The sequence below is a fragment of the Micromonospora arborensis genome, assembly GCF_003205615.1.
Classification (GTDB): domain Bacteria; phylum Actinomycetota; class Actinomycetes; order Mycobacteriales; family Micromonosporaceae; genus Micromonospora; species Micromonospora arborensis.
In genome coordinates this window covers 1-57671 of record NZ_PYBV01000055.1, presented here as the reverse complement: position 1 = coordinate 57671, position 57671 = coordinate 1, and the positions used below count along the sequence as shown (strand labels likewise).

The window sequence follows — 57671 nt, the reverse complement described above, 5'->3', positions numbered from 1 at the left end:
TAGCCGGAAGCGCGCTGCCTGGCCGCGGTCTGGTCCGTCGCGCGTACCAGCAGCGGCAGCTCCGTCTGCTCGGCGTCGTCGTACCTCGATGCCAGCAACTCGGTGATGTCGAACAGCCGGCGGTCAACTCGACGCGCACCGATCATGGACAGCGCATCGGCCGGAATGACGTAATCGTGGCCACCAATCCGGTGCTGTGCGAAAACCATCCGCTCGCGACCGGGACCAGGCTGTACCTCGTATGTGCCGGACCGAACTCGAACCCGGTCTCCCGAAACCAAAGTCACCGTACGCAGCGAATCCGCCGCGTCGACTCTGGTGCTCCCGGAGACCGCCGTACCGTCGGACTCGGCGGCCCCCGCCTGCCCCACACCCGCGACGGCCAGCGCCACACTGAGCGCCGCCGCCCATATTCCTCGCACTCGTTTCCCCATCGTCACCCAGCGCCCTCCGTGAGGTATCCGTCCGTCGGTAAGTCGAGGACGGACGAACGACACGCTGCCTGGATTCGAAGTGAACTTGATCACGTGGAGGAGGCGATGCGCGCAGGCTTGATCCGGCCGGCACAGGCATACACGATGAATGTGCGGTCGGCTTCGTGTTCGTCGCCGACGCAGCCTCGATCGTCAGTCGAGGCCTTCGATGATGCGGAAGTCGCGTTCGACGCCGTCAGCAAGTGCGGCCAGCGCCTCCTGATAGGCCGCACTCGCATGTGCGGCGACCGCTTGTTCGAAGCTGTCGAACTCGATCAGGACGGTGCGCTCGGCGATTCCGGCGTCGTGTGCGGCGACCCGACCGTCGCGGGCGAGCACCCGCCCGCCCCCGGCCTGGACGGCCGGAGGGGCCAGCTTGTTGTAGGCGGCCAGCTTCTCGGGGTCGGAAATGGTGCGGTAGGCGCTGACCCAGTAGCCCTTGGCCACGGTACCTCCTGTGTTCGGAATTGATGCTCAGAAGCATGCTCAGATCCATGGCCGCCGCGCTGTCGGTCAGCGAGCCGACCGAGACGGCGTCGAAGTCGGACGGCTTCGATCCTCAGCTTCCGGTTCGACTCGACCGGCCCGGGGCCGGCCCACCGACTGGGGCTGTGATCGGATTGGTCTCGGGTGAGCGTCGGCGGGCGAGGGCGAGGCTGGCCATGGTCGTGATCGCCATCGCGGCGACGCCGACCAGCGCCGCGGTCGTGTAGGCGCCGTCGTTCGGGAAGAGGCGGCCCGTGGCGGTGCCGGCGGCCAGGACCAGACCGCCGATGGCGCTGCCCAGGGAGTACCCGACGCTGCGGACGACGTAGTTGAAACTCATGGCGCTCGACGTCTCGCTCCTGGGGGTGACGGCCAGGATGACGCCGGGCATGGCGGCCGAGAAGCTGCCGACGCCGAAGCCCAGCACGCCCATGGCCGCGAGCAGTTCGGCCAGGTTGGACCGGGCGGTGGCGAACAGGACGAACCCGCCGCCGACGATGGCGGCGCTGCCGGCCAGGAGCAGGGGGCCGTCGATCCGTTCGCGGACCCGCGGCGTGAGCTTGCCGGCGACGAACCCCAGCACGGAGAACGGGATGAGGACCAGCCCCGCCACGAAGGTGGTCAGCCCGAAGCCGTAGCCAGCGCTGTGCGGCGTCTGCGCGTAGCGGGTGATGAGCGTGAGCAGGAGGTACATGCCGCTCCCGCCGACGAACATGGCGATGTTCGCCCCGGCGACCGCCGGGTGCCGTACTGTCCGGACGTCGACCAGGGGCGTCTTGGTTCGCAGTTCGGAAACGGTCCAGACGCAGAGCAGGAGGACGGCGGCGACGGCAAGGGTCACCGCCACGGCGAGGTGTCGGCTCCACAGGCTCCTCTCGCCGGCCAGGAACAGGACGAGGAGCAGTCCACCCGCCAGGACGAGCGCAGCGGCGACGTTCACGTGAGCGGAGCGGCCTTCGGGAGCTGCGGGCATGGAGCGCCACGCGGTCACGAAGGCGATGGCGGTGACGAGCAGGCCGAGGCCGTAGGCGGCCCGCAGTCCGCCGAACTCGGCGAGCAGCGCGGCCAGCGGGTAGCCGGCGCCGGCTCCGATGATGGAGACCACTGAGATCAGGGCGATCGTCGCCGCGCTGCGCTCCTCGGGAAGATGGTCGCGGGCCACGCCCATCATCAGCGCCGTGAGACCGAGTCCGACGCCTTGGGCTGCTCTGCCCACGAGCAGCCAGGCGAAGGGCAGCGGCAGCACGGTGAGCGCGCTGCCGACGACGACGATCGCCAGTGTGGCGAGAATCGTGGCCCGCCGGTGCGGACCGGCTCCGAGCCGGCCGAGGACGGGTGTGGCGACGGCGCCGCTGAGCAGGGCGATGGTCAGCGTCCACTGGGCGCTGTCGAGGGAGACGTGGAACGTGGTCGCCACACTGGTGATGAGCGGCGTCCCGAGGCTGGCGACCGCCGCCACGACCAGGGCGATGAATATCAGGGCGGGGACCAGCAGACGTGCCTCGGAACGTATCAGGGCAGTGCTCATGGGCTGGTCATGAGCCTGGGCTGCGGTCACCGGTCCGACTCCTCTCGGGCGTGGCCTTCGAGCTCCGCCAGATGCAGCAGCGCCGGAAGGGCTGCTGCCAAGGCCTCGACCTCGTCACCGGTGAGTTCGTCGATCAACCGCGCGTACGCGTCGACGCCCGCCTGGCGTCGCGTCCGGACGTACGATGCGCCGGCCTCGGTCAGGCACACCAGCGTGACCCGCTTGTCGGACGGATCGCCCTTCCGCTCGACCAGCCCGGATTCCTCCATCACCCGGACCAGGACGGTCATCGCGGGCTGGGTGACACCCTCGGCCACCGCCAGATCGGTGATCCGTCGCGGGCCGGTCTTGTCCAGGGTGGCCAAGGTGGCGGCGGACGTCAGGCTCATGTCGCGGGGAAGGCGTCTCACGGCCCTGGTGGCCAGACCGTAGAGGGCTGACCCGATGGCATCGGAAGCGCTGTGCGCGGCGTCTCGGCGACTCAAGCCTGAAGCATAGCAGATTTATATTGACCCTTTATGCGTCTCCGCCGACGATCACGCCTGCGGCGATGCCGGGGACGGGGCCGCGTGGCGGCACCAGAAGGTGGCGCAGTAGTCAGGTTGCTTGCGTTTGGGCTTCTTGGCGTGCCTTATCCGGCGACGGGCACCGCAGCGGACAACTTGACTGGCCCAGTGAAGGCGACGGTTCATGGACGGTCGACGACGTCGACGGACGTGCGACGGTGGCGACCTCGAGGAACGCGCCGCGCATGTTGAGGCTGGCGTCGCGGGCACGGTAGAGCAACGCCACCCCGACGAGGTTGCCGACCAGACCGATCGCGGCGAAGGCGGCCATACCGCCGGGTTGCACGTCGACGGGTTCGAACAGACGCCGGACGCCCTCGACGAAGACATAGACGCCCATCCCGGTCGGGATCAGGCCGTTAACGGCGGCGGCGAGGATCTTCGCCCGTGACCAGCCGAAGGCGCATCGCCTGGACGCCGGGCGGGCGGGCGGGCGGGCGGGCGGGCGGCGAGCATGGCCGCGCCGAGAGCGAGGGCGACACCGCCGGTGTCAGTGAGGACGTGCCCGGCGTCGGCGAGCAGCACGAGGCTGCCGGTGATGACCGCACCGACGCCTTCGACAGCGAAGATCACCACCGACACCGTGAGCACGCCGGCCAAGGCTCGGCGGTGCTGCCCGGTCGCCGTCACCTGAGGGCTGTGGCCATGGCCGTAGCCCATCCGTGGCTCCCCCTCGCCATGTTCGCCGCACTGGCATCGTCGCGCTGGCCGATCAGACCGGAAATCATGCGCGCATACAAAGATATTTGGGTCGCGCCGAGTCAAGACTCGTGACCAAACAGTTCAGCATTCTGTTTATTCATTAGCTGATGTACTGTCGGATTGTGGAGACTCTCACGCACGGACAGGTCCTGGCCCGCTTCGGTCACGCTCTGTCCGACCCGGTCCGCTCCCGGCTCCTGCTCGCTCTGCGCGAAGGGCCCGGCTACCCGTCAGACCTCGCCGACCTGCTGGGCACCAGTCGGCAGAACCTGTCCAACCACCTGGCGTGCCTGCGGGGCTGCGGCCTGGTCGTCGCCGTTCCCGAGGGCCGCCGTAGCCGCTACGAACTCGCCGACGCGCGCCTCGCGCATGCCCTCGGGGACCTGCTCGGCCTGGTCCTGGCGGTCGATCCGGCTGCCTGCCCGGCCGCCGAATCCGACGGGTGCTGCTGATGGGCACGCCGCTGCCGCTCATCTCGCTCAGCCCGTCCCCGACCCGACGGTCGATCCTGATCCGGCGGGTGCGCCTGTTCGTCGCCGCGACAATCACCTACAACGTGATCGAGGCGGTCATCGCCATCAGCGCCGGGAGGATGGCGTCCTCGACCGCGCTGATCGGGTTCGGGCTCGACTCCGTCATCGAGGTGGCCTCCGCCGCCGCCGTGGCCTGGCAGTTCTCCGGCCCCGACCACGAACGCCGGGAACGCGCCGCGCTGCGGGTCATCGCGCTGTCGTTCTTCGCCCTCGCCGCGTACGTGTCCGTGGAGTCGGTGCGCGCGCTCGTCGGCGCGGACCGCGCGGAGCACTCCACGATCGGTCTGGTCCTGGCCGCGGTGTCCCTGGCGGTGATGCCGGTCCTGTCGGCCGCGCAACGCCGCGCGGGACGCGAACTCGGGTCGGCCTCAGCCGTCGCGGACTCCAAGCAGACCCTGCTGTGTACGTACCTCTCGGCGGTGCTGCTGGTTGGGTTGGCGGTCAACTCGCTGTTCGGCTGGTGGTGGGCCGACCCCGCCGCCGCGTTGGTCATCGCCGCGGTCGCGGTGAAGGAAGGCCGCGAAGCCTGGCGCGGCGACACCTGCTGCGCCCCCGGTGCCGCCGTGCGCTCCCCCGACGCCGGCTCCGACGCCAACGGGTGCTGCACCACCGGCCACGACGTTGCTGTGCAGGGTAAGGCCCAGAAGTGACATGACAATCTGCCGAGTCAAGGAGTCCAACAGCGGCGTGCTAAACCGGACATCCATGTCGAGCAATGAAAAGGGGGCTCCCGCAAGTCACTGAACTGCGGAAACCCTCTCGCTGTCAGGACGGCCGGATTCGAACCGACGACCCCTTGACCCCCAGGACTCTTCGGCACACCCGGCGGCTGCTCCCCGCGCACGCGGGGATGATCCCTCGGCTCCGCCGTCGTCCGGCTCGCCCCACGTCTGCTCCGAGCACGCGGGGCGTCCACATCGGAGACGCAGTTGGTGATGCGGGCTCGCTGCTCCCGCCCGGGAGTGATCGACGTCGGACTCCGCTTCTTCTCGGAACCGCTCCAGCGCTCCGCCCATTTCGACGGATTCGTAAGCCGTGGTCGTCTCAGTGTGACTGGCCGGCAGGTGGCGGGTCAGAGGGATCCGCCTGCCATCTCCTCGATCACGCAGACGGCAGCGCCGCGGGCCCAGTCGTTGAAGGTGTGCGGCGTCAGGACGATGTCGCAGTCGATGGCGGCGCCGAAGGCGTGCTCGGCGAAGGTGGCGCGGAGGCGGTCGGCGTAGAGGTCGTACTCGGTGACGCTCTCGCCAGCGATGATAACGAGTTCCGGTCCGACGAGGTTCACCAGTGCGGCGAGGGCCGCGCCGATCATTTCGCCGGCGGCGGCGAACGCGGCGACTGCATCCGGGTCGCCCCGGCGGGCCAGGTCGAAGACGTCGTCGATGGTGAGGGCCGCCTTACCGGCGGCGGACCGGACCCGATCGACGATGGCTCTGGTGGAGGCGACCGTCTCGACGCACCCGCGTCGCCCGCAGGTGCAGACCAGGTCGCCGGGGGCGAGCGGGAGGTGCCCGATCTCCCCGGAGACGCCGTGCGCACCCTGAACGATGCGCCCGTTGAGGAAGAGGCCGCAGCCGATGCCGGCACCGATCGTCACCACCGCCAGCGTCGCCGCGTCGCGGCCCGCCCCGAACATGTTCTCGGTCAGGGTGAGGGCGCGCACGTCGTTCTCCACCGTCACGGGCGTGCCGGTCAACGCTTGCAGCCGTTCCCGCAGTGGCACGGAGCGCCACCCGAGCAGCGGTGAGTCGCGCACGACGCCCGCAGCGCGGTCGACGTCACCGGAGACCGCCACGCCGATGCCGTCGAGACGGCCGCTCGGGGAGCGGCGGCGCAGCTCGCGGGCGATCTGGTTCATCGCGCGCAGCACCTCGTCCGGCCCTGAGTTCGCGTGACCGGCCTCGACCTGGGCCAAGGGGTCGGCGCCGAGGTCGGTGAGGACGCCGTAGCTGCGGTCCGCGGTGACCTTGATCCCGGCCAGGTACGTCCGGTTACGCACGACGGCGAGCGGACTGATCGGCCGACCGACTCCGTTCTCGGTGCGGGTGAACTCCGATTCCTCGACGAAGCCCGCCGCCATCAGCGGGGTGACCGCCTTGGTGATCATCGCCTGGGACAGGCCGGTGGCCCGGGCGATGTCGACCCGGCCGATCGGTCCGTGGGTGAGGATCCGGCGGAAGACCGCGACGGAGGCGGGGGATCTGACGGGGATGCGTTCGAGGTCGGTCATCCTTTGAGTCCACTCGATGCGATGCCGGCGAAGAACTGTCGCTGCAGGGCGATGAAGATGACGATGAGCGGCAGCGACACGAGCATCGATCCTGCCATGAGAGTCGGATAATCGGTGCCGTACTGCCCCTGCAGGTTTGCCAGGCCGACCGGAAGGGTCATCCTCTCCTTCGACGAGGTCACCACCAGCGGCCAGAGCAGATCGTTCCAGGAGTACAGCGAGGTGAGCAGGGTGAGGGCGGCCAAGGTCGGGCCGGTCATGGGGAGCATGACCTTCCAGAAGATCTGAAACGAGTTGGCGCCGTCGAGCCGGGCGGCCTCCTCGAACTCCGGGGGAATGGCGAGGAAGGCCTGCCGGAGCAGGAACGTGCCGAAAGCGGAGAAGAGGCCGGGCAACGCGATCGCCGGCAGGGTGTCCAGCAGCGCGAAGTCCTTCATGAAGTTGAACTGCGCGATGAGGAACAGCTGGCTGGGTGCCATCAGCATGATCAGGAACAGTGCGAAGATCGCGTCCCGACCGGGGAACGTGAAGCGGGCGAAGCCGTAGGCGGCGAGGGACGCAAGCAGCAACTGTCCGGCGACCCGCAGGACGAGTGCCCCGACTGAGACGACGAAGAGATTGCCGACCGGCAGCGACTCGAAGAACCGGCCGAACGCGTCGAACCCCCAGCCGGACGGGACGATGACCGGCGGCACGGCCCGTGACTCGGGGACGGTCTTGAACGCGGTCAGCACCTGCCAGACGAAGGGGAAGACCATGGCGCCGGCGGCGAGCAGCAGCAGGAGGTGGGCCGGCCACTGACGGTGCCGGGGCGCGCGGCGTGCCTGCTCAGCCATAGAAGACCCACTTCCTCTGCAGCCGGAACTGGACGGCGGTGACAATCATGATCAGGGTCAGCAGCACGATGGCGTTCGCAGCCCCGTAGCCCTGGTCGTACTCGACGAAGGACTGCTGGAAGAACCGGTACACCATCGTCTGGGCGCCGCTCTCCGCAGTGGAGCCCCGTCCGATCATCACGTAGATGAGGTCGAACATCTGCAGCGAGGAAATGATCGACAGGGTGAGCACGAAGAAGATGCTCGGCGACAGCAGCGGCAGGGTCACGGAGACGAACTGCCGCACCGGTCCGGCTCCGTCCATGGACGATGCCTCGAGCAGTTCCTTGGGTACGCCCCGCAGCCCCGCGCCGAGGATGATGATGTTCGTGCCGAGACTCGTCCAGATGCCCACCACCGAGACCGCGTAGATGGCGACTGCCGGGTCCGCCACCCAGTTGGGACCGTCGATGCCGACCAGCCCGAGCGCCTGGTTGAGGATGCCGAACTCGCCGTTATAGATGTAGCGCCAGACCATGCCGACCGCGACGGGCAGCGTCACCACGGGCAGGAAGAACAGCACCCGGTAGAGGTTGTTGAAGCGGTCGACCGAATGGATCAGGGCCGCCAGGACAACGGCGATGGGGATGCCCAGCAGGACGATCGCGGTGTAGGTGGCGCTGTTGCGCAGGGCCAGCCAGAAGTCCGCGTCGCCGGCCAGCCGGCGGTAGTTGTCCAGACCGGTGAAGGTGCTGTCGCCGAACGGCCCGGTCTCGCTGAGGCTGAGCTGGAAGGTGCCCGCCAGCGGCACGATGTAGAGCGCCAGCAGGCCGGCCAGGGCAGGTGCCACGTAGGCCAGGCCGATCAGCGACGGTTTGCGGGGGGTGCGGGAGCGGCGCCTGGCGACGCCGCTCCCGGTCGTGATGGTCGTCATTCCTTGGCGAGCGCTTCGTTCATCTCGCGGGCCAGCTTGCCGGCCGCCTCCGGCACGGACTGCTTGCCCTCCCAGGCGGGAGCGAGGCTGTCCTCCTCGAACTTGTTCCACACCGCGGTGTTGGCCGAGACCGGGTACACGACGCCGTACGGGATCTCGTCGAGGAACGCCTTCAGGTTGAACTCGGGCATCGAGGTGACCCAGGCCTGCTGGGTGTCCTTGTACGCGGGGATCACAGCGCCGGTAGCGGCCTGGATCTTTGCGGCCTCCTCGCCGCCGAGGAAGAGCAGGAACTTCCGGAGCTGTTCCGGGTGCTTGGACTTGGCGTACCCGACGTTCTGGATGCCGTTGATGACGGTGGCACGAGTTTCACCCTTGGGCAGCACGGTCACGTCCACCTTCGACCGCAGGGCGGTGTTCTCGTGGAACCGCTGAGCGTAGAAGGAGCCGCCGTAGTACATGGCGACCTTGCCGTTCTCGAACTGGGCGACGGCCTCGGTGTCGGCCATCTGCTGCAGCGTCGGGGAGTGGCCCTTGCGGACGAAGTCGACCCAGTACTGCAGGCCGGCCTGGGTCTTCGGGTCGTCGTAGCCGGACTTCTTGCCGTCCGATGAGATGACGGACCCGCCGGCCTGGGCGATGGTGTTGTAGAAGCCCTCCTGGCGGTTGAGCGGCGCGGTGATCCCGTACACCCCGGCGCTCTTGTTCGTCAGCTTCGCCGCTGCCGCCTGCACCTCAGCCCAGGTCCAGTCGGCGGTGGGGTGTTTGACGCCGGCGGCGTCGAAGAGCTGCTTGTTGTACCAGAGGCCGATGGTGTCGAAGTCCTTCGGCAGGCCGTAGTGCTTGCCATCCAGGGTGAAGAGGTCGACCAGCGGCTTGGGATAGACGGCCAGGTCAATGTTGGCCTGCTTGATGGCGTCGTCGAGGGGTAGCAGTTGCTTGTTCGACGCGTACGTCTGGAAGCGGTCACCGAGCATCCAGAAGGCGTCCGGGGCGGTGCCGCCCTGGGCGCCGACCTGGAGCTTGGTCCAGTAGTCGGTCCAGGGGTTGACCTGCAGCTTGACCTTGACGTTGGGGTTCTGCGCCTGGAACGCGTCGACCAGCTTCTGCATGGTCTCCTCCTGCGACCAGACGCCGTAGGTCAGGGTGACGGGACCGTCGTCCGCGCTGTCCGTGGACGAACAGCCGGCGACCAGCGCCATCGTCGCCACCATCGCGGCAGCTATCCATTTCCTCATGGGGTTCCTCACTTCGGTGACCGGCGAGCCGGGGGTGGCGGAGTTTGTCGGGTGGGTGGTCAGACCACGAGCCGGGGCTGGATCCAGTCGATGTGCGCCTCGGCCGCGTCGGGTCCGGGGTCGGTACGCAGTTCGAGTCGGGTGGCACCGCCGAGGGGAATCTCGAAGGGGACCGGCGGTTGGCCGCCGCGCAGTTCCCACGTGCCGCGCACGACGCCGTCCACGGTGACGGTGGCGACCGCGACGGCGTGCGGGGTCTCGTCGTCCACGGCGACCGCGCCGGTCAGCAGGCGGGGTCCGCCGGCGAGGGCGAACTCCACGGCAGACCGCTGCGACACCCCGATCCCTTCGGTGTGGCTGACACCGGCGACCGTCAGCGGGCCGCCGTCGCGGGGGTCACCGCCGCCGTTGGCGCGGTCGCGTTCGACCGGCCCGACCTGGTTGCGGCAGGCCAGGAAGGGCAACGCGGACAGCGAGTGGTCACCGGGTGGGAGCGGGACGACGATCCGGGCGTGGGACACGGCCGGAACCCCGTCCTCGGAGCCGGAGATCTCGGCGGTCACCACGGTCATCTCGCCCGGCGCGACTGGATTCGGCGCGTGCACCGTCCACCGCCCGGGGGTCTGCCCGGCGGTGGCGGACCAGCCGGGGGCGAGGCGCAGGGTCGCCTCGGGGTCGGCCACCAGGGTCGCCGTGCCGTCGGCGTCGAGGACGCCCACGGCAGGCGTGATCGTGGGCAACGGGTACGTCGGGCGTGCGGCGGCTCGGAACAGCGGTGTTCCCGCGGGCGCCACGATGGCGGCGAAGCCACCGTTGCGGTGCAGCTCGACCGGAATCGCCGCGCTGGTGACTTCGCGCAGGGTCGTCTCGGCCAGTCCGCCGCCCGAGGCGTCGGTGACGAGCCAGACGTCGACCGGCCCGTCGACCAGACCGGCCAGGGGCAGGGTGATCGCCTCGGGTCCGGTGGCGCTGATCGCGCTGACGAACCAGCGGTCCCCGGCCCGCCGGGCCACCACGGCCCGCTGGTCGGGGTGCCCGGCCAGCAGCCGCGTCTCGTCCCAGGCTGGGGCGACCTCGGCGAGGAAGCGGGCGGCCAGGGGCCGGGCCTCGTACTGCTCCGGGGCGTCGGCGAAGTGGGTGATGCCCGACTCGTAGACGACGCCGAGGGCGAGTTCGTGCGCGTCGCTGGTCTCGCGTTTCGGAGCGCTGAACGTCACCGGGGTGTAGTCCATGGACCCGACGACGTTGCGGGTGAAGGGCTGGATCACGTTGTGCGCGGCGGTAAGCGGGTCGCCGTAGAAGACGTAGTACTCGGCGCCGCGGATCCCCTCGTAGCTGACCACGTGTGGGTGGGTCCTCGCCCAGCCCCGCGGGATGACCGAGCCGTGGAAGTTGACCATCAGCCCGACACGGGCGGTCTCCGCGATGATCGCGTCGTACCAGCGGTAGCGCTCCTGCGACTCCGACTCCATGAAGTCGACCTTGATCCCGGCGACACCCCAGGAGCGCCACAGGGCCAGCTTCGCCAGCGCCTGCGGGCCGTCCAGGTCGGACCAGGAACTCCACAGGTGCACCTGCACCCCGCGGGCGCTGGCGTGCGAGACGAGCTCCGGCACCCAGGTGGGATCCCAGCCGCAGTCCACGAGCACGTGCTCCCAGCCCTGCGCGGCGGCGAAGTCGGTGAACCGTTTTTGGTCCTCGAGGTAGGCGCCGGAGTACTGGCTCGACCACCAGGACCAGGCCGCCCGGCCTGGCCGCGGCGGGGTGCCGGGGCCGGTGGCGGCCGGGGCGAGGTCGTCGACCAGGTGGGAGGCGACGATCTCGGCGAGGTCGCCGACGACGGCGACCCGCCAGGGGGTCCGGTGCCCGGGGTCGACGGCCACCGCGTCGTCGGCGGTCACCACGGCGAAGGCGCCGGCGGCGAACCGTACGTGCGCTCCGGAGCTGCGCCCGTCGATGTCCGACTCGGTCAGCAGTGCGTGGAGGTCGCCGCCGGCGGTCAGCAGGACCGGGAACCCGTAGTCGCCGTCCGTGAGTCGGCTCAGGTCGCAGCCGAACCGCGGGGTCTCGTACCAGGTCTGGTAATCCAACAGCCACGCCCGACCGTCGGGGACCGGGAGGCACCGGGTCAGCTCCTCGCCCAGCACCCCGCCTTCGGGTACGAGGTAGCGGAACGCCACACCGTCGGGCGCGACCCGGACCACCAGCCCCCAGGGCCGCCCGTCCGGGTCGCGCAGGGCGTACGTCGTCTCCAGGTGGTCGACCTGCCCGACGCCGACGGCCTTGCCGGTGTGCCGGCGGTAGCTCTCCCGGACCTGGCGGCGGGTCACGCCGACGACGGTCGAGCCACGACCCAGCCGGACGCCGTCGACGGTCACGCCGAGTTCGATCCGGTCGAGCACCGGTCGGTCGTCGCGGGTCACCGTCAGCGTGAGCGGATCGCCGAGGCGCAGCTCGACGGTGAGCGCGCCGTGGGTGGTCGTGCCATCGGCGGAGGTGACCGCGGCGGGGATGAGGTCCATCGGGTCGTTGTCTTCCTGCGTCGGGCCGATCGCCGGCCGTACGGGGTTGCGGTCAGGGCGGAGCGTAGACATGATTACTTAACGGTGTCAATAAACTCGGCGCAGGTTGCCGGGAAAGGAAGTTCATCCATGGGGAGCCCCTCGTCCGGCCCGGCCCACCTGAGCAACGGCGGAGTCAGCCTGCTGCTGACACCGGACCGGTGGGGCCTGCCGGCGCTCGTGCACTGGGGCGCCGCCCTCGCCGACGACGACGTGCCGGGCCTGCTGGCAACCGACGTCGCCGCGGTGCTCAACAGCTCCCTCGACGCACCCCGGTCCTTCCCGGTGGTCGCCGACCGCCACCACGGCTGGTCCGGCACCCCGGCGGTGCAGTGGGAGGTCGGCGGTGCCACCGGCGGGCCGCTGCACCACATCGGCACCACCACCGACGCCACCACGGCGCGTTTCGAGCTGGCCGACGGCGAGCTGGCCCTGGTCACCGTCGACTACCGGCTCGACTCCGCCGGGGTCCTGCACGCCCGAGCCTCCATCGAGAACCGGAGCACCGACGGCGAGCTGGCCGTCGGAGCGCTGCGCCTGCTGCTCCCCCTGCCGGCCCGCGCCCGCGAGATCCTCGACTTCACCGGCAAGTGGACCGGAGAACGGCGTCCCCAACGACGGCTCGTCGGGGACGGGACCTGGTCCCGGGCATCGCGTCGTGGCCGGCCCGGGCACGACTCCGCGTTCCTGGTGCTGGCCGGGACCCCGGGGTTCGCGTTCCGCACCGGTGAGATCTGGGCCTGCCACCTGGCGTGGAGCGGCAACCAGGAGCAGTTCGTCGAACGGCTACCCGAGGGTGCGGGCGTGCACTCAGCGGTGATCGGTGCCGGCGAACTGCTCGACCTCGTCGAGGTCCGGCTCGCCCCGGGCGAGCGGTACGACAGCCCCGAGGTGCTCTTCGCCTGGAGCGACCAGGGCATCGACGGCGTCACCGACCGGTTCCACCGCAGCGTCCGCAGCCGGCCCGAGCACCCCTCGCCCCCCCGGCCGCTGGTGCTCAACACCTGGGAGGCGGTGTACTTCGACCACGACCTGGACCGCCTCACGGAGCTCGCCAAACGGGCCGCGGACGTCGGGGTGGAGCGGTTCGTCCTGGACGACGGCTGGTTCCGCGGGCGGCGGGGCGATACGGCCGGCCTGGGTGACTGGTTCGTCGACGAGACGGTCTGGCCCGGAGGGCTGCGCGAGCTCAGCGACCGGGTGCACGAGCTGGGAATGCAGTTCGGGCTCTGGTTCGAACCGGAGATGGTCAACCCGAACTCCGACCTGGCCCGCGCGCACCCGCAGTGGCTCTTGGGCGAACTGCCCGACCTGGGCTGGCGGCACCAGTTCGCGCTGGACCTGTCGCAGCCGGAGGTGGTCGCGTACCTCCTCGACCGTATCGACCGCATCGTCACCGACTGCCGGGTCGACTTCATCAAGTGGGACCACAACCGCGACCTGCACGCCTCGCTCCACAGCAGAACGGGCGCGTCCGGGGTGCACGAGCACACGCTCGCGCTATACCGGCTGCTCGACGAGCTGGCCGCCCGGCATCCGGCGCTGGAGGTCGAGAGCTGTGCCAGCGGCGGAGCGCGCGCCGACCTCGGGATCCTGGCGCACACCCAGCGGGTCTGGGCGTCGGACACCAACGATCCCGTGGAACGTCACATGATCCAGCGGTGGACGGCCACTCTGCTGCCGCCGGAGCTTGTCGGCAGCCACGTCGGCCCGGCCGAGGCGCACACCACGCACCGGACAGCGGTGCTGCCCTTCCGGCTGGTCACCGCGCTCTTCGGCCACGCCGGCATCGAGTGGGACCTGCTCTCCTGCGACCCGCACGAGCTGGAGGCCCTGGCTCGGTGGGCGCGGCTCTACCGCGAGCTTCGCCCGCTGCTGCACGGCGGGCGAACGGTGCGCGCCGACGACGTGGACGAGGGCGCGCTGCTGCACGGCGTCGTCGATCCCGACCGCAAGCACGCGGTATACGCGTGGGTGCGCACCGACACGAGCGCCACCGCACACACCCCACGGGTGGCGCTGCCCGGCCTTGATCCGCGCCGGCGCTACCGGGTGCGGATCCGCCCGGAGACCGGACCGGCCAGCCGACACCAGGTCGCCGACCCAGCCTGGCTCACCGAGGCCGAGCAGGGTGTCGTCCTGTCCGGCCGGGTGCTCACCCGTGACGGGGTGCCACTCCCTTTGCTCAACCCGGGCCAGGCGATGCTGCTGGAACTGACCGCCGCCGACGACTGATGGACGCGGCCGGCCCGGTCCGCGCGAGGCGGACCGGGCCGGGCACCCGCCTACTGCCAGACGATGATCCGGTCGATGTCGGGGCTGTAGCCACCGGCCGCGTCGAGGGTGATGGTGTTGGTCCCGGCCGTCAGCGGCAGGCTGAGCGTCCTGGTGCTGACGTCGTTCCGGTCCGCGGTGACCGGGAACGAGACCGTGCGCGGGCTGCCGCCGTTGATCCGGACCTGCACCGTTTGGGGGGTGACGCTGGCGTAGCGGATCTGGACCGTGGTCGAGCCGGCCTGCTGCGCCGTGACGCCGTTGAAGGTGAGCGTCGAGGCGCCGTAGAGGTCGCCCACCTTGGTGCCCGAACACTCCGGCCCGGTGCAGGCGGCGACGGTGGCGGTACCGGTCCGCGAGTTGGCAGGCGACTCGGCCTCGTACGACCGGTGCACGATGATGCGGTCGATGTCCGGCGCGTACCCGCCGGGGTTGCCGATCGTGACGGTGTTGCTGCCGGCAGCCAGGGTGACCGAGACGTCGACGTCCCGCACGATTTCCCAGCCGCTGGGGTTGCCGGCGTTGCCCTTGCCCGAGCGCGGCGGGCTCACCGTCTGGGCGGTCCCGCCATTGACGGCGACGGTGAACGCGCGAGCGTCCTCAGAGAGGTACCCGATCCGCAGCGTGTAGGTGCCGGCCACCGGCGCCTGGACCGCGTTGAACGCCACCGTTCCCCCGTTGCCGAGGAATCCGACCTTCTGTCCGCTGGAGCAGCCCGGGCAGCCGCCGAGCGCCGCGCCACCAGAGCGGGTGTTGCCCGGCGCTTCGGCTTCGATCACCCGGTCGGCGGCTCCGCCGAAGGTCAGGGGCGTCCGGCTGATCTGCACGGCCGCGCCGCCGTGTGCGCGCAGCGGGATGGCCAGCGAGTCCGCCGCGGTCACCAGCCGGGTCTCCGTCGCGATCTGCTGGTCCGTGCCACCGTCCTTGAAAATCGTGGCGGTGTACGTCCCACTGCCGAGGAACGACAACGGGACATTGGTGGTCCGCGCGCCGTCGGTGATCGCACCGATGTACCAGTCCTCTCCCGAACGGCGCGCGAACGTGGCGTAGTTGCCGGGGAACGCCTCCACGAGGCGGCTGTCGTCCCAGACCGTCGGCACGGCCCGCAGGAAGTGCCGCCCGACCCAGGTCTCGTACGCCGCGGCCGAGTCGGCGAAGTGCTGCATGGCGGAGGTGAAGACCACGCTGAGCGCGAGCTGGTGCGCGTGCGTCGTGAGCAGCGCGCTGGTGGAGAAGATCACCGGGGTCATGTCCATGCCGCCGGCCACGTTGCGGGTGAACGGGTACGTCGCGTCATCGGCGGCCGTCGGTGGGCGCCCGTACTTGTACTGCTCGCTGCCGAGGATGCCCTCGGTGGCGATGATGTTCGGGTAGGTGCGGTTCTCTCCGGCCGGCTTGGTGCTGCCGTGGAAGTTCACCAGCAGCCTGGCGGACATCGCGGCCCGGGCGATCCGGTCGTAGAGCGCCATCGTCTCCAGCCGGTCGGACTGCATGAAATCGATCTTGACGCCGGCCACGCCACGGTTTGCGATCGCCTGCATCGCGGCGTTCAACTGATTCTGATTGAAGTAGCTGCCGTCGAGGTTGGTGTAGTCGCCCCGGTTCTTCCAGACGAAGACCTTGATGCCGTGTTTCTTCGCGTACGCGGCGATCGTCTCGACGTCGGTGTTGGCGTCGTTGTAGCAGCAGTCGACGGTGACGTACTGCATGCCCAGCGCCTCGGCCGCGTCGACGTACTGCTTCTGCGACCGCACCATGTCGTCGCCGGCCGCGGCGTTCTCCTCGTTCGACCACCACGACCACAGGGCCTTGCCGGGGGTGATCCAGGAGGTGTCGGTGCCGGCGGAAGGATCGGCGTTCAGGTCGGTGACCAGGCTGCTGGTAGTGACCGTTTCGAGCGACGAATTCGTCACGGCGACCCGCCACGGGGTTGTGAAGGCGCCCGACGTGGGGGCTTGCGTGCCGGTGACCGACGTGTCGAAGACGTTGCCGTCAGGCCCTGGCAACTGCGCCTTCAGGATGCGGTTGCCGTCGCCCTGGGCATCAAGGCGGACCGCCGGGTAGCTCGGGTCGGCGTAGACGTCGGCCTCGGTGAGCAGCAGCCAGGCGGCGTTGTTGCGAAGGCTACCGAGGGTCGGCATGGCGAAGTGGCGGGCGCCCATCGAGGTGGCGGAGACGTACGGGTACCGCTCCTCGTAGTCCCGCGCGCCGCGATAGTCGCTGGCCCACAGACCGGTGCCGGACGGCAGGGCGAAGGTGGTCGCCTCCGCGGTGATGGTGGTGTTTCCGACGCCGCTCACCTCGTACCGGAAGGCGACGCCGTCGTCGTGCGCCTGCACCACGACCCGCAGCTGCGCCGCTCCCCGGTGATAGGTCAGCGTCATCTGGTTCGCGGTCGACGTGACCGGCCCGTCGAACCGCTCGACCAGGGTGTACGACTGGGACACGGTGGTGACGCTCTTGCCGTCGTACGACAGCCCGGTGGACAGGTCGGCCGCCGCGGTCACCACGCCCAGCCGGGACGAGTTGAGGACCGACTGCCCGCCCTGCACGACGCTGTAGGTCAGTGTGCCGTCGTCCTCGTTACGGACGTTGAACGATGTGGCCCCGTCGGGCGAGGTCACGGTGTGCACGGTCAGCGCCGACGCCGGCGTGGCGGCGACCAGGCCCAGGCCGACCGTGAGTGCGAGTATCGCCGGCCAGGCAACCAGACGTGAAGCGTGCATTCGCTCTCCTGATGAATCGACGGCTCGTGATGGTGCGGACCAGTCTGAGGGTGATTAGTTCACATCGTCAAGTATTCAGGTGGGGGTCGTTTTCTCCTGACTGCCAGCCGAGGGAACCGTCGCCCGCGCTAGACGAATCTCACGCCCGGCCGCCGGGAAGCGGCACCGGCTCCGCGCCCGCAAGAGGGGATGCAGGGCGCGGAGCCGGGCCGCGATGCGGGCAGTCGTGCGCACCGCCGGGTGCTGCTCGGCTCGAAGCTGGCGGGTCACTTAAGCGTCGGATTGCGTACGAGGTCATGAGGGCACTCCTTCGCAGGTGAGGGCACACCGGCACGTCGTGGCACTAAACCGGTATGACGCGGCAGCGGCGAGTCAGGCGACGCCCGATGTGGAGGGACACGCAGCGGGTTTGTCGACGACTGCAACCAAGGGATCCGAAGGCGCGCCGCAGGCGGGTCTTAGCCCGTCGGCATCGATGGCCGGCTCGTCGGGCTCCGCACACCTGGGCGGCATAGCAGCTGGACGAGGCCAGCTCTACGACCGACCGTACGCGCCGTTGTGACTACGGACAAGCCACCCGGCGAGGCCGGTCCGATGGCGACCCGCGGTGCTCTGCCCGGAATCCGACAGGCTCGGTCGACCGGCATTGGCATAGATCAGTCGGTGACGTAGGGTATCGAAAGGGTTCCATTTAGTCAGCTATCGCTAGCACCGCAACCGGGTCAACCGGATGAGCGAGGTGGCCGCGACATGGACACCGGCAGACACAATCCTGGTTGCGAGACAGCCCGAGGACACCGCTGCCTCTGCACCCAGTGCGGCGGCAGCCAACATGGCGTGCAGGGTTGGCTCAGCCACGTCGACCAGGACTCTCTGATCCGTCACGGGAGACGGAAGCGCTTCGAGAGCAAACTGGCCTGGACAGAGCATCGTCCGCAGCGCCTGGAGCAGACCCGCCGCAACCAGGAAATCACCGCCGACCTCGCCCGCGTCGACATCGCGGACTGGCTTGCCGCCCCGTCGCCGCCTTCGGCGTCCGAAGACGGCGAGCCCTACCCGACGCCAGCCGAGCAGGTGACAGCGCTTGCCGAGGAAATGACGCGCGGAGCCTGGCGGGACATCGTCACTGAACTCGACCGCGCCACTCCGGACGCAATCAGCGTGAAGCGCGACCTCACCAACCACGTCTGGTGCGATCTCTTCATCGGGCTGGTCCAGGCGATCGAGATGACCCGACGCGGTTTCGACAGCATCCCCAACAAGGTCAAAGCCCTGATCCTGGGTTCGCCACTGCAGGCCGACCGGCCGCACGTCACCGAAGCCGTCATCGGCTTGATCGTCGACAAGGCGTGGCACGGCATCCAGACCGCAGCGTTCGCGGGCGCACCGCTGCTCGACCTCATCTCAAACGAAGAAGCCCTGCGCGCACTACGGATCCTCGCCGTGTTCATCTGCCCCGCACCAGCACAACACCCCGCAGTACGGCAACACGCCCTGAAGCCACTCGGAGAAGACGCCACCAAGATCCTCACCGATCAGACCAAGACCAGACTTGCCGAGCTGTTCACCGACTGGCGAGCCGACGGCGATGTCCCGCCAAGCGGATAGCTGCCCTGAGCCGTGCTCCCTGCGCCCGACGGCGCACTCGTTCAAGACGCGCCCACTCCCTCACGACAATCGGCAGACGCCAGGGCAGCATCATGGTGAGCCGGCCGAGCTGAATATGAGGTGGAGCCTGTTGTCGTAACTCGGGCACGATGCCCGGATGACGCTGCTGGTCCCCGCGAACCCCCTACGGCCCCGCCGGCCCGATGACCACTTCGCGCCCGAAGCCGACGCGGCCCGCGCCGCCGGGATCGACGTCGCGGTGGTCGACCACGATGCGCTGACCCGCGGTGACCCGCACCGCGCGGTCACGGCCGTGCCCGCTGGCGGCGTTGCGGTCTACCGCGGGTGGATGCTTCGCAGCGACCAGTACGCGGCTTTCGCCGACGCCCTCGCCGCCCGTGGCGTGACCCTCCGTACCAGCAGCGACCAGTACCGCCGCGCCCACGAACTCCCCGGCTGGTACCACCAACTCGCCCCGGTCACCCCTACCTCCACCTGGACAACCAGCACGGAGCGGACCGCATTCGACCAGGCCCGCATCCGGCTCGGGACCGGCGCCGCCGTGCTACGCGACTACACGAAGTCGATGAAACACCACTGGCACGAGGCAGCTTTCATCCCCGACCTCACCGACCCCACCACCGCCTGGCAGGTCGCCGCCCGCTTCCTGGAACTCCGCGCCGACGACTTCACCGGCGGCTTCGTCCTGCGCACCTTCGAACACTTCACCACCGCCGAGGTACGCACCTGGTGGATCGGAGGCACCTGCGCACTCGTCGGCGCGCACCCCGACACCCCCAACGACCTCCCACCCACCGGCCTCGACCTCAGCACGCTCACACCACTGGTCGCCGCCCTCGACCTACCCTTCATCACCATCGACCTCGCCCAGCGCGACGACGGAATCTGGCGCGTCATCGAACTCGGCGACGGCCAGGTCAGCGACCGACCCACCACCATCAGCCCCCACGACTTCGTCGCTGCCGTACGCGTAGGCATCCGATGAACCGCGACGGCGCTCCAACAAAGCCTGGTAACCCCTCGACGGCGACCCGAGTGACGGCAGCCTCGCACGACAACCCAATCCATCGCCCGGTCAAAGCTCCGCATGCCCGGATCTCCACGACAGCGTCGGATTGCCTGCACTCATCGCGACAACAAAACGGAGCACGACCATGAAGCTGTCACCCGGAGCCACTGGCTTCAACCCGCTACCCGGCGACCGAGCGGACCTCAAAGCCTTCACCGCCGTCTGCCACCACGCCACCCGCACCATCGACGCAACCGTCACCGGCGTGACTCCTGCCGGCGTCACGCCGAGCTTCCACACGATCCATATCACCCACGCCCAACACCACATCGTGGTGCTGCGGCACACCGCCCTGCCGATCGTCGCCTTTGCGCGTCCGCGAGCTGGCGGTGACATCACCATCACCTTCGTCAACCACCCCGACCTCGCCGCCAGCATCATCAAACTGACCGACGCCCAAGTCCTCGCCGTCGATCAGCTACGAACCCCGCTGTCACAGATTGACCTGAGCGCTCTCGACCCCAGCGAGCACGACCAGATCAGCAATTGGAAGCCCAACACCCTCGGCGAACTGCTGTTCAACTTCTGGGACTGAACACCAATAACCTGAGACCAGGACCAGCCCAAGATCGTCTAGCCGGGCGTGTCACGGATCGATCAACAGCGGTCGCTTTTAAAGACACGCTTGACAGTCTCGTCTCGCCAAATGCTTGCCGGCCAAGCCTTGACTTCGGCTACGCATACACGAGTTGCCGCCGCCGCTCGACCAAAGCCCGAGCGCTGACCGGGAACCGCCCAGCGGCAGGTGTCGTCTGAGCGGTGCACGCTTTATGGGCTTCCGTCTAGAAGGAGCGGTATGCGAGTAGTCGTCAAACGGTTCGTCGTGGTGATGGCTCTGGCCGGACTGGCCGCCTGTGGGGGTGCGCCCACGGCGGCCGAGGCGCCCACTGGCGGGCGGGAGACGCCGCGATCCGCTGCGGTGACCGGCACGCCGACCATCCAATCCGCGTGGACCTCCTGCGCGGTCGACGCCCCAATACAGAACGACGGACGCCCGCTCGCCGCCCTCGCCCTGACCCGCCTGGGAACCGACTTCACGGTGGCGACCGCGGTCCACTGCCAGCTCGAGCCGAAGCGACGCGCCGACGGCGGTGAGGACCTGGTGCTCACCGAGGGCCGAGCCACCGACGTGACCGCGCTTCTAGCCGCACTGCGCCTACCCGACGACACGACCACCGTCGAAGCCTGCACCCTGGAGATGCCCTGGGTGCCGAACCTGCTGTTACTCGACGCGCAAGGCCGATGGACCCGAATAGGTCTACCGGTCAACGCCTGCGGCAAGCCGCGCCCCGAGGTCACGGAAGCGGTGCGAGGCCTGCGCCTGACCACCGTGTCGGAAAAGGTCGTCCGGGAAATCGTGTCAGCCGGAGCGGCCGCCTCCGGATGCAACCAGGAATGGTCAGACGTGCTGGCCACCGAGACCGGGGACCCAAGGCTCCTCCCACGGCCGGGCCGGGTGCCGCTCCCGCCCCAGGTGCGTCTGTGCGTGTACCGGGTGCCGACGCAACAGCAGGGCACGCCCCAACCGGCCGGGACCTTCGAGTACGGGCTACTCCTGCCACAGCACCGGCGCGCAGCCATCGAACAGACGCTGACGACGCTGCGCCCAGCTGAGCAGTGCTCAGACGCCGCAGACCAGTTCGCTGCCCTCCAGGACGCCACAATCACGGGCGACGTGGTCTACGTCGAACTCGACCACTGCCGACGGGTCCTGGCCACACCGCTGTACGGCCCGCCGATCCTCGCCCAAGCCGACGCCGCGCTCATCGAACTGCTCAGCAGGTAGTCGCCCGAGCCAACCCAACGTCGACCTCTCCACCGACTGTCGACGCGATGACTAGTCGCTCCACTGTCGACCGATCAACTCGCGAAGAAGAGGACCAGGGAGTGCCGACGATCCTGCTCGCATCCAGGCTCGTCGGAACAGCCGACGTAGCGACAGTCGGCAACATCTGCAGCGCTTGACGCGGAATCAAGAGACCAAATGCCGCTTCCTCCAGGATGCAGATGAAGCGGCAGGTCAGAGCAGTTAACAGCGAGCAGATCAGCAGCCAACCGTCCGTGCGGTTACCGCCAGGAAAGATCATCCGTTACCGGATGTTACCGCCGTTGCCCGAGAAGATCTTCATCTCCTTAGGTCAATCGGTCGGGACTGCCGGATTCGAACCGACGACCCCTTGACCCCCAGGACGCTTCGTCACACGTCCACGTACGTCACACACGCCATCCCCAAGATCAGGCCGTGCGGTCGACGTCGTGCCGCGCACCATCGCGCAGGCCGTGTGGTCCCTACTTGGTCCCCGACGCTGACACGCTCGATGACCGCAGCGCACGGTTTAGGAAGTGTGGACACGAGCGGAAGCCGCTCGGCAGCGGCCCGGCTTGACCTGCGTCGCCACGCTGGCTGTCACGTCCAGGAGCTGACCGCCGTTGACCCTCGGCTCCCGTCCCATCGGGAACGGAGCGGGCACGCCCTGCCCCCTGCGGTCGCCTGCATTGCTGGCTCTCCTGCTGTACGCGCCTCTCGGATCACTGATCTCCTGCCGGCCCTCGCTCCGGCTGGTCGGGCAGTGGAGTACAGGTGCTTTCGCCGGTTCTCAGGTACCAGAGCACCTGATCCGACGCTGGCATGGGCAACGGGTCACCGAACGAGTGGACCTCCAGCTCCGCGAGCTGCCCGCTGGCAAGGAAGAGCAAGATGCCTCCGAACCACTGCCCCTCTTGATCGGGAAACTGTCCTTCTACGCGAACCGGAGTCTGTGCCGGTGAGGCGGGAAGGTTCTTGCCTTGTGGGAAAAGGTGGATGGTCCCGCATCCACATCCGCATCCGGGGCGGACCATGACGTCTCGCGCTTGCACGCGGAGCTCCTCAACACCCGCGAAGTTGTGGCGGAGAAGTGCTTCCAGGACGCCGGCCTCGTTCGCGCTCAGGTGCCGTAGTGGCGGATCTGGCTCTGTCACGGCAGAAGCTTAGGCGCGGGCGACCGAAGCGCCTAAAGCCCATCTCTGTCGAAGATCCCCGCCGGAGACATGTTCTGGCACTTGGCGCGGCTGTCAGTACCGGCCGGCGCGCCGGCCGATGCCAGCAGGCCGAGCGCGGCCGGCGCGGCCCGCTTGCGGGCCGCCCTGATACAGCAAGAGAAGAATTCGGCAATCAACCGCACTGGCCGCTGAAGCTTGACCGACGGTCAAGCAACGCCAGGCCAACCCCAACTTGACTGATTTTGGTCCCCAAAACGGCGAAAGGGCCGACCCGATTTCCGGATCAGCCCTTTGACCTGCGTCGGGACGGCCGGATTCGAACCGACGACCCCTTGACCCCCAGTCAAGTGCGCTACCAAGCTGCGCCACGTCCCGCCCCCGCGTGGTTTCCCCCGCGGCAGCCGGTACAGCTTAGCGCAGCTGTCTCGGCGCGTCCGCACAGGCCCCACCTGGGTCGAGGCGACCCAGAACCACCGCACACCCCCTAAAGCGTCCTAGGAGGGTGGGGTAGAGAAATGCCGGATGGGCCGCGTGGACCCATCCGGCATTTTCCGAAGAACAGGGGAAAACTGGTTAGCCGTGCGCCTTGCCTCGGCCGCCGGGGCCGAGCTTCTTGCGGGGGCGGACCGAGATCTCGATGGGGCTGCCCTCGTACCCGAATTCCTCGCGGAGCTTGCGCTCGACGAAGCGCTGGTAACCGGCGTCCAGCGGACCGGTGGTGAAGAGCACGAACCGCGGCGGTGCCACCCCGGCCTGCGTCGCGAACAGGATCCGCGGAGCGCGACCACCACGCACCGGGTGGGGGGTGGCCTGCACCAGCGCGGTCAACCACTGGTTGAGTTGCGCCGTCGGCACCCGGGTTTCCCAGCTGGCCAGGGCCTTGTTCAGGGCCGGCGCCAGCTTGTCGACCGCGCGGCCGGTCATCGCCGACAGGTTCAGGCGGATCGCCCAGGGGATGCGGCGCAACTCCCGGTCGATCTCCTTGTCCAGGTAGTACCGGCGGTCGGCGTCGACCAGGTCCCACTTGTTGAATGCGATGACCATGGCCCGGCCGGCCTCGGTCACCATCGACAGGATCCGCTGGTCCTGCTCACTGATCGGCTCGCTGGAATCCAGTAGCACCACGGCCACCTCGGCGGCCTCGATCGCACCGGCGGTGCGCAGGCTCGCGTAGTACTCGGTGCCGCTGGCCTTCCCGACCCGCTTGCGCAACCCGGCCGTGTCCACCAGTTGCCAGGTCTGACCGCCGATCTCGACGAGGCTGTCCACCGGGTCCACAGTGGTGCCCGCCACCGAGTCGACGACCGCCCGATCCTCACCGGAGAACCGGTTGAGCAGGCTGGACTTGCCCACGTTCGGCCGCCCGACCAGGGCCACCCGGCGCGGTCCGCGCGGGCGGTTCTCCACGATCGCCGGTGCCTCCGGCAACGCGTCGAGAATGGCGTCCAGCAGGTCGCCGGAGCCCCGCCCGTGCAGCGCGGAAACCGTGAACGGTTCACCGAGGCCGAGTGACCACAGCGAGGTCGCCTCCATCTCGATGGAGGTGTTGTCGGCCTTGTTCGCCACCAGGATCACCGGCTTGGCGCTGCGCCGCAGCATCTTCACCGCGGCTTCGTCCACGTCCGTGGAGCCCACCATCGCGTCGACCACGAAGAGGACCACGTCGGCGGTGACGACGGCCGTCTCGGCCTGCGCCGCGATGGCCGCGGCCCGGTCCTTCGCGTCCGGTTCCCAGCCGCCGGTGTCCACCACGGTGAACGCCCGGCCGTTCCACTGCGCGTCGTACGGCACCCGGTCGCGGGTCACGCCGGGGACGTCCTCGACGACCGCCTGCCGACGGCCGATGATCCGGTTGACCAGTGTGGACTTGCCCACGTTGGGGCGACCGACCACGGCCACCACCGGCTGCGGACCGGACTGCTCCTCGACGGCGACGTCGGGCTCACGCAGCTCGACCCACCCCGCACCATCGCTACTCATGCCACGCCCCGCTCGGTAAGAAGATCACGCAGTCGCGCCACGACCTCGTCGATGCCCAGTTCGGTGGTGTCCAGCACCACCGCGTCGGGTGCCTGCGCCAGCGGGTTGACCTTGCGGGTCGAGTCGAGCCGGTCCCGTCGGGCCAGGTCGGCGGCGGTGGCCGCCACGTCGGCGGCGTCCTCGGCGCTCCGCCGCGCCGCGCGGGCGGCCTCGGAGGCGGTCAGGAAGACCTTCAGGTCAGCGTCCGGAGCGACGACCGAGCCGATGTCACGACCCTCGACCACCATCCGGCCAGCGTTGGCGATCATCTCGCGTTGCCGGGCGACCAGCAGCTCGCGGACCGCCGGCACCGCGGCGACGGCGGAGACCGCCCCGGTCACCTCCGGGCCCCGGATCTCGGCGTCCACGCCGGCCCCGTCGACGGACACGGCGTACCCCTGCGGGTGGGTGCCGATGTGCAGGTCCACCTCGCCGGCGACCTTGGCCACCGACGCGGTGTCGGTGAGATCCACGCCGGAGCGCAGCACGGCCCACGTGATCGCCCGGTACATCGCCCCGGTGTCCAGGTAACGCGCACCGATGCCGGCGGCGAGGCGCCGCGACACGGTGGACTTACCCGAACCGGACGGCCCGTCCACAGCGACCACACATCGCCCGGCCCGTACGTTTTCCTCCACCGTGTCCTCCTCAGCCCGTACCTCACGGATCGCCCGGTGCTCTGGCGCCGCAAGCGGTTGTCCATCGTCATCAATCATGCCCGGGGTCCGTGGCGGACCCACGCGCGACGCCGCCTGAGGCGACCCACGCCACCTCCAGCGGCCGCGTCTCGGCCGTTGCGGAGCCTACCGGCACCCGTACCCCGGAACCGGGGGTCAGTCACCCACCGCGCTGAACAGGGCGGCGACCTCGGCGTTGGTCAACCGCCGCATCCGCCCGGTCCGCAGTTCACCCAACCGGATGGGCCCGATCGAGGTACGCACGAGCCGGGTGACCGGGTGGCCGACCTCGTCCATCAGCCGCCGGACGATGTGCTTGCGTCCCTCGTGCAGACTCAGCTCCACCTGGGCGCTTTTGCCGAGCGTGTCCACCACCCTGAACGAGTCGACCTTGACCGGCCCGTCCTCCAGCTCGACCCCGGCCAGCAGCCGCTTGCTCAGGTTGCGCGGGATCGGCCCGACCACCTCGGCGAGATAGGTCTTCAGCACCTGGTACGAGGGGTGCATGAGCCTGTGCGCGAGGGTGCCGTCGTTGGTGAGCAGCAGCAGGCCCTCGCTGTCCGCGTCGAGCCGCCCGACGTGGTAGACCCGCTGATCCAGCCGGGCGCCGATGAAGTCGGACAGCTCGTTGCGTCCCTTTTCGTCCGCCATGGTGGTGACCACGCCGCGCGGCTTGTTCATCGCCACGTAGACCAGGCGGACGTCGACTTGGAGGCGTTCGCCGTCCACGTGGATCACGGCGACGGCCGGGTCGACCTTGTCGCCGAGCTTGGCGACCCGCCCGTCCACGGTGACCCGGCGGCGGAAGATCAGGTCCTCGCAGGCACGCCGGGAACCCACGCCGGCGGCGGCGAGCACCTTCTGCAGGCGCTCAGCCCCCTCGAAGACAGGGGCGTCGGGTTTGGGGGAACGGTTATCGGGTCGCATCAGCAAGCTCTTCTACGTCGTCGGGCAGGAAGGGTGCGAGGGGCGGCAGCTCGTCGACGGTGTTCAGCCCGAGCTTCTCCAGGAACAACGTGGTGGTCCGGTAGAGGAACGCCCCGCTGTCCTGTTCGGTGCCGCACTCCTCGACGAGGCCGCGGGTGACCAGCGTACGGATGACCCCGTCGCAGTTCACACCCCGGATGGCTGAGATTCGCGAACGGGTCACCGGCTGCTTGTAGGCGACCACGGCGAGCGTCTCCAACGCTGCCTGGGTCAGCCGCACCGATTGCCCGTCCAACACGAACCGTTCGACGTACGTAGCGTATTCCGGCCGGGTGTACAGCCGCCACCCGCCGGCCGCCCGGCGCAGCTCGAACCCGTGCCCCGCCGCGGTGTAGCCGGCGGCGATCTCGTCGAGCATCGGCCCGACCCGTTCGGCGGGCTGTTCCAGGATCTGGGCCAGGACCAGCTCACTGACCGGCTCGTCGACCACCAGCAGGATCGCCTCGAGGGCGCCGCGCAACTCGGTGTCGGACAATTCGGGCGCGGGCTCCGGCGCGGCCATCACCCGCCGCCGCCCCGCGACCGGCCGAGAGGGTACGTCCGCAGCCCCGCGCGACTTCTCCGCGCCCGGCTCAGCAGAGATCTTGGAAGATTCCGGCCCCTGCAAGGGCACTTTGCTTCCAAGATCTTCCAGGGTCGACGGCGGGACGGTGACGGGCAGGGGTGCGAGCCGGTCGGTCCCCCGTTCCTCGTCGGGCTCGTCGGGCTTGGAGGGCTCGTCGGGCTCGTCGGGCTCGGAGGCAGTGGAGGCTGCGGCGGTGTCGGCGGCCGGCGGGCGGGGGCGGTCCCATGGGGGGACCCAGGCGGCGGCCTGGTCGGCCAGCGAGTCCCGGCGTTCCTCGTCACTCATCCCGCTCACCCTCCGTCGTTCCCGTTCTGTCCGGCCCGCCGGCCTCCCCCACCGACTCAGACCCAACCCCCGCTAGCGCAGGCTCAGCCCCCGCCGGCGCAGGCTCAGCCCCCACCTGCTCAGGCTCAGGCCCCGCCGGCCCAGGCCCGACCTCCGCCGGCCCAAGCCCCGCCGGCGCACGCCCAGGCTCCGGGTCGGCCGGGGTGCCGGCGTACTCGTCGACGTGCAGGTCGGTGTCGCCGTCGGCCGGGCCGGTCCAGCGCACGGTCAGCTCCTCCAGGGCCTGCTCCTGCACGAAGGACACCAGGCCCTCCCGATACAGCTCCAGCAGCGCGAGGAACCGCGCGACGACCTCCAGGGTCGCCTCGCACTCGGCGCAGAGCAGCGAGAACGTGGCCGTGCCGGCCCGGCGCAGCCGGGCGCTGAGGATCGCCGCGTGTTCTCGGACACTGACCCGGACCATGTGCACGTGGGCGATGGAGACCTCCGGCACCGGTTTCGGGGTCATTGCCCTCACGGCCAGCTTCAGCAGCCGCTGGGGGCCGATGCCGAGCACCAGGTCGGGCAGCGCCTCGGCGTAGCGGGCCTCCAGGCTGACCGCCCGCGGGTACCGGCGGCCGCCGACGGCTTCCAACTCGGCGATGTGCGCCGCCGCCTCCTTGTACGCCTTGTACTGCAGCAGCCGGGCGAAGAGCAGGTCCCGGGCCTCCAGCAGGGCGAGGTCGGCCTCGTCCTCCACCTCGGCGGCGGGCAGCAGCCGGGCCGCCTTCAGGTCGAGCAGGGTCGCGGCGATGAGCAGGAACTCGCTGGCCTCGTCCAGGTCCCAGTCGTCACCCATGGCCCGGATGTAGGCGATGAACTCGTCGGTGACCGTGTGCAGGGCCACTTCGGTCACGTCGAGTTTGTGCTTGCCGATCAGTTGCAGCAGCAGGTCGAACGGGCCGGTGAAGTTGGCCAGCCGCACCGTGAAACCGCTGGTAACCGGGTCGGTGGGCGGCACACCGTCGACCACTGCCGCAGCGGCGGTCTCCGGCGGGTCGAGGGGTGGCGCGGTCACCGGACGACCGTAGTCCACGAGGCGGGCACCGGGCGTTCCGGCTACCGCTCCGACTGGGCGGCGATCACCTCGCGGGCCAGCTGACGGTAGTTCCGCGCCCCGGAGGACGCCGGGTCCATCGTCGTGATGGGCGCACCGGCCACGGTGGACTCGGGGAACTTCACCGTCTTGGTGATGACCGTCTGGTAGACCTTGTCGCCGAACGCCTCCACCACCCGCTGCAGGACCTGGCGGCAGTGCGTGGTGCGGCTGTCGTACATGGTGGCGAGGATGCCCTCGAGCTCCAGGTCGAAGTTGAGCCGCTCCCGAACCTTGTCGATGGTGTCCAGCAGCAGCGCCACACCGCGCAGGCTGAAGAACTCGCACTCGAGCGGGATGAGCACGCCGTGCGCGACGGTCAACGCGTTGATCGCCAGCAGGCCGAGTGAGGGCTGGCAGTCGATCAGGATGTAGTCGTATTCCTTGCGGACCGTGCGCAGCACCCGGGCCAGGGCCATCTCCCGGGCCACCTCGTTGACGAGCTGGATCTCGGCGGCGGAGAGGTCGATGTTGGCCGGCAGCAGGTGCAGCCCCGCGACGTCGGTCTTGATGACGACGTCCTCGGCGATGATGTCGTCCTGCATGAGCAGGTTGTAGATGGACAGGTCGAGGTTGTGCGGGTTGACCCCCAACCCCACCGAGAGGGCGCCCTGCGGGTCGAAGTCGACAAGCAGCACCTTGCGGCCGTACTCGGCGAGGGCCGCGCCCAGGTTGATGGTGGTGGTGGTCTTGCCGACGCCGCCCTTCTGGTTGGCCATCGCGATGATGCGCGCCGGGCCGTGCCGGTCGGTGGGCATCGGCTCCGGGATGGGCTTGCGCATCGTGTAGGCAGCCGGGTCCGCAGGACCCAGGTCCGCGCCGAGCGTGGCCTGCTGCTCGCGGAGCTCCGACGTCCAGGTCTCGGCACGGTCACCGTTGCCAGCCATGTGCTCGTTGCCCCCTCCCGACGACCCACCCGGCGCCGGAGCCGTCCGACGTCCTTCGCGGCGCCGCTGCGCACCCCGGTCGTCTCGCTCCAGGAGGTCCGCGCCGATGCCGACTGTACGCCACCGACCAGCAGGGGGTTCAGCACCGGCCCGGCGTGTCGGAGCCGACCGCGACCGGGGTCAGCCCCGGGCGCGCGGGTGGGCGGTGGCGTACACCTCACGCAGCCGCTCGACGGTGACCAAGGTGTAGACCTGCGTCGTGGTCACCGATGCGTGGCCGAGCAACTCCTGGACCACCCGGACGTCGGCGCCGCCGTCGAGCAGGTGGGTCGCGTACGAGTGGCGCAGGGTGTGCGGGGAGACGGCGGTGGGCCCGTCGACGGGCAGCCCGGCCCGGCCGGCTGCGCCGCGCAGGATGCCCCAGGCGCCCTGCCGGGTCAACGCGCCACCGCGGGCGTTGAGAAAGACCGCCGGGGTGCCCCGACCGGCGGCGGCCAGGCCGGGACGGGCCCGGACCAGGTAGGCGCGCACCGCGTCGACGGCGTACCCGCCGATCGGCACCAGCCGCACCCGGCCGCCCTTTCCGCGCAGCAGCACGGTGCCCTCGTCGGTGTCCAGGTCGTCCACGGCGGCGCCGACCGCTTCGGAGATCCGCGCGCCGGTGCCGTACAGGAACTCCAGCAGCGCCCGGTCGCGCAGCGCGAGGGGCGCGTCCTCGCCGGTCGCGGTGATCGGGCCGGCGGTGTCCAGCAGCCGGACCACGTCGCCGACCGGCAGCGCTCGGGGCAGCCGCCGGGGCGGGGTGGGCGGGCGGACGTCGCGGCTGGGGTCGGCGCCGGCCAGTCCTTCGCGCAGCGCGAAGCGGTGCAGGCCGCGTACCGCGCTGGCTGCGCGGGCGGCGGAGGAGACCGCCAGCGGCGGGTGTGCGTCGTCGCCGGTGCGCAGCCGCGCCAGGTGCGACTCGACGAGGCCGGCGCCGACCGACGCGAGGTCGGCGACGCCGGCATCGGCCAGGGTCGCCAGATAGCGGTCCAGATCCCGGCGGTACGACGTGAGCGTGTTCGCCGACAGGCCACGTTCGACGGTGAGGTGGTCGAGGTAGCCGCGCACGGCACGGCGCAGCGCCGGCGTGGGCTCATCGCCCACGCCGGCGGAGTCCGTGCCGCTGGTCAGCCCGCCACCGCTCAGGCCAGCACGTCGGCCAGCGGGAGCACGTCCATGCCGTGCGCCTCGGCGACCGGGCCGTAGGTGACGTGCCCGTCGTGGGTGTTCAGGCCCAGCCCCAACGCCGGGTCGCGGCGCAGCGCCTCACGCCAACCGTGGTTGGCCAACTCCAGCGCGTACGGCAGGGTGACGTTGGTCAGGGCGTACGTGCTGGTGTTCGGCACCGCGCCGGGCATGTTCGCGACGCAGTAGAAGATCGACTCGTGCACCTTGTAGACCGGGTCGGCGTGGGTCGTGGGGCGCGAGTCCTCGAAGCAGCCGCCCTGGTCGATGGCGATGTCGACGAGCACACTGCCCGGCTTCATCCGGGAGACCAGCTCGTTGGAGATCAGCTTTGGGGCCTTCGCGCCGGGCACCAACACCGCGCCGATGACCAGGTCGGCGTCGAGCACCGCCCGCTCGACCTCGTAGGCGTTGGAGGCGACGGTCTGCAGGTGGCCGCGGTAGATGGCGTCGGCCGAGCGCAGCCGGGCGACGTTCTTGTCCAGCAGCAGCACCTCGGACTGCAGGCCCAGCGCGATCGCTGCGGCGTTCAGGCCGGAGACGCCGGCGCCGATGACCACGGTCTTGGCCGCGTACACCCCGGAGACACCACCGGGCAGCACACCGCGCCCGCCGCCGGTACGCATCATGTAGAAGGCGCCCACCTGCGGGGCGAGCCGGCCGGCCACCTCGGACATCGGGGCGAGCAGCGGCAGCGACCGGTCGGGCAGCTCGACGGTCTCGTACGCGATGCCGGTGACCTTGCGGTCGAGCAGCGCGTCGGTGCACTCCTTGGAGGCGGCCAGGTGCAGGTAGGTGAAGAGCACCTGCCCGGGACGCATCCGGTGGTGCTCCTCGGCGATCGGCTCCTTGACCTTGAGCACCAGCTCGGCGGTCTCCCAGACCTCGTCGGCGGTGGCGAGGATCTTCGCGCCGGCGGCGGCGAACTCCTCGTCGGTGATGCTGGAGCCGAGCCCGGCGCCGGACTCGATGAAGACCTCGTGGCCGCTGCGGGTGAACTCGTTGACGCCCGCTGGCGTGATCGCCACGCGGTACTCGTGGTTCTTGACCTCGCGTGGGATTCCGACCTTCACGATGCAGACACCTCTCTTCGGGGCTGCTCTCCCCCGACTGCTCGGCGCCGCAATGGCCCCTTTGCCACCGCGGTCCACCGGTCCCGCCGGCGGCAGTCTAGGCGCGTCCGGTGCCACCGCGAGCCAGCACAGTGGCATCCGGTGCCCGGGTGTCCTGACGGAGTGTCAGGGCACCGCCCGGATTCGCCGGTCGATCATCGCCTCAACCGTCAGGACAGTGTTCGACCACTATCGTCCCATCTGCTGGGTGCCGGTGCGGACAGCGGACGAGTCGATCACTAATGTGTCCGCGCATGACCACTCCTCCTTACCAGCCCGGGTACCCCCAGCCGGGGTACCCCCAGGGCGTCTCCGACAAGAGCAAGATCGTCGCGGGCATCCTCGGCATCCTGCTCGGCACCTTCGGTGCCGGTCGGTTCTACACCGGACACACCAAGATCGCCGTTCTCCAGCTCGTCGTGAGCCTGGTGACCTGCGGCTTCGGCGCTCTCTGGGGCGTCATCGACGGCATCCTCATCCTGGTCAACGGCGGCACGGACGCGCAGGGCCGTCCGCTGCGCGACTCCTAGACCAGCCAGCGAAAGGGGCCCCGCGGTTGACCGCGGGGCCCCTTTGCGCGTACTCCCTCGCCAGCTGGACCGGCGACGACGCTCAGCGTGGCAGCGGCGCGTCCGCCGGACGCAGCCCCGACCAGCCGGTGTCCCGGGCCCGGGCCGCGGCCAGCAGCCCGGCCACCGCGGACGCGTTGGTGACCTCACCGGCCAGGACCATCGCGACGGCCTGGTCCAGGTCGAAGCGGACGACCTGCAGGTCGGCCTCCTCGTCGCGGCGCTCGTGGCGCTCGTCGGCCGGCACCGCGGTCAGGTCCCTCGCCAGGAAGACCCGCACCAACTCGTTGGTGAACCCGGGCGAGCTGTGCAGGTCGACCAGCACGTCGATCCGCGCGGCGGTGAGGTCCGCCTCCTCGGCCAACTCCCGCAACGCGGCGGCCGGCAACTCCTCGCCGGAGACGTCCATCAGCCCGGCGGGCAGCTCCCACAGGTGCCGCCCGACCGGGTGCCGGTACTGCCGGATCAGCACCACCCGGCCGGCGTCGTCGAGCGCCACCACGGCCACCGCCCCAACGTGCCGGACGAGGTCCCGCAGCCCGGTCCCGCCGCCCGGCATGGTCACCTCGTCGGTGACCACGTCGAAGATCCGCCCCCGGTACCGCTCCTCGCGCGAGCGCACCTCGTAGCGGTGCTCGCCGCGCTCGCTCACGCCGTCGCCTCGCTGTGCTCGGCGGCGGCGCGAGGCGCCACGCTGCTGAGCCTGATGGTTCGCTCGCTCACGACGCGGATGCCGCCTTCGTCGCGGCGCCGTTGCGGGCGGCCTTACGCGTCGACGGGGCCTCCGCCGCCGCCGCGTCCAGGTCGACCGGCAACTGGTCGGCCTGCGAGTACGCCACCGCGGCCTTGACGAACGACGCGAACAGCGGATGCGGACGGGTGGGGCGGCTCTTCAGCTCCGGGTGCGCCTGGGTGGCCACGAAGAACGGGTGCAGGCCCCGGTCCAGCTCGATGAACTCCACCAGCCGACCATCCGGCGAGGTGCCGGAGATGTGCAGGCCCGCCTTGGACAGCGCGTCCCGGTAGGCGTTGTTCACCTCGTACCGGTGCCGGTGCCGCTCACTGATCTCGGTGCTGCCGTACGCCTCGGCGACGATCGAACCCGCGGTCAGCGCCGCCGGGTACGCCCCGAGCCGCATGGTGCCGCCCAGGTCGCCCTTGCCGGCGACGATGTCCTCCTGGTCGGCCATCGTGGCGATGACCGGGTGCGCGGCCTGCTCGTCGAACTCCAACGAGTTGGCGCCGTCCAGGCCGGCCAGGTGCCGGGCCACGTCGATGGTCATGCACTGCAGACCGAGGCACAGGCCGAGCAGCGGGATGCCGTTCTCGCGGGCGTACCGGGCAGTGCCGATCTTGCCCTCGATGCCGCGGACGCCGAAGCCGCCGGGGATGAGGATGCCGTCCACGCCGGCCAACGCCGCCGCGGCGCCGGCCGGGGTGACGCACTCGTCGCTGGGCACCCAGCGCAGCTGCACGCGGGCCCGGTGGCCGAACCCGGCCGCCCGGATCGCCTCACTGACCGACAGGTACGCGTCGGGCAGGTCGACGTACTTGCCGACCACCGCCACGGTGACCGTGTGCCGGGGCCGGTGCACCCGCTCCAGCAGGTCGTCCCAGCTGGCCCAGTCCACGTCCCGGAAGGACAGGCCGAGCCGACGCACCACGTACGCGTCGAGCCCTTCCCGGTGCAGCACCTTCGGGATGTCGTAGATGCTCGGGGCGTCCGGTGCGGCGACGACCGCCTCGGCGTCCACGTCGCAGTAGAGCGACAGCTTCTCCTTGAGCTTCACCGGGATCTCCCGGTCGCACCGCAGCACGATCGCGTCCGGCTGGATACCGATGTTGCGCAGTTGCGCCACCGAGTGCTGGGTCGGCTTGGTCTTCAGCTCCCCCGACGGCGCCAGGTACGGCACCAGCGAGACGTGCAGGTAGAAGCAGTTGTCCCGGCCGAGGTCGTGGCGGACCTGGCGGATCGCCTCCAGGAACGGCAGCGACTCGATGTCGCCGACCGTGCCGCCGACCTCGGTGATCACCACGTCGGGGAGCTGGCCGTCCTCGTCCGGGTCGGCCATCGCCAGGATCCGCGACTTGATCTCGTTGGTGATGTGCGGGATGACCTGGACGGTGTCGCCCAGGTACTCGCCGCGCCGCTCCTTGGCGATCACGTCGGAGTAGATCTGGCCGGTGGTGACGTTCGCCTTACCGGACAGCGCCCGGTCCAGGAAGCGCTCGTAGTGCCCGACGTCGAGGTCGGTCTCGGCGCCGTCCTCGGTGACGAAGACCTCGCCGTGCTGGAACGGGTTCATCGTCCCCGGGTCGACGTTCAGGTAGGGGTCGAGCTTCTGCATCACCACGCGCAACCCGCGCGCGGTCAGCAGGTTACCGAGGCTGGAGGCGGTGAGGCCCTTACCCAGCGAGGAGGCGACGCCCCCGGTGACGAAAATGTGCCTGGTCGTCCGTGCTGATGGGGCCAAGGCCTGCTCCCGTGTCGTCTGTCGCGGTCATGCAGACCGCCGTGCTTGATCAACAAAGTGATCACGCGATCCACGGGACTCGACGGTAACACCTCCCGGACGGGTACCCGCAGGCCGCACCCCGGCTGCGACACCACCGGGCCACCCGGACGAGGTCCGACGGTCAGGGCGCGGCAACCTCGGTCGATGATCGGGTGACCTGCCGGGGCGGCACGGGCACCGCCGGCGCCGCGTCCGGAGCCGACCCGCTCGCGGTCGGCCCCGCCGGGTCGGTCGACCCGCTCGCGGTCGGTTCCACCGGGTCGTCGTCGGCGTCGGTGGCGCGGTCGACCGGGGTTTCCGGCGGCGCGAGCGCCTTCGCGGGCGCGGGCGGGCCGCTGATCGGACGCGGGTGGACCGCGCCCAGCGGCCCCCCACCACCGGTCGGGCCGTCGCCCCCAGCGGCCGGGCCAATCCCACCCGGCCCCGAGTCGTCGTCGGCGTCCGCGCGGGAGCGGCCCGGGGCGGGGCGGGTCCGGTCGGCGGCGTGCCCGAGGACCCGCAGCGATGCCAGGGCGGCCATCGGCACCACCAGCGCGGCGGCGGCGCCCATCACGTCCAGCGCCGCACCGTCGAGCACACCACCGAGCACAGCGGCGACCACGGTGCCGGCCAACGCGGCCCGGACCGCCGGGTAGATGCCGAACAACCGCATCAGCCCACCCCACGGCTGCAGCAGGGCGAACCACACCAGCAACCCACCGGCCAACGCGAGCACGGTCAGCGGGCTGTTGACCAACGTCTCGAAATTCTCCGTGCTGGATCGGTGCACGGTGAATCCGCCGGTGCCGTCGCCGAGCGCGGAGAGGAACCGACCCAGGCTGCCCCGCTCCGCCGCCGGGCGGCGCAGATCCACCACGGCGAAGCCGATGCCGACCGCCAGGGCGGCCATGCTGGCCCAGGCCAACCGGCTGATCGTCAACCAGCCGCCGGCGCTGATCACGGCGGCGACGCTCACCCCGGCGGTGAGCGCGATCGCACCGACCGGGTCGGCACCCAGGTACGGGCTGCCGACCACCACCACGGCGAGGCCACCCACAGCCACCATCACCGCCGGCCGCCAGCCGCGGTGCACCCGTTGCGCGAGCCAACCCCCGGCGAGCAACGCGCCCGCGAGGAACGCGCCCAGCCCCACCGTGCTCAGCCCGGCGTAGCGGCCTCCCTGCAACGCGGAGTAGCCCACCACCCCGTTGAGTTGGAGGCTGGCCCCGGTGAGCACGTCCAGCCCGACGACGAGGGTGGTGAGGCCGGCCACCGCGCCCACCGGGCCGAGGGTGCCCGCGTACCCGGGGGCGAACCGCACCGCCGCGGTGCCGGCGGCCACCAACAACGCGGTGACCCCGGCGAAGATCCAGCCGGGGTGCTCACCACGCCACCAGGGCACCGCGTCGGCGAGCAGCGCCGCCGGGACCGTCAACGCCGCGGCGACCAGCAGCACCTCCACCACCGCCACGATCCGCGCGGAGACCGGGGTCGGGCCGGTCGGCCCGGCGTGCGGTCGGGCCCGACGCAGCAACGGCAGGATGGCCAGCGCCAGCAACACCTGCACGACGGCGAGCAGGGTGAAGAACCGGCCGGAGATGCTCCGCTGGGCGGACGCCTCCCGATCGGCGTTCACCGGGGCGTCGATCGCGTCCGCCAGGTCGGTGGGACGACCACCGGTGCTGATCGCCGGACGGCCGAGGAAGAGTCGCTCCGGCATCGGCCGGCCCAGCGCGGCGAGGGCGGTCGGCGCGAGGTCGACAAGTTGCAGATAGCCGTCCCGGCCGGTGCTGGCCGAGGTGAGCCATCCCCGCTCCCAGCCCGGCCCGTCTGCGACCGCCACGTGCAGCCGCGACGGCGCGGCGGTATCGGAGATCCCCGCGACCAGCACCAACGACCGTGGTGGTCGGGCCGCCAGCACCCGGGCCAGTTGGGCGTCCGCCGCTCGGGCCTCCTCGGCACGCGACGCCGGGTCGGTCCCCTCGACCGTGCCGAGGTCGACGATGCTCAGGACGCACGAGCCGAGCAGCCCTCGCGGATCGGCCGGCAACGCCGACGCGTACCGGTCGACACGGCCGAACGGTCGGGCCGCCGCCACGGCCGCACCCGGGCCCACCGCGACGGAACAGCGGACCGACTCCGACAGCGACCCGGGCAGGGCACCCCAGGACAGGCGCTGCTGGTTGTACTGCACCACGCTCTCCTGGTCGGGCAGGTTCGCGCCGATGCCGTCGGGTTGCTCCACCGCCACCCCGGCCGGCGGGCACCCGTCGGCCACCCGGCTACCGTTCCACGCGGCGAAACTGCCCGCGCCCAGGGTCAACCAGCCGTCCACCGGGCAGGTGGGTCGGTGCGCGGAACGCACCGACAGCGAGCCGATCGACCCGTCCTGGGCCATCCGCCACAACGTCGGGGTGCTCTGCGGATCCACGTCCTCCCACCGCAACCCGGCGACCCCGGCGAGCACCACGAAGTCGGCGGTGCGTTGCGGGACACCCCGGGGTGGGCGGGCGGCCAGCGCGGTGACGCCCAGGGCCACCACGAGCACGGTCAACAGGGCGGGCGCGATTCGGCGCAGCATCACCGGTGTCCCGTTCTGGGGGCGTCGGAGCCCGGCGCGGTCGCCGGACCGGAGGGGCCTGCGGCCACCTCGGCGTAGAGGGCGGCCAGCGCGGCCACCGTGTCCGTCTCGGTCGGCCACGTCGCCGCCCGTTCGGCGCCGCGGCGACCCAACTCGGCTCGGGCCGCCGGGTCGTCCAGCAGCGCCCGCACCGCGGCGTCGACGGCGTCCACATCGCCGGCGGGGACCAGCCGGGCAGCGTCCCCCACCAACTCCGGCAGCCCGCCGACCGCGGTGGCCACCAGCGGTACGCCAGCGCGCAGCGCCTCCTGGGCGAAGAGCTGCCGAGCCTCCCAGTCGCTGGTCACCACCGCGAGGTCGGCGCCGGCGAGCAGGTCCGCCACATCGGTGCGGTGCCCCAGCAGGGTCACCGGAGCGCGGGCCGCGGAGGTCCGCGCGGCCAGCGGCAGATAGGCCGGCCCGCTGCCGGCGATCACCACGACCGGCGGCGGGGTACGCGTACGCCAGCGCGCCGCCGCGTCGATCAACACGTCGTAGCGCTTCTGCGGGTGCAGACGGCCCACCGAGACGATCAACGGCTGGTCCGGGCGTACGCCGAACTCGGCGCGTACCGCCGCCGGGCGTCGCCGGGGCGCGGGCAGTGTCGGCGCGGCGACCGGGGCGAGCCGGGCGTCAGCGGCGCCCAGCTCGGCAGCCCGTCGCACCAGATCCGCGGACGCGCCGAGGGCCACCCGGACCCCCCGGGCCACCACGCGTTCCACGAGTCGGGACACCCCGCCGCGTAATCCGCCCGCGAGCACCGCGTTGTGCCAGGTGACGATCAGCGGGACGGCGGGACGGGCCAGCACGGCGACCAACCCGGCCCGCAGGCCGTGCGCGTGCACCACGTCGACACCGGTGGCGGAGAGCAGCCGCCGCAGGGCGAGCACCGCCCGGGCGTCGGCCGGGGTCGGGCTGGCCGGGATCTCCACCGGCTCGAACCGCGCACCGACACCGACGAAGTCGAACTGCTCCTGAGTTGCCGCGGGCCCGCAGACCAGGACGGTGGAGCCGCCCGCGACAAGGCCCCGGGCCACCGAGCGGACGTGCTGGCCGACCCCGCCGGTGCTGGACGCGAGCACCAACGCGACGGTGCCCGACCAGCCGGCAGGCAGACTTGCCTCGCTCATCGAGTCGCCGTCTCCTTCCCGTCGCCCCGCTCCGGGGAGCCCGCAGCGGGCGTCGGCGCGTCGCCCCGTGGCCCTCGCCGACGCAGCCGCCGCAACACCCCGGCGAGCAGTGGCTGTACGTCCCGCCGGTCGACGAACCAGACCACAGCGAGGAACACCGCCCCAACCAGAACCCCGGACAGCATGCCCTGACCGAGTGCCACCGCCATCGTCGGGGTGCCGCCGCCCGGCGAGTCGAGCCATCGGGTGAGGCCCAGACCGGCGAGCGCGGCGAGCACACCGGCGAGACCACCGGCCGCCCCGGCGCGTGCCGCGCCCGCGAGGGCGGGACGGCCGGCGCTGCGCAGCACCGCCAGGAGCAGCAGGGCACCGAGCACGAGCATCCCCACCGAGTTCGCGGACGTCACCGCGAGCACCCGGTCCCGCAACGGCAGCAGCTCACGGAGCAGCAGGACGGCGGCCGGCACCACGAGGAAGCCGACGGCGGTGGCGACCGTCGCCGCCCGGGTCTCACCCCGGGCGTAGAGCGCCCGGGTGAGCACCGCGAAGAGGCCGTAGCCGATCAGGCCCGGGGCGTACCCGATGATCGCCGCGGCGGCGGTCGAGGCGGTCGGCTCGGAGAAGAAGAAGTGCCCGACCGGCCCGGCGGTCCCGATCAGCGCGGCCGTGCCGAGGCAACTGAACAGCAGCACACCGCGCACGGCCGGCGCCAGGGTCGCCCGGTAGGTGTCCTCGTCACCGGCGGCGCGCGCCGCTGCCAGGGTCGGATACGCCGCGATGGCCAGCGGCACCGCCAGCACCGCCCACGGCAACAGATAGACGGTCTGCGCCAGGTTGTAGACGCCCGGGTTGCTCCGCGCCCCGGCGGTGACCTGGTTCAGGCTGACGATCAGGGCGATCTGCTGGGTGGTGACGGTGACCGCGCCGGCCACCGCCAACCCGCCCACCCGGGCCCGCGCGTCGGCGGTGAACCCGAAGCCGGGGCGCAGCCCCAGGCGCAACCGACGGACCGGGATCAGCAGCGACAACGACAGCACCACCACACCGAGGGTGGTGCCGGCGGAGAGCAGCAACTCGCCGCCGGGGCTCACCCCGCCGACGGTGGCGTACCGGCCCTGCGACGCGGTGAACCCCAGGTAGACGACGATGACGGTGAGGCTGGACAACAACGGGGCGAGCACCGGCCAGGCGAAACGGCGATGCGCCTGAAGCACCCCGGTGAGCACGATGCCGACCCCGTACAGCGGCAGTTGCGGCGCGAAGACCCGCAGCATCCGGACGCCGCTCTGCTGCTGGGCGGCGGTCAGGTGATGGCCCAGCGACTCGACCACCGGCCCGGCGAACACCACCACCAGCACCGCGAGCGGCACCAGCAGGGCCAGCGTCCAGGTCAGCAGAGCCCCGGTGGTGCGGGCCACCGCCATGCGGTCACCCGCGACGACCGCGCCAGCCAGGAGCGGTACGACGAGACTGGCCAGCGCTCCCCCGGCGACGATCTCGAAGATGAAGTTCGGCACCGCGTTGGCCACCACGTAGGTGCCCCCGAGGTCGGTGGGCGCCAGGCTCCAGGTGAACACGGCGGTGCGGCCTAAGCCGGCGAGCCGACTGGCCACGGTCAGGATGGCGATGAGCGCGGCTGCCCCGGCCAACCGGCCGGCGCCGGCGAGGGGGGCCGGTCTGGTCACGTCAGTCGGCGCGTCGGCCCAGTGCGTCGAGCTCGCGCAGCCCCGGGGTCCGCTGGATCACCGATGTGAAGCTGACCTTCTCGCTGGTGGCGGTGAGACCGGCGAGCACGGCGAGCACGGCGGCCCGGCCGAGCGGGCCGGTGCGGGCGGCGAGCGCGACGCCGAGCAGCGCCCCGAGGGCGTTCGCGCCGCTGTCGCCGAGCATCACGTCCTCGGCCAGGTCATCGCGGAGCAGACCGGCGGCGGCGCCGGCCGCACCCGCGGCGATCCCGCCGTGCGGGCCGCCGGTCAGCGGCGCGGCGAGCAGCAGCCCGGACTTGATGGCCCGGCCGGGCCGCAGATCGAGCAGGTTGAGCAGGTTGGCGGTGCCGGCGATCACGCCAGCGCCGAGCAGCACGTCGACGCCCCGGCCGACGGATCCGTGCCGTTGCCGGCGCGGGTGCGCGGCGACCCGGGGGTCGGCGGCGAGCAGCGCGGCGGCACCCAGCCCGGCCGCACCCACCCCGACGATCTTGACCAGGCCCGCGGTGATCCGCCCTTCGCGCAGCGCGGCGAGGTGGCCGGCGAAGCCCTTGGCGGTCTTCTGCGCCGGCCGGGCGCCGACCACGTCGTCGTACAGCCCGACGCCACCGGCGCCCAGGCCGGCGACCAGGGCGGCCCCACCGGAGGCGCCGCTGGTGGCACCGAAGGCGCCAGCGGCGGCCGCACCGGCGGCGAGCGCCGGCCCGGCGGCGAGGGTCACCGTGCGGCCACGGAAGTTGGTGCGCTCCAGCGTGGGCCCGACCGGGGAGGTACGCACCTCCCGCAGCGCGTACCGGGCCGCCGCGGCACCAGCACCGGCGAGCAGAAGCCGACCCAGGGCCCTCACGCCGCCGCCCCGCACTGCCTCAGGTTCGCTCGCTCACGCGTCGCCTTGCCGGTTACGGACACGGGGGTACGTCGTTCGCTCACTGGGGCAGTCTAGGCAGCAGGGACGGAGCGTTGTCGCCGACGCCGTACTGGCCGGCCTTCTTCTCGGTGAGTTGCTGCACCAGAGCGAGGCTGGTGACCAGTTGACCCTGGACGGTGTTGGCGTTGTCGACCGTGGAGATGGTCTGGGCGAGCACCGGGTCACCGCGGACCACGGACACCAGGTTGCCGCCGGCGGAGCCGTTGCCGGCCACCACGATCGACCCGGTGCGGTCGAACTGCTCGGCGATCTTGACGACCGACTCGTCCCGCTTCTCGGAGTCCTTGTCGACGTACGGCTGGCCGCTGACCACGACGACGGCCTCCGCCGAGCCGGTGACCTTGTTGTTGTCGGTGGTCAGGTAACCGGCGTTGTTGTAGGCGGCGAGCACCGCCCGCCGGTCGGCGTCGCTGACCGGCGCCGTGCCCTGGGGCCGGTCCAGCAGGACGCTGGCCAGCAGGGCGCTGGAGGTCTCGACCCCGTGCCCGTTGCCGGGCAGGCCGGTGGTCTGCGCGGTCGGGCGGGCGGCGGTGACGGCCAACTCCAGCAGGTTGGAGTTGTTGTCCGGGTTGATGAGTTTGTCCTGCAGGTCGACCCGGCCGGTGATGGTGGCGCCGGCCTGCTGGAGCTTCTTGAGCACACCCTCGGTGTGGTCGCGCCCGTTCGGCAGGGTGAGCACCAGCACGCGCCGCCCGGTCAGGGTGCCGGGGAGGACGACCTGGGAAATCTCCTCGGCGAACTCCTCCTCCAGCCCGAGCTGCTTCTCCATGTTGTTGACCTGCTGGCGCCAGTACTGGTTGTCCTTACGCAGCCCGGTGACCTGTCCCTCGAGCGAATCGGCGACCGGACCGTTGAGGGCGGCCGTGCCGACCACCAGGCCGATCGCCAGAGCCAGGAACACCGCGGTGAGGGACACCACGTGGTAGCGGAAGTTGATCACGCTTGCAGCCTCTTGATCGGTCGGGAACTAGAAGAGCCGGTACAGCTGGAACACGAAATTGTCCCACCACTCGGCGACCACGCCCAGGTACGCCTTCCCGACGGTCGACACAGCGACCGCGGACGCCATCGCCGCGATCGCCGACAGCACCAGCAACAGCAACGACGAACCGGAGATGCTCTGCCGGTAGAGCCGGCTCACACCCTTGGCGTCGACCAGCTTGCCGCCGACCTTCAGCCGGGTCAGGAACGTCGAGGCCATCCCGCCGCGACCCTTGTCCAGGAACTCGACGAGGGTGGCGTGGGTGCCGACCGCGACCAGCAGCGAGGCGCCCTTCTCGTCGGCGAGCAGCATGGCCAGGTCCTCGCTGGTCGCCGCGGCCGGGAAGGTGATCGCCGGCACACCGAGGCCGTTGACCCGGGGCAGGCCGGGCGCCCGCCCGTCCGGGTAGGCGTGCACGATCACCTCGGCGCCGCAGCGCAACACGTCGTCGGTGACCGAATCCATGTCCCCGATGATCATGTCGGGGGTGTACCCGGCCTCGACCAGCGCGTCCGCGCCGCCGTCGACACCGATGAGCACCGGCTTGAACTCCCGGATGTACGGGCGCAGCACGTCCAGGTCGGCCTTGTAGTCGTAGCCGCGCACCACGATCAGGCAGTGCCGACCCTGCATCTGGGTCTCGATGTCGGGCACGCCCACACCGTCGAGCAGCAGGTCGCGCTCCTGGCGGAGGTAGTCCATCGTGTTGGCGGCGAACGCCTCCAACTGCACCGACAGACCCTCCCGGGCGTCGGCCATGGCCTTCGCGACCGACTCGGCGTCCTGCAGGCTGCCGTGCGCCACCGGCTCGTCACCGGCGAAGACCGTGTTGCCCTCGATGCGGACCTGGTCGCCCTCGCGGACCTGCTCGAAGACGCCCTCCCCGAGGTCGTCGAGGAGCGGAATGCCGGCGGCGATCAACACCTCCGGGCCGAGGTTCGGGTAACGGCCGGAGACCGAGGGCTTGGCGTTGAGCACCGCGCCGACCCCGACCGCGACGAGCGAATCGGCCGCCACCCGGTCCAGGTCGACGTGGTCGATGACCGCGATGTCGCCCGGGCGCAGCCGGCCGACCAGGCGCTTCGTCCGGCGATCAAGGCGCGCGGTGCCGAGGACTGTGCCCGGTTCGGCGTTCCGGTTCCGGCGCAACGTGGGTAGACGCATCGTGACCATCCTGGCATGTGAGGCAGGCTTTTCTGTCGCGACATGCCTGAGCAGGGCCGCCTACCCAGGGAAGCACACGTCGGCACAAGCCGTTGTGCTTGCGCTCACAATACGCGGCGTCACAGCCGCCTTTCCTTGGCGGCCACGGCCAGAAGCTCCTCGGCGTGGGCGATACCCAGATCCGAATCGGGCAAACCTGCCAGCATTCGCGCCAACTCCCGGGCCCGCTCGGTGTCCTCCACCACCCGCACACCGCTGGTCGTCACCGCGCCACCGGTGTCCTTCGCCACCACCAGGTGCCGGTCGGCGAACGCGGCCACCTGCGGCAGATGTGTGACGACCAACACCTGGTGGCTGCGGGCCAGACGGGCCAGCCGCCGGCCGATCTCCACCGCCGCCTGACCGCCGACCCCCGCGTCGACCTCGTCGAAGACCAACGTGGGCGGGCCACCCGAACCGGCGAACACCACCTCGATGGCGAGCATCACCCGGGACAACTCACCGCCGGAGGCACCGCGTTGCAACGGCAACGACGGCGCTCCGGGGTGGGCCAGCAACCGCAGCTCCACCTCGTCACCACCGTCGGGAGTGACACCCACCTCGACGCCGTTGACCGACAGCGTCGGCTCGGCGCGCCCGGCCGGGCGGGGCAGCACCGCCACCTCGATCCGCGCGTGGGGCATCGCCAGACCGGCCAACTCGACGGTGACCTGGTCGGCGAAACGGACCGCCGCCTCCTGCCGGGAGACCGACACCCGCCCCGCCAGGTCGGCCACCTCGACGGCGAGCCGCTGGCCGTCCCGCTCCAACTCGTCCAGCAGATCGTCGGACGTGTCCAGGTCGGACAGTCGGGTGCGCGCCCGATCGGCCCAGGCGATCACCCCGTCGACGTCGTCGGCGTACTTTCGGGTCAACGCGCGCAGCGCCGCCCGCCGCTCGTAGACGTGCTGCAACCGGGCCGGGTCCGCGTCGAGCGTCGCCAGGTACGCCGACAACTCCGCCGACACGTCGGTGACCAGGGTCGCCGCCTCCTCCAGGCGGGCCGCCAGCTCACCCAGCGCCGGGTCGGTGCCGGACTGCGCCTCCAACGTCCGTCGGGCGGTGCCGAGCAGCGCCGCCGCGTCGGGTGTCTCGTCGGTGGCCTCCGCACCACCCGCCACACACTGCTGCGCGATCTGCGCGGCGGTCCGCAGCCCTTCGGCGTGCTCCAGCCGCTGCGCCTCGGTCTTCAGCTCGTCATCCTCACCGGGCTGCGGATCGACCCGGGTGATCTCGTCGAGGCCGAGCCGCAGCAGGTCGGCCTCCTGGTTGCGCTCGCGGGCGTTGCGTCGCCGGTCGGCCAGGTCGTCGACCACCCGCCGCCACCCGGTGTACGCCTCGCGCAGCGCGTCGAGCAGCTTCTCGTGCCCGGGGCCGGCGAACCGGTCCAGGGCGGCCCGCTGCTCGGCCGGGCGCAGCAGCCGCAGCTGGTCGGACTGGCCGTGCACGGCCACCGCCTGCTCGCCGACCTCACCGAGCATCGACACCGGCATGCTCCGGCCGCCGACGTGGGCGCGCGAGCGCCCCTCCACCGTCACCGTACGGCTCAGCAGCACCGAGCCGTCCTCGTCGGGCTCGCCACCGGCCTCGGTGATCCGCGCGTGCACGGCGTCGGCGACCCGCCCCTGCAGGCGCAACCGCCCCTCCACCACCGCACGGCCGGGTTGGGCCCGGACCCGCCCGGCGTCGGCCCGGCCGCCGAAGAGCAGGCCGAGGCCGGTCACCACCATCGTCTTGCCCGCACCGGTCTCGCCGGTGATCACGTTCATGCCGCCGGTCAACGGCAGCGTGGTGTCGTCGATGACGCCGAGTCCGGTGATGCGCAGCTCTTCCAGCACAGCCACCGACAGTAGACGCGAGGCCCGACAGTTGACCAGCCGACGGGCCCGGGTACGGCCGACACCCAGCCGACGTACAGTTCTGCCCCGTGTTGGACGTGATCGGCCTGACCACGGCTGAGGAGGAGCTCTACCGCTGCCTGCTCCAGCTCACCACGGCCCGCATCGACGAGTTGGTCCGTCGCCTGGACCGGCCCCGCGAGCAGGTCGTCGCCCAGGTCGAGGCGCTGCGCGCCAAGGGCCTGGTGCAGCCCACCGACAACGATCCGAACGCACCGCTGCGCCCCACCGCCCCGGACGTCGCCCTCGGCGCGACGCTGCTGCGCCGCCAGGAGGACCTGGAGGCGGCCCGCCGACGGGTCACCCAGCTGGCCGAGGAGTACCGGTCCGGGCTGCGGCGGCACGACGTCGACCACCTCGTCGAGGTGATCACCGGCACGCGGGCGCTCCGGGACCGTCTGCGCGATCTGCAGAATTCGGCACGTACGGAGGTGCTGTGGTTCTGTCGGGCCAACCCCCTCGCCATGGCCGGCCCGGAGAACGTCGAGGAGTTCGACGCGTTGGCCCGCGGCGTGAGCTACCGGGCCATCTACGAGCGTGACCTGCTGTTGGAACCGGGCGCGTTGGCCGACCTGGCCAAGGGGGTCGCCGCCGGGGAGCAGGCCCGGGTCCTGGACCGGCTACCGGTCCGACTGGCCATCGTGGACGCCCGCATCGCCGTCTGCCCGTTGGTGCCCGACCGCGACGGTGGTGAACCGAGCGCCGCCGTGATCGGCCGCAGTCAACTACTCGACGCGCTGCTCGCCCTCTTCGACAGCCACTGGCGGGTGGCCACCCGGTTGCGGCTCGACGACCCCCTCGCCGTCGTGCCGACCGAGGGGCGACGGCCGGACCCCGAGGACCACCCGAGTGACGGTTACCAACCGGACGCCGACGAGGCCCGGCTGCTGTCGCTGTTCGTGGCCGGCGTACCGGACAAGTCCATCGCCTCCCAGCTCGGGGTGAGCCGGCGGACCGTGCAACGACGCATCGCCGACCTGATGGCCGCCGCCGGTGTGGACACCCGGCCGGGCCTGGCGTTCCAGGTCGCCCGACGCGGCTGGCTCTGACGCCGCAGGGCCCGCCGTCGACCGACGGCGGGCCCTGTCCGGGCGGGGCGGGACGGCCCAGCCGCCCCGCCCCGCGCAGGTCAGCGCAGTCCGTACGCCTGAAGCACCGTCTGGTCGACGACGTTCCCGGCCCGGTCGGCGGCGTGCACCCGCAGCGACACCGTTCCACGCCCCGCCGGCACGGTCGCGGTGTACCGGGTGCCCGACCCCTTCGTCGGCGCGTTCCGCCAGGTGACGCCCCCATCGAAGGAGACCTGCACGCGGACACTGGTGCCGGTCGGCGCGGGCACCCCGGCCGGCTGACGCAGGGTCACCCCCAGCTCGTGCGGCCGGTTGCCGCGTACCGTGCCGAGCAGGTCGGCCGGCACCCGGTAGTCGACCTGCAGCAGCGACAACGGCGTCGCGGCGTCGCCCGCCGGTCGAGCCGACGTGAACTCCCAGGCCGTGTCGGTCTGGGTGGCGTAGCGCCACTCCGACGAGGATCGCCGCGTGGTCAGGTCCAGCCGGTAGCGGGCCTTGTCTCCGGTGGTGGGCACCGGAGCCCACCCGCTGGACAGGTCGGCGATCTGCTGCCCGTTGCGGCTGAGCCGAGCCTCGACGGTGTCCGGCTCCTCGCTGGCGCCGGCCACGCTGTAGTGACCCTCGGCGTCGACGAACTCCGCCACCCGCACGTCCAGCGTGTCCTTCGTACGCGTGGGCACCGGCGCCCCGCCGCCGGCCGGCACGGCCGGCCGGATCACCGGGGCGTGCCAGGTCTCGCTCACCCGGTCGGCACCGGAGTACCGCCGGGGCTGCTCGGCCAGGCCACCGGTCAACTGCCCATCAGGCATGAACGTGATCTTGTGCAGGACCCGGTGCTGCCACCAGGAGTCGTCGGCGCTGACGAACTCCTGCCGGGTGCTGCCGGCACGCACCAACCGCTGGTTGTCGTTCCAGGATGCCTCCTGCCACGGACGCCAACCGAAGCGCTGCTCGGTGGCCCACTCACCACCGACGCCCCCGTAGCTGGCGGTCACCTCAGCGGTGTTCTGCGCGGTGACCTTGTGCGTGATCCGCTCCGGGATCCGACCCTTCGAGACCTGCCACACGTCGTACAGGTACGGGCTCTCGACGGTCAACGTCAGGTCCAGCGTCGTACGACCACGCTTGGCCGCCGCGATCACCTTCTGCCCGTCGTCGTACGCCACCGCCAGCGCCGGGATCGGCAGCCGGTCACCCAACGGCGTCCAGGACGTCCACGCGCTCTGGTCGGCCGGCCGAACGATGAGCACCGTCTTCGCACCGGCGGCGGCTGCCACCGCGATCTGCTCCTCCTCCGAGGCGTCCGGGCTGGTGGTCAGCAGCGCCGCGGCGCCACGCACCCGGGCAAGCTCCCCGGGGGTGCCGGTGCCGGCCCAGACCAGCGGCAGCTTCCGCCGGTCGGACGGTGCCGGCGAGTAGCCCATCAGGTTGATGTCCAGCGGACCGGACACCCCGCTGATCTTCGCGTCCACCATCGGTGCGACCAACTGCCAGCGCGACGAGAACTCGAACTCGCCCTCGCGCACCGGGCGGGTCGGCGTGACGTTGAGCTGCTGGACGGTGCTGAAGGTCAGCACCCCGTGGTCGACCTGCCGGCCGTTGCCGAAGACCCGGTGCTCGTAGAAGCTGATCGTAGCCTGCTGCTCGGAGGGCTTCGGCGTCTCGATCCGCACCGGAGTGCCCTTACGCGGGTCGAGCACCACCGTGACATCCCGGTCGACCAGCAACTCCGGGTCGGTGACCAGGGTCTCCTGCTCATCCAGCGGAGCGCCGTGCTCGATCAACGCCTCGAGCAGGTACGGGCCCTCCTCGACCTGCAGTTGCACCTCACCGCCGACCCAGCCGAGCCAGTCGGATTCGGGATTCTCACCGAAGAGGGTGAGCACCGACGCGAAGCCCGGCTGCCCCTGCATGTCCACCGCTTGCACGGTCACGGTGTGCAGCGGACCGCTGAGGGTCAGGGCGACCGCCGTGCGCACCGCCACACCGTCCGCGCCAGTCGCTACCAGCCACCCGCTGTGCAGACCCCGGTCCAACTTCGCCGGGTCGGCCCGCAGCGCGACGGCGACGCTGCCGCCGGCCGGCACGGTCACCTCTGGGCCGCCGACCGAGACACCGTCGGTCTCGGCCGCGCCGGTGTCCAGGTTGCGCAACTCCAGGGCCAGCCGCAGGGTCTGCGCGGCCGCGGTGCCATTGGTGTACGTCACGCTCCGCTCGGCCGCCGCGCCATCGGTGCTGAGCCGCCCGAAGTCGGCGGTCCCGGAGGAGTACACCCGCTGGCTGAGCGCCCGAGCCACATCGACCCGACCGCCGCCCTGCTCGAACACGGTCAGCGCCGGGTTCGCCTTCGTGGTGCTGACCAGCGCGTCCTTGAGCATGCCGGCGGTCCAGTCGGGGTGCTCCTGGGCGAGGATCGCCGCCGCTCCGGACACGTGCGGGGTGGCCATCGAGGTGCCGTTCGCGCTCGTGTAGGCGTCGTCCACCGGCGTACCCATGGCGGTGCCGGCAGCCCGCGCGGCGATGATGCCGACACCCGGCGCGGTGATCTCCGGCTTCAGACCGTTGTCACCGAGCCGCGGGCCCCGACTCGAGAACGACGCCAGGTTGTCGTCGCGGTCCACCGCGCCGACGGTCAGCGCCGCAGCGGCCGCGCCGGGTGCCCCGACGGTATGCGCCGCGCCCTCGTTACCGGCCGCGACCACGAACAACGTCCCGGTCTCGGCGGTCAACTCGTTGACCGCCTGGCTCATCGGGTCGGTGCCGTCGGTCGCAGACCCGCCGAGGCTCATGCTGACCACCCTCGCACCGGAGTGGGCGGCCCACTCCATCCCCGCGATGATGGCCGAGTCGGAGCCCGAACCACCATCGTCGAGCACCTTGCCGATCAGCAGCTGCGCCCCGGGAGCGACGCCCTTCCGCAGACCACCGGACGCCGCGCCACTGCCGGCGATGGTGGACGCCACGTGGGTGCCGTGGCCGTTCCCGTCACGGGCGCTACCGACACCGGAGAAGTCCCGTGCCTCGGCGATCCGCCCGGCCAGGTCCGGGTGGGTCGCGTCGACGCCGGTGTCGAGCACGGCCACCTTCACGCCGGTACCGTCCCGGCCGGCCGCCCACGCCGCCGGGGCGCCGATCTGCGGCACGCTGTGCTCCAGCGTCGGACGGACCTTTCCGTCCAGCCAGATCCGGGCGACACCGGCACCGAGCGTGGCCGGCGCACCAGCGGCGACACGCTGCCCGCTCGTACCGCGCAGCGAGGTCCACAGTCCACCGAGGTCACCCTTGCCGACCCGCACCGCCGCGCCGTTGATGCTCTCCAACGGCCGGGCATCGGTGGCGCCGGCGAGCGGCCGGACCCGACCGGCGGCCGGCTCCTGGTAACGGACGATCAGCGGCAACGCGCCCTGCGCGGCGTCGCCGAACCCGTCGGCGGCCAACTCCTGCACGTCGAACAGGTTGGCGTCGAGCACCCCTGCGGAGAGGTACGGCATGACGTCGCTGGGCAGCACCCGCAGCCCGCCGTCGACCTCCACGGTCTGGAAGGTGATCCGCTCCCGCCCCGGGCCGCGTCGGACGCTGGCGGTGACCCGGCCGGGCGCGGCCTGGACCAGGTCGACCTGGTCGCCGGTGATCAGGGTGATGCGGACGGGCGCGACGCCCGCGGCGGGCGTGCCCGAGTGCGGCTCGGTGGGCCGGGCCGGCGGATCGGCGGACGCCGGTGCGGCGAGGCCGACCACCAACGCGCCGACCGCGCCGACGGCGAGCCAGCGTGGGGACCAGTGCATGCGATGTGCTCCTCTACTCCTGTAGGCCCGCCATCCGTGGATGAGGGCCGCTCGGAGTCTGCGACGGAGCCGGTCACCAGGTCACTAGTCGCCAGCCGCCGCAGCGGCGACATGTCGTCAGGTGGACAACGGACAACCACTGACGGTGTGCCACCCGATCACCGGCGGCTGCCGCGCCACCCGTGTACGGGAAGGTCGAACTTGGCGACCAGCCGGTCGGTGAACGGGCGGGCCCGCAGCCGCACGATGCGCACCGGCAGAGCACCCCGACGCACCGTCACCCGGGCCCCCGGTGGGAGGTCGTAGACGCGCCGCCCGTCGCAGGACAGCACAGCGAGGGTGGTGAACGGGTCGACGGTGATCACGAAGGTGGACGTCGGGGCGGTGACCAACGGGCGGCTGAACAACGCGTGCGCGCTGATCGGCACCAGCAGCAGCGCCTCCACCTCCGGCCACACCACCGGACCGCCACCGGAGAACGCGTACGCGGTGGAGCCGGTGGGGGTCGCGCAGACGACACCGTCGCAGCCGTAACGGGACAGGGGCCGCCCGTCCACGTCGACGAGCAGCTCGAGCATCTGCGCCCGCTCGCCCTTCTCGATGCTGATCTCGTTCAGTGCCCAGGACTCGATGGTGGGCCCACCGTCGAACTCGGCGGTGACGTCCAGGGTGAGCCGCTCGTGGACGGTGTAGTTACGACCGACGACGTCCCGGACCGCGGTGTCCAGGTCGTCGATCTCCGCCTCGGCCAGGAAGCCCACCTTGCCGAGGTTGATGCCGAGCAGCGGCGCCTTCGCCGGCCGGGCCAACTCGGCCGCGCGCAGGAAGGTGCCGTCCCCACCGAGTGCGAAGACGATCTCGGCGCCCTCGGCGGCCTGCGGGCCCGCGACCGGCACCACGCCCGGCAGGTCCAGGTCGTCGGCCTCATCGGCGACCACCCGCACCTCGAAACCCGCGGCGATCAGGTCGGCGGCGACCGATCGGGCGTGTTCGGTGCTGCGCCGACGGCCCGTGTGGGTCACCAGCAGCGCGGTCCGGCTCATCGGGCCGACCAGCCGTCCGCGACCGGGCGGTATCGCACCACCGTCACCGTCGCCCCCGCCTGGCCGCGTGTCCTTCCGCGGCCCGTTGCGGTGCCCTCGCTGCGCGCCTTCACCCTGCGACCTCCTCCGCCGCCACGTCCGGCACGTCACCGGTCGTGGTCGGGCCGTCCGGCCCGGCCGCCACCACCGCCCGCACCCGCTGCGGGTCGGCCGGTGGTGCGCCCCGGCGCAACCATACGAAGAACTCCACGTTGCCGCTCGGCCCGGGCAGCGGGCTGGCCGCCACGTCAGCGAGCCCGAGGCCGAGCTGCGCGGCCGCCGCCGCCACGTCCAGCACCGCTTCGGCACGCAGCTCCGGATCGCGGACCACGCCACCGGAGCCGACCCGGTCCTTGCCGACCTCGAACTGCGGCTTCACCATCAGCGCCAGGTCACCGTCGACGCGCGTGCAGGCGGCCAGCGCCGGCAGCACCAACCGCAGCGAGATGAACGACAGGTCGGCCACCGTCAGGTCGACCGGGCCACCGATCACATCAGGATCGAGGGTACGGACGTTGGTGCGTTCCAGGACGCGGACCCGCTCGTCCGTACGCAGCGACCAGGCGAGCTGCCCGTAGCCGACGTCGACGGCCACCACCTCGGCGGCGTCGGCGCGCAGCAGGACGTCGGTGAAGCCACCGGTCGACGCGCCGGCGTCCAGGCAGCGCCGCCCGGCGACGCGCAACCCACCGGGCCCGAACGCGGCCAGCGCACCGGCGAGCTTGTGCCCGCCCCGGGAGACGTACTCCTCGGTCGGGTCCGCGCCGGTCACCAGGAGCGGATCGGCGGGATCGACCATCGCGGCGGCCTTGCGGGCGGGTACACCGCGCAGCTTGACCCGGCCGGCCTCCACCAACGCGGCGGCCTGCTCCCGGGAGCGGGCCAGACCGCGGCGGACGAGTTCGGCGTCCAGCCGGTTGCGACGTGCCATGGGTGGTTCTCCGGTCTGCTCAGGCCTGGTCGTCCCACTCAGGTCTGGTCGATGGTGGCGAGGGTTTCCCGCAGCGTCTCGTAGGCGGCCTCGTACTGCGCGATCTGGTCGGCCGGGGCCAGCGTCGCCGCGTTGGCCATGGCCTGCACGGCGGCGTCCACGGCCGGGTGCCGCGCCTCGTCGTCCCCGACGTCCGGCAACGGCCCGGGCCGGACACCGGCCGGCGGACCGGGCCGGGCGGCAAACGCCCCGCCCGGAGGCGGACCAGGGCGGGCGGCAAACGCCCCACCAGCCGGTGGACCGGGCCGGGCGGAGAACGCCTCGCCGGCCGGCGGACCGGGGCGGGTCATTCGGCGTCGCCCGGCGGTTGCTTGCGGACCGCCTTCTTGGCGGGCATGACCGCCGGAGTCGGGGTGTCGTCGGCGGTCGGGCTGATCGTCGCTGGCGGCTTCTTCACGATGGCCTTCTTGGCGACCGCCTTCTTCGCGACAGCTTTCTTCGCGACGGCCTTCTTGGCCACCGGGGCACCCGCCGAGCCGTCGGACGGCACGAGGCCGCCGCCGGGCTGCGCGGCGGCGGTCGGGTCGGCGTGCTCCGTGGGGCCGACGGCCGGAGCGTGGGCCGGCTCGGCGGTGGTCGGCGCGTGGGCGGGCTCGGCGGTGGCCGGCTCAACGGTGGTCGGCGCGTTGGCGGGCTCGGCGGCGCGTGCCTCGCGGAGTTGCCGTTCCAGGTCGTGCACCCGACGGGTCAGCTCGGCCACCTCGTCGGCCGTGGCCAGACCGACCGCGCCGAGGGCCCGGTCGACCTCGAAACGGACAAGCTTGGTCAGCGCCTCCCGGTTGGCGGCGCCGGTGGTGACCAGTTCCTCGCCGAGGGCCTGAAGTTGGGCGGCGGTCGCACCGCCGGAGCCGACAAGACGACGTGCGACGTCCTGGGCCTTCTTCCGGGGCGCCTCCGCAAGGCCCATGGCCAGCTCGAGGTAGGCGCGCCACGCGTCCTGCATGCCTGAGTCCTTCCACGGGGCGGGGTGTGCAGGTGTCACGCTACCGGGCACCCCGGACTGTCCTGTGCGGTACGGTGCCGAGGACGGCGTGGCGATCAACGAGGGGGAGACGTGGCCAGCGTGGACGAGTGCCGGCAGGCGTTGCAGGAGCTGGCAGCCCGGCTGGATCGCAACGCCGAGACGGTGCGCGAACGGATCGACCTGGACCGGACGCTGGCTTGCCGGATCACCGACCTGGACACGGCCTTCCACGGCCGGATCACCGCTGGTCGGCTGGTCGAGTTGACCGACGGCGACGACCCCAAGGCCAAGATCGCGCTGAGCACGTCCAGCGATGACCTGCTCGCCCTGGTCCGCGGCGACCTGGACGTCACCGCAGCGGTGACGTCCCGCCGGGTGTCGATCAAGGCCAACCCGTTCGACCTGCTGAAGTTGCGCAAGCTGCTCTGACGAGCGCCGGGTCGGGTGACCCGGTTCAGGCGGCAGCGGTCAGGCCGAAGCTCTCCAGAGCGTGCGCCGCGTCCGGGCCCATCGGCCGGATCTTCGGCAGCGCCGGTTCCGACGCCGACCAGGCCGCGCCGCAGAGCGCGGCCAGCGCGTCCAGCGTCCGACCTGACCCCGCCAGCTCCAGGGTGCCGTCGCGGTCGGTCACGGACCAACCGCCGGCGTTCACCGGGCCCGGGACACGCACGGCAGCCGCCGGGTCGAAGAGCCCCGCCAGGTCCCTCGCGACGTACGTGGGACGCCGCTGCGGCTCGGCAGCCAACAGATCCGGTACGCCGCTGACGCCGGTGAGCACGAGCAGACTGTCCAGTCCGGCACGCCGGGCGCCCTCGATGTCGGTGTCCAACCGGTCGCCCACCACCAGACTCCCGCCACCGCCACTGCGCCGAGCGGCAGTCTCGAACAGCGCTGACTCCGGCTTACCGACCACGACGTCCGGATCCCGCTCCAACGCCGTACGCAGCACCGCCACCAGCGAACCGTTGCCCGGCAGTGGTCCCCGCCCACTGGGCAGGGTCCGGTCGGTGTTGGTGGCGATCCAGAGCGCACCCGCCCGTACCGCGACCGACGCTTCGGCCAACTCGGCCCAGCCGACCTGCGGGCCGTACCCCTGCACCACCGCGGCCGGCTTCTCGTCGGCCTGGGTGACCGGGGTCAGGCCGACCGCGCGCAGTTCCGCGCGCAGCGCCTCCGCACCGACCACCAGCACCGGCGCGCCAGCGGGCAGCCGGTCACGGAGCAGTTCGGCCGAGGCGGCGGCGGAGGTGAGCACCTCCTCCGGTCGGGCCGGCACACCCATCCCCGTCAGCAGGTCGGCGACCTCGCTGGACCGGCGGGAGGCGTTGTTCGTGGCGTACGCCACCGCCCGCCCCTCGGCGTGCAGTCGGGCCACCGCGTCGACGGCGCCAGGGATCGGCCGGTCGATCAGATAGATCACCCCGTCCAGATCAAAAACGACCAGGGTGTACCCGTCGACCAGCCGATCCCCCGCGCCCTCGTTCATCGCTGCGTCGACCCCGACTCGTCGTCCCGGGCCGGCACGGACCTGTCGGCGCTCACCGCGTCGCCGGACGTCACGCTGCTCTCAGCGATGGTGTCCGTGTCGTTGCCGCCCTGGTCCGGGTGACGATCCTCGTCCTCGTCGTCGTCGGGGTGGCCGGCGGCGCCGTCCTCCTCGTCGTCGTCGAAGTCCTCGTCCTCGCGGTCGTCTTCGTCGTCGTCGTCGTCTTCGTCGTCTTCGTCGTCGTCGTCGGCGTCGTCGGCGTCGTCGGCGTCGTCGTCGAAGTCCTCGTCTTCGTCGTCTTCGTCGGCGTCGGTCAGGTCGGTGTCCGGTCGAACCGGCACCGCGCCGGGAGCGCCCGGGCCTGCGGCGATCTCCTCGGCGGCCTCGTCCTCGTCGTCACCCTCGATGACCACGCCGTCGAGTTCCAGCAGCCGCTCGGCGGCGTCGGTCTCGCCCTCGGTGTCCACGTCGGCAGCGCGGGAGAACCACTCGCGGGCCTCCTCGCGCCGGCCCACCGCCAGCAGCGCGTCGGCGTAGGCGTAACGCAGCCGGGCCGTCCACGGCACCGTGGCCTCGCTGGTCAGGTCCGGGACCTGGAGCATCGCCACCGCGGCGTCCTTCTGCCCGAGGTCACCCCGAGCGCCGGCGGCGACGATCAGCAGCTCGATCGCGACGGCCTGATCCAGCTTCTCCCGGTCAGCCCCGCGGAACAGGTCGATCGCCCGCTCCGGCCGACCGAGGGCCCGCTCGCAGTCCGCGAGGACGGCCAGGTGACTCTGCAGCCCGCTCATCCGGTGGTACGTGCGCAGTTCGGCGATCGCCGACTGCCACTCCCCCGCGTGGTACGCGGCCAGACCGACGGCCTCGCGGACAGCGGAGATGCGCGACGCGAGCCGCCGGGCCGCCAGCGCGTGGGCCAAGGCCTCGGCCGGGTTCTCGTCGATCAGCTGACCGGTCGCGACGAGGTGCCGGGCCACCGTCTCGGCGACGGGCTTGTTCAGCGAGAGCAGCTCAGCGCGAACGTCCTTGTCGAGATCGGTCGCGACGATGTCATCCGGCAGCGCCGGGGCCGAGCTACGCCCGCCCTCGAACGACTCGGAGCCGCCAGCGCGGTCGTCGCGGCGGAACTCACCCTCGCGACGCGGCCGCTCGCCACCCCGGAAGCCGCCACCGTCACGCGGTCCGCTCGGCCGGGAGCTGTCGCGGTCGCCACCCCGGAAACCGCCTTCACGACGGTCACCGCCCCGGAAACCACCCTCACGGGGCGCGCCGCCCTCACGACGGTCACCACCCCGGAAGCCACCCTCACGGTCGCCACCCCGGAAACCACCTTCACGGCGGTCGCCACCACGGAAGCCACCCTCACGGGGCGCGCCGCCCTCACGCGGTCCGCTCGGCCGGGAGCTGTCGCGGTCGCCACTACGGAAGCCACCTTCACGGCGGTCACCACCGCGGAAGCCACCCTCGCGGTCGCCACCGCGGAAACCGCCCTCGCGGGGCGCGCCGCCCTCACGCGGTCCGCTCGGCCGGGAGCTGTCGCGGTCGCCACTACGGAAGCCACCTTCACGGCGGTCACCACCGCGGAAACCACCCTCGCGATCGCCACCGCGGAAACCGCCTTCACGACGGTCACCGCCACGGAAGCCACCCTCGCGGGGCGCGCCGCCCTCACGACGGTCACCACCACGGAAACCACCCTCGCGGGGCGCGCCGCCCTCACGACGGTCACCACCACGGAAACCACCCTCGCGATCGCCACCGCGGAAACCGCCTTCACGACGGTCACCGCCACGGAAACCACCGTCGCGAGGAGCGTCCGAGCGCGAGCCGTCGCGGTCGCCGCCACGGAAGCCACCCTCGCGGCGGTCGCCGCCACGGAAACCACCCTCGCGGTCGCCGCCACGGAAGCCACCCTCACGCGGTGCACCAGGCCGGGATCCGCCCTGGTAGCCGCCCTCACGACGGTCGCCACCACGGAAACCACCCTCGCGGTCGCCACCGCGGTAACCACCGTCGCGGTCACCGCCCCGGAAGCCCCCCTCGCGGGACGGGGCGGAACGCGGACGGTCGCCACCCTGGTAGCCGCCCTCACGACGGTCACCGCCACGGAAGCCACCGTCACGGTCACGGTCACCGCCACGGAAGCCACCGTCACGGTCGCCGCCACGGAAGCCACCCTCACGCGGCGCGCCCGAGCGCGAACCGTCCCGGTCACCACCACGGAAACCGCCCTCGCGGGACGGGCCGGAACGCGGACGGTCACCACCCTGGTAGCCGCCCTCACGACGGTCACCACCACGGAAACCACCCTCACGCGGAGCGCTGGACCGCGAGCTGTCCCGGTCGCCACCACGGAAGCCACCCTCACGCGGAGCGCTGGACCGCGAGCTGTCCCGGTCGCCACCACGGAAGCCACCCTCACGGCGGTCGCCACCACGGAAACCACCTTCGCGCGGCGCGCTGGACCGCGAACCATCGCGGTCACCACCACGGAAACCACCCTCACGCGGCGCGCCCGAGCGCGAACCATCACGGTCGCCACCACGGAAACCGCCCTCACGCGGCGCGCCCGAGCGCGAACCATCACGGTCACCACCGCGGTAGCCGCCCTCACGTGGAGCGCTGGACCGCGAGCTGTCCCGGTCACCACCACGGGAAGCAGAGTCGCGGCCGCCTGCGTAACCACCTCGGGCGCCGCCGCCGCTGTCGCGGTCTCCCCGGTACGGGGGCCGGTCTCGGTCATCGCGGCGCGGGCCGCGGTCGCGTCCGCCCGCACCGTCAGTACGGTCTTCGTAACGACGGGGACGGTCTCCGCCCTGCGGTCCTGAACTCACAGGTACATCCTTCCTGATTGCGCCACCAATGGCGCTACGCAGTCGAGGGCCGACCCGGATGGGGCGGCCCTCGACTGGAAGATTGTCCGGCGGCGTCCTACTCTCCCACACCCTCACGAGTGCAGTACCATCGGCGCTGGAGGGCTTAGCTTCCGGGTTCGGAATGTAACCGGGCGTTTCCCCTCCGCCATGACCGCCGTAACTCTATGAACATATCAAACAACCCCGGCACAACATCACGGGTGTTCGCTTGTTCAGAGTTGCACAGTGGACGCGTAGCAGCTTAGT

47 protein-coding genes, 1 tRNA gene and 1 rRNA gene (1 of these 49 running past the window's edge) are annotated in these 57671 nt (G+C 71.3%); 10 read left to right on the top strand and 39 right to left on the bottom strand.

The window, feature by feature from the left end:
• The 6 genes from C7C45_RS30665 to C7C45_RS35950 all read right to left on the bottom strand — a co-directional run.
• A protein-coding gene (locus C7C45_RS30665) for a S8 family peptidase (RefSeq protein ID WP_110567986.1) crosses the window boundary here: on the bottom strand, positions 1-434 show its 5' end (the start). The gene continues 2881 nt to the left of window position 1, outside the view; 434 of the gene's 3315 nt are visible here — the first part of the coding sequence; the start codon lies at positions 432-434; the stop codon falls past the left edge of the window.
• A gap of 192 nt (positions 435-626) precedes the next feature.
• Complete coding sequence (locus C7C45_RS30660; protein ID WP_110567984.1) at positions 627-920, bottom strand: DUF1330 domain-containing protein; 294 nt, start codon at positions 918-920, stop codon at positions 627-629.
• Between the two features lie 112 nt (positions 921-1032).
• Positions 1033-2487 (bottom strand): MFS transporter, encoded by a 1455-nt coding sequence (locus tag C7C45_RS30655; protein WP_110567982.1) that lies wholly within the window; start codon positions 2485-2487, stop codon positions 1033-1035.
• A gap of 26 nt (positions 2488-2513) precedes the next feature.
• Positions 2514-2876: a MarR family winged helix-turn-helix transcriptional regulator gene (locus tag C7C45_RS30650; RefSeq protein ID WP_110567980.1), complete on the bottom strand. Its 363-nt coding sequence runs from the start codon at positions 2874-2876 to the stop codon at positions 2514-2516.
• Positions 2877-3084: 208 nt separating this feature from the next.
• Positions 3085-3432: a cation efflux transmembrane domain-containing protein gene (locus C7C45_RS35620; RefSeq protein WP_208641471.1), complete on the bottom strand. Its 348-nt coding sequence runs from the start codon at positions 3430-3432 to the stop codon at positions 3085-3087.
• Positions 3405-3713, bottom strand: a complete 309-nt coding sequence (locus C7C45_RS35950) for a cation efflux transmembrane domain-containing protein (protein WP_208641469.1) — start codon at positions 3711-3713, stop codon at positions 3405-3407. Before C7C45_RS35950 ends, C7C45_RS35620 begins: the two co-directional genes overlap by 28 nt.
• Positions 3714-3862: 149 nt before the next feature.
• Between C7C45_RS35950 and C7C45_RS30640 the strand changes: the two genes are divergently transcribed.
• Both C7C45_RS30640 and C7C45_RS30635 read left to right on the top strand, forming a co-directional pair.
• Entirely contained in the window at positions 3863-4207 is a 345-nt protein-coding gene (locus C7C45_RS30640) for an ArsR/SmtB family transcription factor (protein WP_110567978.1), read from the top strand.
• Positions 4207-4938, top strand: a complete 732-nt coding sequence (locus C7C45_RS30635) for a cation efflux transmembrane domain-containing protein (protein ID WP_110568012.1) — start codon at positions 4207-4209, stop codon at positions 4936-4938. The genes C7C45_RS30640 and C7C45_RS30635 overlap by 1 nt, the downstream gene beginning before the upstream one ends.
• Before the next feature lie 422 nt (positions 4939-5360).
• Here C7C45_RS30635 and C7C45_RS30630 read toward each other — a convergent pair whose 3' ends face one another.
• Genes C7C45_RS30630 through C7C45_RS30610 form a run of 5 tightly spaced genes read right to left on the bottom strand, consistent with a single transcriptional unit; the run spans position 5361 to position 12099 of the window.
• Complete coding sequence (locus C7C45_RS30630; protein WP_110567976.1) at positions 5361-6518, bottom strand: ROK family transcriptional regulator; 1158 nt, start codon at positions 6516-6518, stop codon at positions 5361-5363.
• The gene (locus tag C7C45_RS30625) at positions 6515-7354 is read right to left on the bottom strand and encodes a carbohydrate ABC transporter permease (protein WP_110567974.1); all 840 of its coding nucleotides are present in this window, start codon (positions 7352-7354) and stop codon (positions 6515-6517) included. Before C7C45_RS30625 ends, C7C45_RS30630 begins: the two co-directional genes overlap by 4 nt.
• Positions 7347-8267: a carbohydrate ABC transporter permease gene (locus C7C45_RS30620; protein ID WP_110567972.1), complete on the bottom strand. Its 921-nt coding sequence runs from the start codon at positions 8265-8267 to the stop codon at positions 7347-7349. The genes C7C45_RS30625 and C7C45_RS30620 overlap by 8 nt, the downstream gene beginning before the upstream one ends.
• A complete protein-coding gene (locus C7C45_RS30615; RefSeq protein WP_110567970.1) occupies positions 8264-9505 on the bottom strand; it encodes an ABC transporter substrate-binding protein in 1242 nt (413 codons plus the stop codon). Before C7C45_RS30615 ends, C7C45_RS30620 begins: the two co-directional genes overlap by 4 nt.
• A gap of 59 nt (positions 9506-9564) precedes the next feature.
• Positions 9565-12099 (bottom strand): glycoside hydrolase family 97 catalytic domain-containing protein, encoded by a 2535-nt coding sequence (locus tag C7C45_RS30610; RefSeq protein ID WP_110567968.1) that lies wholly within the window; start codon positions 12097-12099, stop codon positions 9565-9567.
• Positions 12100-12156: 57 nt separating this feature from the next.
• Between C7C45_RS30610 and C7C45_RS30605 the strand changes: the two genes are divergently transcribed.
• Positions 12157-14301, top strand: coding sequence for an alpha-galactosidase (locus C7C45_RS30605; protein ID WP_110567966.1), 2145 nt, complete (start codon positions 12157-12159; stop codon positions 14299-14301).
• Positions 14302-14351: 50 nt separating this feature from the next.
• On the opposite strand, the gene C7C45_RS30600 is transcribed toward C7C45_RS30605, so the two are convergent.
• The gene (locus C7C45_RS30600) at positions 14352-17066 is read right to left on the bottom strand and encodes a glycoside hydrolase family 97 N-terminal domain-containing protein (protein ID WP_110567964.1); all 2715 of its coding nucleotides are present in this window, start codon (positions 17064-17066) and stop codon (positions 14352-14354) included.
• 750 nt (positions 17067-17816) lie between these two features.
• On the opposite strand from C7C45_RS30600, the gene C7C45_RS30595 reads away from it, so the two are divergent.
• From C7C45_RS30595 to C7C45_RS30580, 4 genes are all read left to right on the top strand, one after another.
• Positions 17817-18674 (top strand): hypothetical protein, encoded by an 858-nt coding sequence (locus C7C45_RS30595; RefSeq protein WP_146247451.1) that lies wholly within the window; start codon positions 17817-17819, stop codon positions 18672-18674.
• A gap of 157 nt (positions 18675-18831) precedes the next feature.
• A complete protein-coding gene (locus tag C7C45_RS30590) occupies positions 18832-19680 on the top strand; it encodes an ATP-grasp domain-containing protein (protein ID WP_110567960.1) in 849 nt (282 codons plus the stop codon).
• 169 nt (positions 19681-19849) lie between these two features.
• Positions 19850-20299: a hypothetical protein gene (locus tag C7C45_RS30585; protein WP_110567958.1), complete on the top strand. Its 450-nt coding sequence runs from the start codon at positions 19850-19852 to the stop codon at positions 20297-20299.
• A gap of 261 nt (positions 20300-20560) precedes the next feature.
• On the top strand, positions 20561-21550 hold the full coding sequence (locus C7C45_RS30580; RefSeq protein ID WP_110567956.1) for a hypothetical protein: 990 nt from the start codon (positions 20561-20563) through the stop codon (positions 21548-21550).
• A gap of 1497 nt (positions 21551-23047) precedes the next feature.
• Here C7C45_RS30580 and C7C45_RS30575 read toward each other — a convergent pair.
• From C7C45_RS30575 to ald, 9 genes are all read right to left on the bottom strand, one after another.
• Positions 23048-23121 (bottom strand) — tRNA-Pro (locus C7C45_RS30575).
• 198 nt (positions 23122-23319) lie between these two features.
• Complete coding sequence (der, locus tag C7C45_RS30570; RefSeq protein ID WP_110567954.1) at positions 23320-24726, bottom strand: ribosome biogenesis GTPase Der; 1407 nt, start codon at positions 24724-24726, stop codon at positions 23320-23322.
• Complete coding sequence (gene cmk, locus C7C45_RS30565; RefSeq protein WP_110567952.1) at positions 24723-25403, bottom strand: (d)CMP kinase; 681 nt, start codon at positions 25401-25403, stop codon at positions 24723-24725. Before cmk ends, der begins: the two co-directional genes overlap by 4 nt.
• A gap of 195 nt (positions 25404-25598) precedes the next feature.
• The gene (locus tag C7C45_RS30560; protein WP_110567950.1) at positions 25599-26369 is read right to left on the bottom strand and encodes a pseudouridine synthase; all 771 of its coding nucleotides are present in this window, start codon (positions 26367-26369) and stop codon (positions 25599-25601) included.
• The gene (gene scpB, locus C7C45_RS30555; RefSeq protein ID WP_110567948.1) at positions 26356-27279 is read right to left on the bottom strand and encodes an SMC-Scp complex subunit ScpB; all 924 of its coding nucleotides are present in this window, start codon (positions 27277-27279) and stop codon (positions 26356-26358) included. Before scpB ends, C7C45_RS30560 begins: the two co-directional genes overlap by 14 nt.
• Positions 27272-28336 carry a segregation and condensation protein A gene (locus C7C45_RS30550; protein WP_425271187.1) on the bottom strand — a complete coding sequence of 355 codons (1065 nt, stop codon included), beginning with the start codon at positions 28334-28336 and terminating at the stop codon, positions 27272-27274. The genes scpB and C7C45_RS30550 overlap by 8 nt, the downstream gene beginning before the upstream one ends.
• A 41-nt stretch (positions 28337-28377) precedes the next feature.
• Positions 28378-29301 (bottom strand): ParA family protein, encoded by a 924-nt coding sequence (locus C7C45_RS30545; protein WP_030487987.1) that lies wholly within the window; start codon positions 29299-29301, stop codon positions 28378-28380.
• A 180-nt stretch (positions 29302-29481) separates the two neighbouring features.
• Positions 29482-30474: a site-specific tyrosine recombinase XerD gene (locus C7C45_RS30540; protein WP_425271188.1), complete on the bottom strand. Its 993-nt coding sequence runs from the start codon at positions 30472-30474 to the stop codon at positions 29482-29484.
• An 11-nt stretch (positions 30475-30485) separates the two neighbouring features.
• Positions 30486-31601 (bottom strand): alanine dehydrogenase, encoded by a 1116-nt coding sequence (gene ald, locus C7C45_RS30535; RefSeq protein ID WP_110567942.1) that lies wholly within the window; start codon positions 31599-31601, stop codon positions 30486-30488.
• Between the two features lie 293 nt (positions 31602-31894).
• Between ald and C7C45_RS30530 the strand changes: the two genes are divergently transcribed.
• Positions 31895-32170: a TM2 domain-containing protein gene (locus C7C45_RS30530; protein WP_110567940.1), complete on the top strand. Its 276-nt coding sequence runs from the start codon at positions 31895-31897 to the stop codon at positions 32168-32170.
• Between the two features lie 82 nt (positions 32171-32252).
• Here the strand turns inward: C7C45_RS30530 and C7C45_RS30525 are convergent, their stop codons facing one another.
• The 9 genes from C7C45_RS30525 to recN form a co-directional block, all read right to left on the bottom strand.
• Positions 32253-32861 carry an NUDIX domain-containing protein gene (locus C7C45_RS30525; protein ID WP_110567938.1) on the bottom strand — a complete coding sequence of 203 codons (609 nt, stop codon included), beginning with the start codon at positions 32859-32861 and terminating at the stop codon, positions 32253-32255.
• Positions 32862-32928: 67 nt separating this feature from the next.
• On the bottom strand, positions 32929-34683 hold the full coding sequence (locus tag C7C45_RS30520; RefSeq protein WP_110567936.1) for a CTP synthase: 1755 nt from the start codon (positions 34681-34683) through the stop codon (positions 32929-32931).
• Positions 34684-34846: 163 nt separating this feature from the next.
• A complete protein-coding gene (locus C7C45_RS30515) occupies positions 34847-37285 on the bottom strand; it encodes a hypothetical protein (RefSeq protein ID WP_110567933.1) in 2439 nt (812 codons plus the stop codon).
• A complete protein-coding gene (locus tag C7C45_RS30510) occupies positions 37285-38454 on the bottom strand; it encodes a glycosyltransferase family 4 protein (protein ID WP_110567931.1) in 1170 nt (389 codons plus the stop codon). The genes C7C45_RS30515 and C7C45_RS30510 overlap by 1 nt, the downstream gene beginning before the upstream one ends.
• Positions 38451-40139: a murein biosynthesis integral membrane protein MurJ gene (murJ, locus tag C7C45_RS30505; RefSeq protein WP_110567929.1), complete on the bottom strand. Its 1689-nt coding sequence runs from the start codon at positions 40137-40139 to the stop codon at positions 38451-38453. Before murJ ends, C7C45_RS30510 begins: the two co-directional genes overlap by 4 nt.
• A gap of 1 nt (position 40140) precedes the next feature.
• Entirely contained in the window at positions 40141-41007 is an 867-nt protein-coding gene (locus C7C45_RS30500; protein WP_110568010.1) for a hypothetical protein, read from the bottom strand.
• A 79-nt stretch (positions 41008-41086) separates the two neighbouring features.
• Positions 41087-42028, bottom strand: coding sequence for a copper transporter (locus tag C7C45_RS30495; protein WP_110567927.1), 942 nt, complete (start codon positions 42026-42028; stop codon positions 41087-41089).
• A 27-nt stretch (positions 42029-42055) separates the two neighbouring features.
• Entirely contained in the window at positions 42056-43234 is a 1179-nt protein-coding gene (gene steA, locus C7C45_RS30490; RefSeq protein ID WP_110568008.1) for a putative cytokinetic ring protein SteA, read from the bottom strand.
• Between the two features lie 119 nt (positions 43235-43353).
• Entirely contained in the window at positions 43354-45111 is a 1758-nt protein-coding gene (gene recN, locus C7C45_RS30485; RefSeq protein WP_110567925.1) for a DNA repair protein RecN, read from the bottom strand.
• Between the two features lie 89 nt (positions 45112-45200).
• On the opposite strand from recN, the gene C7C45_RS30480 reads away from it, so the two are divergent.
• Entirely contained in the window at positions 45201-46220 is a 1020-nt protein-coding gene (locus C7C45_RS30480; protein WP_110567923.1) for a helix-turn-helix domain-containing protein, read from the top strand.
• A gap of 80 nt (positions 46221-46300) precedes the next feature.
• Here C7C45_RS30480 and C7C45_RS30475 read toward each other — a convergent pair whose 3' ends face one another.
• The 5 genes from C7C45_RS30475 to C7C45_RS30455 form a co-directional block, all read right to left on the bottom strand.
• A complete protein-coding gene (locus C7C45_RS30475) occupies positions 46301-50026 on the bottom strand; it encodes a S8 family peptidase (protein ID WP_110567920.1) in 3726 nt (1241 codons plus the stop codon).
• A gap of 158 nt (positions 50027-50184) precedes the next feature.
• A complete protein-coding gene (locus C7C45_RS30470; RefSeq protein WP_110567918.1) occupies positions 50185-51069 on the bottom strand; it encodes an NAD kinase in 885 nt (294 codons plus the stop codon).
• Between the two features lie 109 nt (positions 51070-51178).
• Positions 51179-52039 (bottom strand): TlyA family RNA methyltransferase, encoded by an 861-nt coding sequence (locus tag C7C45_RS30465; protein WP_110567916.1) that lies wholly within the window; start codon positions 52037-52039, stop codon positions 51179-51181.
• 38 nt (positions 52040-52077) lie between these two features.
• Positions 52078-52389 (bottom strand): hypothetical protein, encoded by a 312-nt coding sequence (locus C7C45_RS30460; RefSeq protein ID WP_110567914.1) that lies wholly within the window; start codon positions 52387-52389, stop codon positions 52078-52080.
• Positions 52386-53042, bottom strand: coding sequence for a phasin family protein (locus tag C7C45_RS30455; protein WP_110567912.1), 657 nt, complete (start codon positions 53040-53042; stop codon positions 52386-52388). The genes C7C45_RS30460 and C7C45_RS30455 overlap by 4 nt, the downstream gene beginning before the upstream one ends.
• A 111-nt stretch (positions 53043-53153) precedes the next feature.
• On the opposite strand from C7C45_RS30455, the gene C7C45_RS30450 reads away from it, so the two are divergent.
• Positions 53154-53492, top strand: coding sequence for an SCP2 sterol-binding domain-containing protein (locus tag C7C45_RS30450; RefSeq protein ID WP_110567910.1), 339 nt, complete (start codon positions 53154-53156; stop codon positions 53490-53492).
• A 25-nt stretch (positions 53493-53517) separates the two neighbouring features.
• Here C7C45_RS30450 and C7C45_RS30445 read toward each other — a convergent pair whose 3' ends face one another.
• From C7C45_RS30445 to rrf, 4 genes are all read right to left on the bottom strand, one after another.
• Complete coding sequence (locus C7C45_RS30445) at positions 53518-54549, bottom strand: HAD-IIA family hydrolase (protein ID WP_110567907.1); 1032 nt, start codon at positions 54547-54549, stop codon at positions 53518-53520.
• Positions 54546-55526 carry a tetratricopeptide repeat protein gene (locus C7C45_RS30440; protein ID WP_110568006.1) on the bottom strand — a complete coding sequence of 327 codons (981 nt, stop codon included), beginning with the start codon at positions 55524-55526 and terminating at the stop codon, positions 54546-54548. The genes C7C45_RS30445 and C7C45_RS30440 overlap by 4 nt, the downstream gene beginning before the upstream one ends.
• Before the next feature lie 20 nt (positions 55527-55546).
• Positions 55547-57325, bottom strand: a complete 1779-nt coding sequence (locus C7C45_RS34285; protein WP_167454881.1) for a hypothetical protein — start codon at positions 57323-57325, stop codon at positions 55547-55549.
• Between the two features lie 142 nt (positions 57326-57467).
• Positions 57468-57584: ribosomal RNA gene (rrf, locus tag C7C45_RS30430) — 5S ribosomal RNA — on the bottom strand.
• Positions 57585-57671: the final 87 nt, after the last annotated feature.

Coding starts and splice junctions, on each gene's coding strand:
- C7C45_RS30610 (WP_110567968.1), bottom strand. CDS start 12,099: ATGTCTACGCTCCGCCCTGACCGCAACCCCGTACGGCCGGCGATCGGC.
- C7C45_RS30655 (WP_110567982.1), bottom strand. CDS start 2,487: ATGAGCACTGCCCTGATACGTTCCGAGGCACGTCTGCTGGTCCCCGCC.
- C7C45_RS30605 (WP_110567966.1), top strand. CDS start 12,157: ATGGGGAGCCCCTCGTCCGGCCCGGCCCACCTGAGCAACGGCGGAGTC.
- C7C45_RS30580 (WP_110567956.1), top strand. CDS start 20,561: ATGCGAGTAGTCGTCAAACGGTTCGTCGTGGTGATGGCTCTGGCCGGA.
- C7C45_RS30545 (WP_030487987.1), bottom strand. CDS start 29,301: ATGGCTGGCAACGGTGACCGTGCCGAGACCTGGACGTCGGAGCTCCGC.
- C7C45_RS30650 (WP_110567980.1), bottom strand. CDS start 2,876: ATGAGCCTGACGTCCGCCGCCACCTTGGCCACCCTGGACAAGACCGGC.
- steA (WP_110568008.1), bottom strand. CDS start 43,234: ATGCGTCTACCCACGTTGCGCCGGAACCGGAACGCCGAACCGGGCACA.
- der (WP_110567954.1), bottom strand. CDS start 24,726: ATGAGTAGCGATGGTGCGGGGTGGGTCGAGCTGCGTGAGCCCGACGTC.
- C7C45_RS30625 (WP_110567974.1), bottom strand. CDS start 7,354: ATGGCTGAGCAGGCACGCCGCGCGCCCCGGCACCGTCAGTGGCCGGCC.
- C7C45_RS30590 (WP_110567960.1), top strand. CDS start 18,832: ATGACGCTGCTGGTCCCCGCGAACCCCCTACGGCCCCGCCGGCCCGAT.
- C7C45_RS30620 (WP_110567972.1), bottom strand. CDS start 8,267: ATGACGACCATCACGACCGGGAGCGGCGTCGCCAGGCGCCGCTCCCGC.
- C7C45_RS30640 (WP_110567978.1), top strand. CDS start 3,863: ATGTACTGTCGGATTGTGGAGACTCTCACGCACGGACAGGTCCTGGCC.
- C7C45_RS30600 (WP_110567964.1), bottom strand. CDS start 17,066: ATGCACGCTTCACGTCTGGTTGCCTGGCCGGCGATACTCGCACTCACG.
- C7C45_RS30630 (WP_110567976.1), bottom strand. CDS start 6,518: ATGACCGACCTCGAACGCATCCCCGTCAGATCCCCCGCCTCCGTCGCG.
- C7C45_RS30595 (WP_146247451.1), top strand. CDS start 17,817: ATGGACACCGGCAGACACAATCCTGGTTGCGAGACAGCCCGAGGACAC.
- C7C45_RS30530 (WP_110567940.1), top strand. CDS start 31,895: ATGACCACTCCTCCTTACCAGCCCGGGTACCCCCAGCCGGGGTACCCC.
- C7C45_RS30460 (WP_110567914.1), bottom strand. CDS start 52,389: ATGACCCGCCCCGGTCCGCCGGCCGGCGAGGCGTTCTCCGCCCGGCCC.
- C7C45_RS30635 (WP_110568012.1), top strand. CDS start 4,207: ATGGGCACGCCGCTGCCGCTCATCTCGCTCAGCCCGTCCCCGACCCGA.
- C7C45_RS30515 (WP_110567933.1), bottom strand. CDS start 37,285: ATGCTGCGCCGAATCGCGCCCGCCCTGTTGACCGTGCTCGTGGTGGCC.
- C7C45_RS30455 (WP_110567912.1), bottom strand. CDS start 53,042: ATGCAGGACGCGTGGCGCGCCTACCTCGAGCTGGCCATGGGCCTTGCG.
- C7C45_RS30510 (WP_110567931.1), bottom strand. CDS start 38,454: ATGAGCGAGGCAAGTCTGCCTGCCGGCTGGTCGGGCACCGTCGCGTTG.
- C7C45_RS35950 (WP_208641469.1), bottom strand. CDS start 3,713: ATGGGCTACGGCCATGGCCACAGCCCTCAGGTGACGGCGACCGGGCAG.
- C7C45_RS30585 (WP_110567958.1), top strand. CDS start 19,850: ATGAAGCTGTCACCCGGAGCCACTGGCTTCAACCCGCTACCCGGCGAC.
- C7C45_RS30445 (WP_110567907.1), bottom strand. CDS start 54,549: ATGAACGAGGGCGCGGGGGATCGGCTGGTCGACGGGTACACCCTGGTC.
- C7C45_RS30615 (WP_110567970.1), bottom strand. CDS start 9,505: ATGAGGAAATGGATAGCTGCCGCGATGGTGGCGACGATGGCGCTGGTC.
- scpB (WP_110567948.1), bottom strand. CDS start 27,279: ATGAGTGACGAGGAACGCCGGGACTCGCTGGCCGACCAGGCCGCCGCC.
- C7C45_RS30560 (WP_110567950.1), bottom strand. CDS start 26,369: ATGCGACCCGATAACCGTTCCCCCAAACCCGACGCCCCTGTCTTCGAG.
- C7C45_RS30465 (WP_110567916.1), bottom strand. CDS start 52,039: ATGGCACGTCGCAACCGGCTGGACGCCGAACTCGTCCGCCGCGGTCTG.
- C7C45_RS30470 (WP_110567918.1), bottom strand. CDS start 51,069: ATGAGCCGGACCGCGCTGCTGGTGACCCACACGGGCCGTCGGCGCAGC.
- C7C45_RS30475 (WP_110567920.1), bottom strand. CDS start 50,026: ATGCACTGGTCCCCACGCTGGCTCGCCGTCGGCGCGGTCGGCGCGTTG.